Origin of the sequence: Alkalibacterium olivapovliticus (genome assembly GCF_003003275.1) — a bacterium.
GTDB lineage: Bacteria > Bacillota > Bacilli > Lactobacillales > Carnobacteriaceae_A > Alkalibacterium > Alkalibacterium olivapovliticum.
Window position 1 is genome coordinate 1 of the sequence record NZ_PVTO01000001.1, and the last position, 57671, is coordinate 57671.

The following is a 57671-nucleotide window of genomic DNA, read 5'->3' on the forward strand; positions in this document are numbered from 1 at the left end:
CGGTGGACCTATTCCATGGCCCTATTATTAGGGAATATCCCAGAATATCCAAGCAATACTAACTAAGATTAGTACCATAAACTTATAATACGAGGAGTATACTAATGACTACAATGACTATCGCTGAAGTTCAAGAACTGATCCCCAATCGTTACCCGATTTATTTTATTGATAAAGTTATTGAGATGATTCCAGGAGAGCACGTGACTGCAATCAAAAACGTTACAATCAATGAAGAGTTTTTCCAGGGTCATTTTCCGGGAGAACCCGTAATGCCTGGTGTTCTGATTGTTGAGAGTTTAGCACAAGCTGGATCTATCCCGTTACTCAAACTGGACCAGTTTAAAGGCCAGACGGCTTATTTAGGCGGTCTGAATAAAGTTAAATTTAGAAAAAAAGTGATTCCTGGTGATGTCCTTGAATTAAAAGTGGATATTGTCAAGTTAAAAGAATATGCTGGAATCGGTAAAGGCGTCGCATACGTTGACGGAAAAAAAGTGTGTGAAGTTGAAATGACATTTATTATTGGAAAATAGCAAATGATCTCAATTATGATCTAGTAAGGAAGGGTTATGCATGTTTCAAAAAATATTAGTGGCCAATAGAGGAGAAATAGCTGTAAGGATCATTCGTGCCTGTAAAGAACTGAATATCAAGACTGTTGCTGTTTATTCTACTGCTGATGAAGATGCCCTTCATATGCAATTGGCAGATGAGGCAGTATGCATAGGTCCTCCCAAAGCGTCAGACTCGTATTTGAATATACATAATATTCTAAGTGCGGCAGTCTTGACAGGTGCTGAAGCTATCCATCCCGGTTTTGGATTTCTCTCTGAGAACAGTCTATTTGCTGCCATGTGTGAAGAGGTCAACATCACGTTCATCGGTCCTGATAAAACAATTATCGATCAGATGGGAAATAAATCTAATGCGCGCGAGATGATGCAGAAAGCGAATGTTCCAGTCATTCCTGGAAGTAACGAATCCATCACAACAATAGACCAGCTGAAGAGAAATGTTGAAGACATTGGGTTACCTGTTATCATAAAAGCAGTAGCTGGTGGCGGCGGAAAAGGCATGCGTATGGTGTTTGACGAAGAGCATCTGGAAGCCAGTTTTCTTCAGGCTCAGTCAGAATCAAAGGCAGCCTTCAATGATAACCGAATGTATGTGGAAAAAATTATTACACCGGCTAAGCATATAGAGGTACAGATTTTAGCGGATAATTATGGTAATGTGGTGCATTTAGGTGAAAGAGATTGTTCTCTTCAACGAAATCACCAGAAAATTGTGGAAGAAGCACCTAGTTCTTCCCTGACGGATGGCGTAAGAGAAAAGATCTGTGACAGTGCTGTTCGCGCTGCTAAAAAAGTAGGCTATAAAAATGCAGGAACGATCGAGTTCTTGGTGGATAAGGACGAGAATTTTTTCTTCATGGAGATGAATACACGTATTCAAGTGGAACACCCCATCACTGAAATGATCACTCAACTGGATATTGTGAAAGAACAAATCAATATTGCGGCAGGGTACAAACTGTCAGTCACACAAGAAGATGTCATGTTCAAAGGGCATGCAATCGAGTGTCGGATCAATGCTGAAAACCCGGCATTCAATTTTGCGCCTTCTCCTGGAGAAATCAGTTACTTGAATATGCCATCCGGGGGATTAGGTTTGCGAGTTGACACGGCAATGTTTGCTGGCGGCGTTATCCCTCCTTATTATGATTCCATGATTGCTAAAGTGATTACACATGGAAATACGAGAGAAGATGCTATCAGTAAAATGAATCGTGCATTAAATGAAACGGTTATTGAAGGCATTCAGACGAATTTAGACTTCCAGCTGGATTTATTACAGCAGCCATCTTTTGTGTCTGGGGATTATACGACGGAGACATTGTCGAAAGTAATCATTCCAAATTGGTTGAATGATAAGGAGGCTATTGATGAGACTATTTAAGAAACGACCGTATATCTCGATTCAAAAGTCAACTTCTCAAAATGGCCCATCCGTTCCAGACGGGATGTTCGAAAAATGTCCCAACTGTAAAGAGTCCGTATATGTTAAGGCACTTGGTCAGGAACGGGTTTGTCCCAATTGCCACTACGCCTTTCGCATTCGAGCTCAGGAGCGATTAGCGCTTACTATAGATCCTATGAGCTTCAAAGAGTGGGATGAAATGACTCAGCCTAAAAACCCTCTGGACTTTCCCGATTACGAGGAAAAAATTAGAAACGTTCAGATCAGTACTGGTCTCAGAGAGGCTGTTCTGACAGGTCAGGCGACGTTTAAAGGTGTAGATGCCGCAATTGGTATCATGGATTCCCATTTCATTATGGGGAGCATGGGGCAGGCTGTTGGCGAAAAAATAACACGTCTATTTGAAAAAGCGACAGAACAGTCACTTCCAGTTGTTTTATTTACTGCTTCAGGTGGAGCCAGAATGCAGGAAGGTATTTTTTCACTGATGCAGATGGCTAAAACCAGTGCAGCAATAAAAAACCATTCAAAAAAAGGACTGTTTTACTTGACGGTACTGACTGATCCAACTACCGGAGGTGTCACGGCAAGTTTCGCTATGCTTGGCGATATTATTCTTGCAGAACCGGGAGCTTTAGTCGGATTTGCGGGGAAACGGGTGATTGAACAGACGATCAAAGCATCCCTGCCTGAAGATTTTCAAATGGCAGAGACAGTGCTGAGAAATGGGTTTATTGATCAGATCGTTGAACGTGAAAACCTGCGTGCTGTCATCAGCCAGTTGTTGGACATGCATGTAGATCCTGACAGGTCTAATAAGGAGGGTTACGATGAGTAATGTAATGGATACCGTATCCTTGGCTAGAAAAACTGACCGGTTAAATATCCAGGATATCACCTCCCTCATGATCGATGACTTTATAGAGCTGCACGGCGATCGTCAGTATAAAGATGATGAAGCCATCATGGGTGGGATTGGTCGACTAAATGGACGAGCGGTCACTGTAATAGGAAACAAAAAAGGCACGACCCTTGAAGAAAACATGGCTTCTAATTTCGGTTCAGCTCATCCGGAGGGGTACAGAAAGTCACTGAGGCTGATGAAGCAGGCTGAGAAGTTTAATCGGCCGATCCTTAACTTCATCAACACATCAGGTGCTTATTGCGGAGTAGAGGCGGAAGAAAGAGGACAAGGGGAAGCGATTGCCAGAAACCTTCTGGAGATGAGTGACCTTAAAGTGCCCGTTATAGCCATTATACTGGGCGAAGGCGGGAGTGGCGGAGCCTTGGCACTGGCACTTGCAGACGAAGTCTGGATGATGGAATACTCGATCTATTCTATTTTGTCACCTGAAGGGTTTGCCTCTATTCTCTGGAAAGATTCCAAGAAAGCCAGCGATGCAGCAGAACTGATGAAATTGACATCGACAGATCTGAACGATTTAGGTGTTATTGAACGTGTTATATCTGAAACAGACGGAGAAGACTGGTTGCCCAAAGAAGTGATCATCGAACGACTGAAGTCAGATATCAATACCAAGCTGCAGGAACTCACACTATTACCCAAAGAAGAATTGGTCAGGAACCGATACAACCGGTTTAGAAAATTTTAAGAAAAGCAATGGGAAGTCTTTCCTGTTGCTTTTTTGAGCTGTAAAAGACTGTTTAAGCGAAAAAAAGATGTGGTACAATATGTGCGAGGAGTGAATGCCATATGGGAGATCAGATCGAATTTCCGAAAAATTACGGAACATATATGCACCATGCCATGAGTGCTCTGCAGAGTGGACAGTATGAGGTGGCTATCGGTCACTTAAAGAAAGCTTACGCAATTAAAGAAGAGAACAGTTTAAATGTATTGCTGGTATCTGCTCTGTTTCACAACGGTCAAGTAAAAGAAGCGATGGACCTTGCTGAAAGCAAAAAACAGTTTTATCTTTCTAATGACAAAAGAATTCTGGTCTATGTCGAACTGCTGATTCATAACCAACAGTTCTTACTTGCTCAGAAACACATCGATGAAAATCAGAAAGACCCTGCCGGGGTCTATAAAGATAATTGGAAGACACTTCAGTCTACTCTGGATAGTAGAAAAGAAGAAGAAGAGAAAAAACGGGAAGCGATAGAAGAAGAACGGACAAAACAACTTTTTTCACTGGCATCTACGCTTCCGGAAGAGCAGTTCTCCATCATTCAGGAAGCACACGCTATGAGAACTGAAAACCTTCAAAAGGCAGCCCCTTCAGTTTTCCAGAACCCATACGTCCATCCGATTGCCCGGTCCGGTTTTCTGTCGCTGCTAATATCAAGACAGGTGGATCACCCCTTCACTTACAGCTGGTTCCAACAGACTAAAGACATTAACCCCATCAACATGCACTCATTTGAAGATGACCCGATCATACAGGAGATGCTAACTCAGACTGAAAAGATATACGAGCAGGATCCCTCTATGGAAGAACTGGTTAAAAGTGAACTGAACATGATTTTGCTGCTGTTGTATCCATTCGTTGATGACGTCATCAAGAAAGAGCAGATAACTGACTGGATCAGAGCCATTGCACAGATGATCGATCCGACTGCTCCTGCACCGGGAAAAGGCAGTGGAGACCAGATAGAATTTATTCAGTCCTGGATCACCAGAATACATCAGGAATTCCAGTAATTAAGCTTCTAGAGTTTACATTAAGTGCAAAATATTGTATGATAATCAAGTATGTTTAAATAAAAAACGGTGATATACCGATTATTTTCTGTACTCACTGGAAATAATTAACTATTACTAAAATACAAATCATTTCGGAGGGTAATTATACATGGAAACAACATTTGAAAAAACTGGAGCGACTACGGGTCGTCTGGAGTTTAGCATTGATCAGGAAACTGTTCAAAAAGGATTAGACAAGACATTTAAAAAAGTACAAAAAACATTAAACGTCCCTGGATTCCGTAAAGGAAGAGTTCCACGTCGTATTTTCAACCAGATGTATGGTGAAGCAGCACTTTATGAAGATACATTAAACGATTTGTTGCCTGCAGCTTATTCAAAAGCTGTTGAAGAAGCGGGTATTGAGCCTGTAGCACAACCAAATGTAGATATTAAATCTGTTGAGAAAAATCAGGACTGGGAACTGATTGCTGATGTGACGTTGAAACCAGACGTTGAACTTGGTCAGTACAAAGAACTTGAAGTAACTAAACAGGACCGCGAATTATCTGAAGAAGACGTTGACGCGGCTTTAAACAGACGCCGTGAAAGCTTAGCTGAATTGACTATAAAAGAAGAAGCAGCTGAAGAAGGCGATACAGTTGTTATGGACTATGAAGGATTTAAAGATGGTGAAGCATTCGAAGGTGGGAAAGGTGAAAACCACTCACTGGAACTAGGATCTAACTCATTTATCCCTGGATTTGAAGAACAATTAGTGGGCGTAAAAGCTGGTGACGAAAAAGACGTTACCCTAACGTTCCCTGAAGAATACCACTCAGAGGACTTAGCTGGAGCTGAAGCAGTATTCAAAGTTAAAGTTCACGAAGTTAAAGCAAAAGCTTTACCTGAATTGGACGATGAATTTGTAAAAGACCTGGACGAAGACGTTGAGTCTGTTGACGAATTAAAAGAAAAAATCCGTAAAGAACTAGAAGAAGGTAAAGTATCTTCTGCGGATGATGCAAGAGATGATGAAGCAATCAAAAAAGCAGTAGAAAATGCTAAGATTGAAGAAATCCCTCACGAAATGGCGCATGAAGAAGTACACCGTCAGATGGATATGTTCCTTAATAACTTGAAACAGCAAGGCATTTCACCGGAAATGTACTATCAGATGACAAATTCTTCTGAAGAAGATCTGCACAAGCAATTCGAAGGTGATGCTGAATTTAACGTTCGTACAAACCTTGTCTTAGAAGCAATTGTAGAAGCTGAAGGCCTTCAAGCGACTGAAGAAGACATGGAAAAAGAAATTACTGATCTTGCTGGTCAATACAACATGCCAGAAGATCAAGTACGTAACGTCTTATCTCCAGACTTACTGAACAGAGATATTTCGTTGAAAAAAGCAATTGATCTGATTACAACAACTGCTAAAGAAACGTTAGAGAAAACTGAAAGCTCTGAAAAAGAGTAAAACGGGTATATATAAAATAGGGGATGCCTAACCAGCATTCCCGTTTTTCATAAATACCATAAAAAATATACTAGTCTATGAAAGAGGTGACCATGCCTATGTTTAATGATGAAGAACAAAAGGGCAATATTTCGTGCTCATTCTGTGGAAAATCACAAGAACAAGTTAAAAAAATAGTGGCCGGTCCAGGAGTATATATTTGTAATGAATGTGTAGACTTATGTCAGGAAATTATGGAAGAGGAATTTAACAAGCAGTCATTTGATGGTGAAATGAGTGTCCCTAAACCCTTTGAAATTCGTGAAATCCTCAATGAGTATATCATTGGACAGGAATCTGCTAAAAAGGCGTTATCTGTAGCCGTTTATAACCATTATAAGCGTATCAACAGCATGGATGAAGAGTCCGATGACGATATTGAACTGCAGAAAAGTAATATTTGTCTGATCGGTCCTACGGGATCAGGTAAAACGTACCTTGCCCAGACACTGGCACGTATTCTGAATGTCCCATTTGCCATTGCGGATGCGACAAACTTGACTGAAGCCGGATATGTTGGAGAAGACGTTGAAAACATTCTTTTGAAATTATTGCAGTCTGCTGATTATGACGTGGAACTTGCTCAACGCGGAATTATTTATGTTGATGAAATCGATAAAATTGCCCGTAAATCAGAAAACGTCTCAATCACAAGAGATGTCAGTGGTGAAGGGGTACAGCAAGCGTTGTTGAAAATACTTGAAGGAACAACTGCCAGTGTACCGCCTCAAGGTGGAAGAAAGCATCCGCATCAGGAGCTGATTCAAATCGATACCACCAACATTCTCTTTATTGTTGGGGGAGCTTTTGACGGGATCGAAACAATTGTCAAAAATCGTCTGGGCGATAAAGTGATCGGTTTCGGCGCAACAAACAAACGTAAAGAAGCAGATGAGAAACACAGTATTATGCAGCAGATCATTCCTGAAGATTTACTCAAATATGGATTAATTCCAGAGTTTATCGGACGACTGCCTATTACAGCTGTTTTGGATAAGCTAAATGAAGAGGACCTTGTCGAAATTTTGACCAAGCCAAAAAATTCATTAGTTAAACAGTACAAAAAATTACTGCAGATCGATGAAGTTGAACTTGATTTCGAAGATGATGCATTGATTGGTATCGGCAAGCGTGCGATCGAGAGAGATACAGGAGCCCGTGGCTTACGCTCGATCATCGAAAGTATTATGATGGATATTATGTTCGAAGTGCCAAGTCGACCGGACATCAAAAAAGTCGTGATCACTCAGGAAACTGTAGAAACACAGTCAAATCCTGTCTTCTATGATGAAGATGGACAAAAAGTCAGCTGATTACTAAATAATAGAATGCAGCAAACCTCCGGGAATGATTTCGGGGGTTTGTTTTTATATAGTGTATGACAGTCGTCGTGTTCATTAGTCACTTTTCCGTAACATAGAATTATCCTTGTTACAAAATATTAATATAAGACTTTAAAATTAAACTGAGTATGATATACTTACTAGTGATAAATTTCGTAAACGGAGGAGAAGAAATGAACAGCGATAGAATAAATTATGCTGAGATTACTATAAGTGCCGTGTCTCCTTCACAGTATCCCGAGGATGGTCTGACTGAGATAGTTCTGGCCGGAAGATCCAACGTAGGAAAGTCTTCTTTTATTAACACAATGGTTAACCGAAAAAAGCTAGCGCGTACATCCGGACAGCCTGGGAAAACGCGTACCTTAAATTTCTTTAATATTGAAAAAGAATTGTTTTTTGTTGATGTACCAGGATACGGATATGCCAAAGTTTCCAATGCAGAGCAGGAAAAATGGGGCAGAATGATGACCGAGTATTTTGCGACCAGAGAAGAGCTGGCACTAGGCATCCTTTTAGTGGATTTCAGACATGAACCATCAGATTTAGATGTTCAAATGTATGACTTGTATAAATATTACAATATACCGGTACTAGTAATCGGCACGAAAGCAGATAAAATCAAGAAATCAAAATACAATAAGCACGAAGGTATTATCAAACGAACGCTCAGATTCGAACCTGAAGATAAATTTTTTACGTTCTCTTCATTTTCAAGAGAAGGTCGTGATGAGATTTGGGAAGAGATACTGAGCTATACAAGGAATGAGATGGAATGAAACTGTTAATGTATGGAGTGAACAGAGACACTGTCTCATCCCAGGATATACACAGATACAGTTTGACACAGTCAGCGCGCAGAGAACACTTACATGACATCGCTGCATTTAATGGTGTTAAAGAAGTTGTTTTGCTGGTTACAGACAGTAGAAATGAGTATTATTTGTTTGTGGATGAGAAAGATTTTAAACATGGGGACCTTTTACGCTATTTGTCTCATTACACGGATAAGATGCTTGAAGAAGTGATTCTCGAAACTTACAGCAAGTTTAATGAGGATGTTGTCAAACATCTCCTGCATGTGTCGAGCAGTATTGAACTCTCAACAAATCATACCTCTGAACCTGTAGATGTCATTGATAATGCGCTCATGAACGCTGTGGAAGAGCAAACCGCAGGTAATGTTTTGCATACGCTGTTCAAAAAAGCGGTCGATTTCTCTCTTGATCTGTGTGAGAGACAATCACTCGAACCGCTGCTTCAAGGAGATGTGTCCAGAGCGGTCCGATTGATCAGGACAACCCAGAACAGTCATGGGGCAAACCATTATTTGGTTATTGGGAGTGAAGGACTGACTAATCAGGTCATCAAGCATTTATCAGGAACAGATCAGGGCTCTTTGACTGTCTTGAATCGCAGTCATGAATCTGAACAGTCGGTCGATGAATTGAAGCAATGGTTACAGATTACGAATCAGTCAAACTTGCTTAAAAACATCCATTTGGTCGATTCATCACAGTTGCTCTACAGACTGGCCAAGTCAGATGTGATCATAATCGGTCCGTCAGAGAAAAACTTGTGGATTTCAGAAGAACTGATCAATGAAATGAAAATACTTAGACCTACTCTAAAGCGTCAACTATTTTTCGATTTCAGTTTTTCACAAGATGAAACAGTCTTCTCAAGATATAATGAGTTGATATACAAACATATTGAGGACGAACCAAAAAAAGTATTTCTTGATGAAAAAGTAGAAGCTGCTCATACTGCTTATGATGAACTGATATCAGTCATGACTAATCAGTATATGATTCACTATAATCAGCTTCAGGAATGTCACCCCATCATTCCGGCTATAAAAAAAGAGCTCAATTCAAGACGAAAGTGTCTGACAAAAAGAATAAGTCAACAAGTCTAGGAGAGTCGATTCATCGGCTCTTTTTTTGTTGGAAGACGGAATTATTAGAGTGTACAAATGAAATTAGATATCACCATCAAATTAGTGTAAAATAAAAGAGATAAGCGAGTCATGAACGAGGGAGAAAGAAGGGTTAAACGTGTCAATGTTTTTAGATCAAGTTAAAGTCAGCGTTAAAGCTGGAAAAGGTGGAGACGGAATGGTTGCATTCCGTCGTGAAAAGTATATACCAGATGGTGGACCAGCTGGAGGAGACGGTGGATTAGGTGGAGACGTGGTCTTTGTGGTCGATGAAGGACTACGAACACTGATGGATTTCAGATATAACCGTCATTTCAGAGCTGAACATGGTGAAAATGGAATGTCCAAAGGAATGCATGGTAGAGGGGCAAAAACGTTATTTGTTAAAGTTCCGCCTGGTACTATTGTTAAGGAAGCAGACAATGGCCGAATGATTGCTGATCTGGTCGAACATGGTCAGGAAGCAGTTGTTGCTCGTGGAGGGCGAGGAGGACGAGGAAACATAAGATTCGCCTCTCCAAGAAATCCTGCACCCGAAATCGCTGAAAATGGCGAGCCCGGCGACGAACTGGATGTAGAATTAGAATTGAAAGTACTGGCAGATGTAGGGTTGGTCGGATTTCCTTCTGTAGGTAAATCGACACTGCTAAGTGTTGTCTCTCAGGCACGACCAAAAATAGGAGCCTATCACTTTACGACACTCGTTCCGAACTTGGGAATGGTGCAGACTGAAGACGGACACAGTTTTGTTTTAGCTGATATGCCCGGACTGATTGAAGGAGCCTCTCAAGGCGTTGGCCTTGGAATAGAATTTCTGAGACACATTGAGCGCACACGCGTGTTGCTGCATGTTATCGATATGAGTGGTGTTGAAGGACGAGATCCTGTAGAAGACTATTATACGATCAATAAAGAACTGGAAGAATATGACCTTAAACTAAGAGAAAGACCTCAAATCGTTGTTGCGAACAAAATGGACATGCCAGAATCAGAAGAGAATCTTAAAAAGTTCAAAAAAGAAATGGCTGATGCAGGAGAAGAATTTGAATTGTTTGAAATATCAGCTCTTTCTCAAAAAGGATTAAACCAGCTGATGAACCGCACAGCTGCAATCCTGGAAACAGCACCCCAATTTCCTTTATACGAAGAAGAAACCGAAAAAGAAGAACGCGTATTGTATAAATTTACACCTGAAAATAAAGAGTATATGATTACCAGAGAACCAGATGGTACATGGGTCGTTTCTGGTGATAAAGTTGTGAAACTGTATCAAATGACTAACTTCCAGTTTGATGAATCCATTATGCGTTTCTCCAGACAGTTAAGAGGAATGGGTATTGATCAGGAACTCCGTGATAAAGGAGCTAAAGGCGGAGACACCGTAAGAATAGATGACTTCGAATTTGACTTTGTAGAATAATATAAATAAAGGATAATGATATGGATTTATTATTTTTGGGTACCGGATCCGGTGTGCCGGCAAAACACCGTAATTTATCGAGTATTGTATTAAAGCTGCTCGATGAACGAAACAGTCTCTGGCTATTTGACTGTGGTGAATCTACTCAGCATCAGATTTTGAATACCACAGTTAAGCCTAGAAAAATAGAAAAGATTTTTATAACTCATATGCATGGGGACCACATTTTTGGTCTGCCAGGTCTTCTCAGCAGCCGGGCTTTTCAAGGTGGAGAGACGCTGCTAACGATTTACGGTCCTCCAGGCATAAAACAGTATGTCACGATGTCCTTGAAACTGTCGCAATCCCATTTTAGATATCCGATACGATTTGTGGAATTCAGTGAAGAAGGGGTCATTTTTGAAGATGATCAATTCATCGTTAGTATAAAAAAGCTGAAGCATGGGATTCCTTCCTATGGATTCAGAGTTCAGGAGAAAGACCGCGAAGGCGAACTGATGGCTGATGCATTAAAAGACATCGGCGTGCCGTTCGGGCCACTTTTTGGTCAATTAAAACAGGGCAAAACGGTTAAACTGGAAGATGGTAGAGAAATAAACGGGCGGGACTATATTGGCCCTAGTCAAAAGGGCAGAGTCCTCACTATTTTGGGGGACACTTTAAAAAGTCAGGCAAGTGTAGAACTGGCAAACGATACAGATGTACTGGTACATGAAAGTACCTTTACGTCAGATGATCAGAAGCTGGCAACCAGTTACAATCATTCTACGAATGTGGATGCAGCTATGACAGCTAAAGAAGCAAATGCCAAGAAACTGCTGCTGACTCACGTCAGTGCCCGTTACCTTTATGCAGACAGCAAGGCAATGGAGAGAGAAGCACGTACTGTTTTTCCTGAAACATACATGATGAATGATTTTTCTGAAGTATCCATACCTGTAAGGAAAGAAGTGGGAACCGATGAGTAAAATAAAAGATAAACGTATTTGGATAACTGGAGCATCCTCCGGAATCGGTGAGGAACTAGCCTACCAGCTTGCTTCAAAGGGCGCTGTACTTATTTTAAGTGCGCGCAGTGTGGACAAGCTGCATGCTGTGAAAGAGGTCTGTAAAGAAAAGTATGGGGCTAATGTTATTGTTTACCCCCTGGATGTTTCCGATCTTGACGCAATAGAGAAGGCTGTCAATCACGTGACTGACAAATTAGGTCAGATCGATGTTTTAATTAACAATGCCGGGTTCGGCCACACGGAGACTTTTACGGAATATGATTTTTCAAAAGTTGAAAACATGTTCAAAGTAAATGTTCTGGGACTGATGTATATGTCTCAACTGATAGCTAAAAATATGATTCAATATAAGTCCGGACCCATTATAAATGTAGCCTCTATAGCAGGTAAAGTGGCGACTCCTAAATCAGCAGTCTATTCAGCTACTAAATTTGCTGTTATTGGCTTCAGTAATACATTGAGACTGGAATTGAAAGAGCATGACATCAATGTGACGACTGTCAATCCAGGTCCTGTTGACACTGCATTCTTTGATGAATTTGACCCGTCAGGTGCTTATTTAAAAAATGTAAGTTCTGTTGTTCTATCAGCTGAGTATGTCGCTAGTCAGACGGTTAAAGCAATAGGCACGTCGAAGCGGGAAGTCAATTTGCCTAAACTGCTGGACGTTGCTTCTAAAGTGTATACACTTTTTCCCACTATCAGTGATTATATAGTGAGAACAGCTTTTAACAAAAAATAAGCGATTCTAATGTAATACTCATAAAATTATGGTATTCTTAAGAAAATAGTTTGTATTCGAGAGGAGTTCGCTTATGAAACGTCAATGGAGCATGGTTGGAGCGATAGTTCTGTTTTTAATTGTGGCTTATCTGTCAGTACTAAATGTAGATTCGGTTCCGATGAACTTTGGATTTACTACAGTTGAATGGCCGCTTATTCTGATTATTTTTGTTTCTGTCTTAATAGGAGCACTCATTGCAACACTTTTATCTACTTTTAAGGTCTATAAAGACCATAACAAAGAGAAAAAAGAAAGCCGCAGACCTACTACTCGAAAAACAAGATCGGGTAATGGTCTTGAAGAAACTAAAGATACTAGAGATGTGAATAAACCAAACAACGAACTGGGGGACAACAATGAATAAACAGAAAATTGCAGTTCTAACAGACTCAGGTTCAGATGTGCCAGAAATGATCAAAAATAAATACGATGTAAAAATTATTCCGTTAAAAATTATTTTTGAAGACGGTGAATACATCGATAAAGTAAACATCACCGCTGAAGAAGTATATGACCGTATGGAAAACGAGATACCTAAAACATCACTACCAGACGGTGAGATGATTAAAGACATTCTGGATGATATTAAAGCTGAAGGATATGAAAAAGTGTTAGTGGTAACGATTTCCAGTGGACTAAGCGGAACGAATAACATGATTCGCATCGTAGCTGAGCAGTATGAAGGACTGGATATTTTCGTACTGGATACTAAAAATATCGGTATCGGCTCCGGGTTCTCCGTCGTAACTGCTGCCTTGTTGTCTGACAGTGATAAAGACTGGGAAGTTATTAAAGAAGAACTGAAAAATGGCGTCGAAAAAGCAAAAGTCTTTTTCCACGTGCCAACTCTTGAGTACCTTCAAAAGGGTGGACGTATTGGTCTGGTCCAATCTGTTTTAGGCAGTATGATGAACCTTAAACCGATTATTACGTGTAATGAAGATGGTATATATCATACTGTTGCAAAAGTAAGAGGTAAATCTAAATCTGTCAGCAAAACACTTCAGCTGGTTGAAGAATATGCGGGTAATTCCAAGAAGTATAATTTGGCAATTGCGTATGGCGGCAAAACTGCTTTGAAAGAATCAGAAGCAATTCGCGATGAGATGAAAGAGAAACTACCCCACTTTGAAGAATTTTTCTTTGATCAGATAAGTCCGGCATTAGGTGTGCATACAGGTCCCGGCCTCATTGGTATCGGTGTGCAGATATTAGATTAAATTTAAAAATCAGCAAGATACAATGGAGACTTCTCTTTATTGTATCTTTTTTTTTGTTATAATAAGAAAGCATGAATAAAACAGGGAGTGAATGGATTGCTGTCAGAAACAATTTGGCGTGACACAGTAAATGGAGACGAAGAAACGATCAATCAGTTAGCTGATGAATTAAATCATTCCAGATCGTTCATCCGTTTATGTATGAACAGAGGATTAATATCAAAAGAAGAAATCAGCCGGTTTAAGGAACCCTCTATCGACTGGTTCCACGACCCTTTTGAAATGGTCGATATGACAAAAACGGTTGAAAGAATTCAGGCTGCTATCATGAATAACCAGAAAATAACCGTATACGGAGACTATGATGCTGATGGCGTAACAAGTACCGTTATTATGTATGAAGCTATAGAACTGCTGGGAGGTCAAGTTAATTACTTTATTCCAAACCGCTTTATTGAAGGATATGGACCTAATGTAGAGGCATTTGAACAGCTGATTGAAAATGGAACCGAACTGATCATCACTGTTGATAATGGAATTGCGGGACATGAGGCAATCAGTAGAGCGAATGAACTGGGCGTGGATGTTATTGTGACAGATCATCACGAATGTCCAAAAGAATTACCTAAAGCTTACAGCATCATCCATCCAAAACATCCTGCAGGGACTTACCCTTTTAAAGAACTGGCAGGTGCAGGAGTCAGTCTGAAAGTAGCACAAGCACTGATGGGTGAGATTCCGGAAGAGTTTCTCGAGTTGGCGATGATTGGGACAATAGCTGATGTCGTTTCCCTTACAGATGAAAATAGAGCGATAGCTTACTTTGGTCTAAAACTGATCAAGCGGACACAACGACTAGGGTTACTGACATTACTTTCAAAAGCCGAGATTACACTAAGCGAAATCGATGAAGAAGTCATTGGTTTTAAACTAGCCCCACCAATTAATGCAGTCGGTCGACTGGGAGATGCCTCTGACGTTGTTGAACTCTTAAACACATTTGATGATGAAAGGGCAAAAATATTGAGTCAGATGGTCCTCGACAAGAACACTGAACGAAAACAAATTGTTGAGAAAATTACAAAAGAAGCTTTCCAACAGCTCAATGATCATAAAGACGATGCCGTCATTGTCTTGAAAGATGCTGACTGGCATCAGGGCGTTCTAGGGATAGTGGCCAGTAAAGTAGTAGAAAAGACGAACAAACCGACACTGATACTGTCATTAGATCAGGCTGAGAGTAAATTAAAAGGATCCGGACGGAGTATAGAAGGATTCAATCTGTTTGCGTGCATGGAGAAAGTCAGTCATCATTTAACCGGATTTGGTGGTCACGAAATGGCCTGCGGGTTAAGTCTTGATTTGGATAAATTGGGGATCTTTAATGAGGAACTGAACGCTATTGCTCAAACCATGACAGGTGATAGTACACTTAAGAGAGAGCTGATAATTGACTCAACAGCTGACTTTGACGAACTGTCTATTGAGATGATAGAAGAACTAAACCAGCTAAGACCATTCGGGCAGGACAACAAAAAACCGCTCTTTAAGCTTCCTGCAGTTGTCCCACAGGATCCCAAGGTAATTGGTGCCAACAAAGACCATTTTAAAACGACATTATCCAAGGATGATAAAATGATCGATTTAATAGCTTTTGGTGCTTCGCACTGGCAGGAAGTGTTTAAATCTCATCCAACTCTAGATGTAGCAGGGTATATAGCCATCAACGAATGGAACGGGAACCGTAAACTGCAAGTTCAGGCCATCGACTACCGAACAGATCAGTCGATTGTGATTGATAAGAGACAGATGAAATTGAATAAAGCTGTCTTTAAAGACCCTCAAGCACATTATATCTTCTTCCAGAAGTCTGTTTACTCAAAATGGAATGATGAAATCAATTCAGAAGCTACTCATAGATTAATGGCTAAAGGAGAAGAGCTGACACCGATTTCACCTGACAAAAAAGTGTATATAGTAGATATACCGGATGATATGGCTGACTTCAAATCTGTTTACAGCTATTATGAGACTCATTCTTTCTTCTTTTACTTTTACTCGCCTAATGATTATTATTTCAAAGGTATGCCGAAACACTCACAATTTTCTACCCTTTATAAGTGGCTGCATCATAAAAAAGAGATTAAACTTGAAACAGATACTAATGAGCTCATAAGGGAGCTCAAAGTAGATAAAGAAGTAGCTAAATTTATGTTGATGGTGTTTTTAGAGAATGAATTTGTTACAATGGAAGATGGGAAGTTGAGTGTTGTATCCAATCCCAGCAAAAAAAGACTGGAAGATACTAAAACGTATAAGAGACGATTAAACCAGATTAAAGTGGAAGAAAAATTGGTTTATAGTTCATTTAACGAATTACTGACTAACCTAAAAGAGTCATAATATGTATATGTGAAGAGCATAACGGAGGATTGAACATGGATTTCAAACAATTTATTGCTGATGTACCAGATTTTCCAGAAGAAGGCATTACATTTAGAGATATTTCCCCATTGATGGCTGATGGGAAAGCTTATAAAGAAGCAACGAGACAGATAGTAGAATACGCAAAGGACAAGGGAGTCGAAATGATTGTCGGCCCTGAAGCAAGAGGCTTTATTGTCGGCTGTCCGGTAGCAAATGAACTGGAAATTGGATTTGCACCTTGTCGTAAAAAAGGAAAATTGCCTAGAGAAACAATCGAAGTCAGTTATGGACTGGAATATGGAAATGATATTCTTCAACTGCACAAAGATGCAATTAAACCGGGTCAGAAAGTATTGATTACCGATGATCTTCTGGCAACAGGCGGAACTATCGCAGCGACTATCGAACTGGTTGAGAAACTGGGCGGAGAAGTTGTAGGAGCGGCATTCTTTATTGAACTGGCGGATCTTAAAGGAAGAGATCAGATCAAAGGATATGACATTTTCACTTTAATGACTTATTAATACAAAAAAGTTTCCACCCTGATTAAAGGATGGAAACTTTTTTTGTTTAAAATATGTGACTTCTATATAGAGAGATTACTCGGCCCAGTATCTTGACGTCATTCAAGATGATAGGGTCCATCGAATCATTTTCAGGCTGCAGTCTGATATAATTCTTTTCTTTGAAGAATCGTTTACAGGTTGCTTCATCTTCGTCAGTCATGGCAATAACAATATCACCATTGTTTGCCGTTTCCTGTTTTCTTACGATGACTTGATCGCCGTCCAGTATACCGACGTTCATCATACTCTCACCACGAATGGTCAACATGAATAAATTACCTTTGTCCAGTTCCAAATCATTTGGAATCGGGAAATAATCTGTCGCTTCTTCAATAGCTAAGATAGGTTCTCCGGCGGTTACGACGCCTAGTAATGGGATTTTATCCTCATCTTCATTGATGCCTAGTTTATCTAATCCTAATTTAGTAAATTCAATCGCTCTCGGTTTTGACGGATCTCTTAGAATAAATCCGTTTTTTTCAAGTCTGGCCAAATGCCCATGAACAGTTGAAGTTGAAGAAAGTGCTGTAGCAGTCCCTATTTCTCTAACTGTAGGAGGATATCCTTTTTTCTTGAACTGACTGTAAATATAATGTAGAATTTCAATTTGTTTTTCGCCTTTTCGGCCTCTAGTGGTCATTCATAAACCCTCACTTTCATCATTTTAATGGAACAACCGTTCTATTATTAAATTTAGTATAGCATAGCTAATACCCTTATTCAAACAAATGTTCGAATTAGAATGGTGTTTATTTTAACAATCTATGCCTACCACTTTTGACCCAGTAATGTTATGATTAAAGGGTAAAAGTAACAAAGAAGTGTCATCATAGGAGGATTTTATGTTAGAAAAAAAGAAACTCGACAGAATTAATGATCTAGTCAGAAAAGAAAGAAATGAAGGTTTGACTGAAGAAGAAAAAACTGAACAGAAAGCCTTGAGAGAAGAGTATATTCAGGCATTCAGGTCAGGTATGAAAAACCAGATTGAAGGCATGAAAATCGTTGATCCTGACGGTAATGATGTCACGCCCGATAAAGTAAAGGATATCCAGAAAGAAAAAGGTTTGCACGGCCGAGATTAGCAGTATCTGTATTCCCTTACAATAATATGAGAATACGTTGAAATAACATGTTAATAATAGTACAATAATAGGGTAGGTTTAAAATCTAAACAAACGAAAGGGTTGAAGTTAATTGTTCGATAAAATAGATCAAATGGCTGTTGATACAATTCGTACGTTAAGTATCGATGGCGTACAAAAAGCTAATTCAGGACACCCCGGTTTACCAATGGGAGCAGCACCAATGGCGTATACGCTATGGACACGTCACTTAAATATTAATCCGACTAATTCCAGATGGTTCAACAGAGACCGTTTTGTATTATCTGCAGGACACGGATCAATGCTGTTATACAGTATGCTCCACTTGTCTGGATTTGACGTAACGATCGATAACCTGAAGAACTTCCGTCAATTGGAAGGCAACACTCCAGGACATCCGGAAGTACACATTACTGATGGTGTCGAAGCGACAACTGGACCTTTAGGACAGGGAATTGCAAACGCTGTAGGAATGGCTATGGCTGAAGCACACTTAGCAGCTACCTATAACAAAGAGGACTACGGTATTGTAGACCATTACACTTATGTTCTATGTGGAGACGGCGATCTTCAGGAAGGTGTTTCTCAAGAATCTTCTTCTCTGGCTGGCCACTTAAAATTAGGTAAATTAATTATGTTGTATGATTCCAATGATATCCAATTAGATGGTCCAACATCCAATGCCTTTACTGAAGATGTCGGCAAACGTTATGAAGCTTATGGCTGGGAGCATATCCTGGTTGAAGATGGTAACGATTTAGAAGCAATCGACCAGGCTATTCAAAAAGCTAAAGAAAATACCGACCAACCGTCTCTGATCGAAATCAAGACAGTTATCGGGTTTGGTGCAACAAATGCAGGAACTCATAATGTGCATGGTGCACCACTTGGGCCTGAAGGTGTTGAAGCTGCCAAAAAAGCTTACGGATGGGAAGGCGAAGACTTCTACGTGCCTCAAGAGGTCAAAGATCGCTTTAAAGAGCTTATTATCGACAAAGGTGAAAAAGCTGAAGCTGAGTGGAACTCCTTAGTTTCTGATTACCGCAATACGCATTCAGACCTGTCAGCTCGTTTTGATTCTGCATTATCAGGTGAACTACCTGCAGACTGGGATAAAGACCTGCCAAGTTTTGCTGAAACTGATGGAGCAGATGCGACGCGTTCTACAAGTGGAAAAGTACTGAATGCCATCGCTAAAACTGTTCCGAATTTCTGGGGCGGTTCTGCAGATTTATCTGGATCTAATAAAACAATGATCGACGATGTTAAAGATTTCCAGGCTGGACAATATGAAGGACGTAACATCTGGTACGGTGTACGTGAATTTGCTATGACAGCTGCCTTAAACGGTATTCTTTTACATGGTGGTACAAAATCATACGTGGCTACGTTCTTTGTGTTTACAGATTACCTGAGACCGGCTGTTCGTTTAGCTGCCTTATCACGTATCCCTGCCATTTATGTTATGACACATGACTCTATTGCTGTAGGAGAAGATGGACCAACTCACGAACCTGTTGAGCAACTGTCTAGTTTCCGTGGTATGCACAATCTGACTGTTTTGCGTCCAGCTGACGGTAACGAAGTCGCTGCAGCGTGGGAAGTGGCTGTCACATCTACTGACAGACCGACAATGCTAGTCTTGACTCGTCAAAATCTACCTGTATTACCAGGCACTCAAGAGTCTGCACGACAAAATGTTAAAAAAGGTGCTTATGTGTTATCTGCATCTGACAATGAAACGCCAGATGGCATCCTGATTGCGACTGGATCAGAAGTAACATTAGCTGTAGAAGCTCAAAAAGCATTGAAAGCTCAGGGACATGATGTATCAGTAGTGTCTATGCCGAGTTTCGATCTGTTTGAACTACAATCAGATGAATACAAAGAATCTGTATTGCCATCTGCTGTAAAAAACAGAGTAGCTATTGAAATGGGCTCTTCATTCGGATGGCATAAATATGCTGGATCTGAAGGAAAAGTTCTGGCTATTGATAAGTTTGGCGCAAGTGGTAATGGCGAAGCAGTTGTTGAGGCTTATGGCTTCACACCTGAAAATGTTGTAAACACTTATCTATCACTAAACTGAACTAAGAAATAGATTTGAGCACCTCTATTAAATTAGAGGTGCTTTTTTTCTGTCAGGTCTAAAAAGTAAATAACTGTTTTGGTATATAAAGGTTTATTTTTTAGCGTTTATTGTGTAAAATAGTCCAGTGAGCAGTTTTTTAATTTCTGCTATTAGATAAGAGCACGATGTTGAGAGGAGTGAACAAAAAATGAATACAGGATTAGCTATTTTATTGATAATATTAGCATTAGTTGGCGGATTAGTCGGCGGATTCTTTATTGCCAGAAAATACATGATGGATTATTTTGAAAAAAATCCACCGATCGATGAAAACATGCTGCGTATGATGATGATTCAAATGGGACAGAAACCGTCTGAACGAAAAATCAATCAGATGATGAGTCAAATGAAATCTCAGCAGAAAAATGCTAAAAAGAAAAAGAAATAATATTACTGGTATGCGGACAGAACAATTTCTGTCCGTTGATCATTAGTCCAACATGACATATTGTCACATTGGATACAAGAATCGAACATTCGACTAGGAGATATGATTATGGGGATATTTAAACGATTAAGCTGGTTTTTTAAACAGGAAAAGAAATCATATTTATTGGGGATCGTCTCTTTAGTGATTGTGGCTATATTGCAGTTGATTCCGCCGCGCATCATAGGGATTGTGGTGGACGAAATTGAAACAGCCAGTATAACCCAGTTGTCGCTTACGACCTGGCTTGCTATTTTGGCATCAACGGCAGTGCTCCAATATGTTTTAAGATACATCTGGCGCGTACGCATTTGGGGAAATGCTGCAAAGCTGGAACAGATTGTACGAAAACAGCTTTTTGATCATTTTACGAATATGGATAATCAGTTTTTCCAGAAATACAGAACAGGGGATCTGATGGCCCACGCGACTAATGATTTAAGAGGACTGCGTATGGTTGCAGGTGGAGGGATTCTGACGCTCGCTGATGCGATCAGTGTAGGACTTACCACTCTTTTAGCCATGCTCTTTATTGTCGACTGGCGCCTGACATTGATAGCGATTATACCTCTGCCACTACTGGCTGTTACGTCACGTGTTCTTGGTAAAAAACTCCATTTGAGATTCAGGGATGCTCAAGCTGCCTTTTCCCATCTGAATGATAAAGTTCAGGAAAGTATACAAGGAATAAAAGTCATCAAGACCTTTGGGCAGGAGAAAGAAGACATTGAAGAATTCTCAAAACAGACGGATAATGTTGTAGCGAAAAATAAAGCAGTATATAAAATCGATTCGCTATTCGATCCGGCAATCACCTTTATTATGGGTATTTCCTATTTCTTGACTATTTTTATAGGCGGACTGCTTATTTCAGGGAATGAAATAACAATAGGGGATTTTGTTACATTTATTAATTATATTGGGATGCTCGTTTGGCCAATGTTTGCTATTGGACGTTTATTTAATATTATTGAAAGAGGATCTGCCAGTTATGACCGGATAGAAACGCTTCTTAGAGAGGAAACAGCAATAGAGGAGCGTCATGGGGCAATCGATCACCCGATTACTGGTGATCTGAGTTTCAAACTGGAATCTTTCTCCTATCCTGAAGATGAAGTTGAGACACTGAGAGACATAGACTTCAGATTGAATGCCGGCGGCACATTGGGTATTGTCGGCAAAACGGGTGCGGGGAAAACAACCATTCTCAAACTATTGTTAAGAGAGTACGACGCGTACAAAGGGAAGATCGAATATGGTGGGTATGATATAAGAGATTACACACTGGATGCTTTACTGAAACAAGTAGGGTATGTTCCTCAAGATAACTACTTGTTTTCAGACACGATCAGAGAGAACATCCGATTTGCTGATCCTGGTTTATCTCAGGAAGCGGTTGAGGCTGCAGCTAAATTAGCCGATATTCATCAGGATATTCTGGAACTGCCCAATGGATATGATACTGAGGTTGGTGAACGTGGCGTCTCCCTTTCTGGAGGACAGAAGCAGCGTATTTCGATTGCTCGCGCTATTTTAATCAATCCTGAATTGATGATATTGGATGATTCACTATCTGCTGTAGATGCTCAGACTGAAGAAACGATCTTATCTGGATTGAAAGACATCAGACAGGGTCAGACAACGATCATTGCTGCACACAGAATTAGTTCAGTGATGCATGCTGAAGAAATCATTGTTATTGATGAAGGGTCTATTATTGAAAGAGGGACGCATAAATCTCTCCTTCAGCAAAATGGTTGGTATAAAGATATGTATGAGCAACAGCAGCTTGAAAGAGCATTAAAAGGGGGAGAAGCCTAATGGAACAGCAGGAACTGAATAAAAGACGATCCATTCCATTTAGAGAACAGATGCAGATCATTAGACGCATTTTATCCTACGCTTCACCCTATAAAAACCAATTTTTACTGGCCATTCTTTTCAGTGTAGCTTTGGCTGTTACAAATGCTGCGCTACCAAGAATTATTCAAATTTTTATTGATGATCATTTGACCACTGGAACAGTTGCCACTCAGACAATATTGCTTTTTGCAGGACTTCATTTTGGAGTGACGATCATTCGAATGACAGTTTGGTATTTTGAGCTGTATATTTTCAATATGGCCTCAGAAAAAACGGTGCAGAACATCAGACACCAGCTCTTTTCTAAGCTGCATGATCTGGGCATGCGTTTTTTTGATCAGACATCAACCGGGTGGATCATTACCCGTGCAACTAACGACACAGAAGCTATGAAAGATTTCTGGCATGTGTTTCTGACAATTATTCAAGGGGTATTTGGGGTATTCATTTCGCTAGGCGCCATGTTCCTACTGGATGTGACCGTTACCTTATGGATATTGATTTTCGCACCCGTCCTCTTAGTAATTATTCGCTTTTATCAAGTGTACAGCTCAAGAACATATGGTGAAATGAAGTCCAAGTTAAGCTTGCTGAATACAAAGTTGGCAGAGACCATTAATGGGATGTCTGTCATCAAGCAGTTCAGGCAGGAAAAACGACTTCAAAAGGAATTCGAAGAAACGAATAAAGCTTATTATGATTCGCGGTACTCAATGGTCAAAATCAATGCATTGCTGTTAAGTCCAGTCATTAATATGCTTTACACATTATCAGTCGTCCTGATCCTTGCCATTTTCGGGATCAATGCACTGACTAGTCCGATAGAAGTCGGAATCATTTACGCCTTTACTTCCTATGCAAATGATTTTTTTAGACCGTTAACTCGTCTAATGGATAGTTTAAGTCTCTTTCAGGATGGTGTAATTTCAAGCAGCCGAATCCTTACTGTTATGGATAATGAAGAGTACGTACCAGAGCAGGCAGAAAACGCTGATGCTCATATCACGACAGGAAAAATCGAGTTCAAGGATGTCTCATTTTCATATGATGATGAGCATAATGTACTGAATAATATATCCTTTACTGTGAATCCTGGCGAGACGATTGCGCTAGTCGGACACACTGGAAGCGGGAAGTCTTCAATCATCAATGTGCTGATGCGCTTTTATGATTTTCAGCAGGGTGAAGTCCTGATTGACGGGAAATCAATAAGAGAATTTCCGATGAGAGAACTTCGTCAACGGACTGGACTGGTTCTTCAGGATTCATTTCTGTTTTATGGCACAATCAAAGATAATATCAGATTGATGAACAAAGCCATAACGGATAGAGAGATTATTGAAGCAGCACGATTTGTTCAAGCTGACCGATTTATTGAGGAACTGCCTGGACAGTATGATGCGAAAGTAGTTGAAAGAGGGGCTAGTTTTTCAAGCGGTCAGAAGCAGCTGATCTCGTTTGCGAGCACCATTGTTCGGGATCCGAAAATTCTTATTCTGGATGAGGCGACTGCTAATATCGATACGGAAACTGAATCGCTTATTCAAGAAGGGCTAGAGCGGATGAGAAGAGGAAGAACGACGGTAGCGATAGCACACAGGCTGTCTACCATCAGAGATGCGGATCAGATTCTGGTACTGGATAAAGGACACATCATTGAACGCGGAACGCATGATGAACTGATCGATCGTGGAGGTTCCTACAAAGGTATGTATGAATTGCAGAATATAGGGCTACAGACATAAAAAAAGGCTTATCCTGATCCGGCATAGTATGAGCCGGATCAGCAATAAGCCTTTTTTTATTTGGATATTTCTGAGTCTAATGTGACAAAGGCTTTCTGAATTTTGTCAGAGTAATAGGCGTTAACATCCTTAATGCCTTCGACATTGCGTTCAACCATGAAAGGTTCTCCGAATCTGACACTTGCCTTTTGTCTGGTCAATAATGCTTTAAAGGTGAAAGGTCCTTGATACACAACAGGAACAATGGGTTTTTTACTCATCTTGGCAATAGTAACTGCACCGCCTTTGATTTCTTGAGAGTGGCGTGTCCCGGTAGGGAAAATAACGAGACCAAGATTTGTTTCTTTAAGGATTTTCACTGGTGTTTTGATTGCACTCGGTCCAGGATTATGACGGTCAACAGGGAATGCATTCATTTTAGTGATCAGCCATTTGAAAAGGGGGTTCTTGAATAACTCCTGCTTAGCCATAAAGCTGAACTGCTTGGGTGAGGCAGCTAAAACTAAAAACACAGGATCGATCCATGACCGGTGAGGCGCTATCAAAATATAATTATCATTTTTTGGCAAGTTTTCTTTCCCTTGAACATCTGGTTTGCCGTTTAAAATGTAGACAAGCACTCTGACTACTATTCGAATAAATGTAAAAAACACGCTGTTCCACTTCCTTTTTAGATTCTCATTATAGTATGCGGTAGAAATAGAAAATGTGCAAGATTAATTTCAATAGTCAATTGCAATTTGTTTAGTTCTGTAGTATAATAATTAGCGGTGCATAAAGCACTAATTTCACACCTGAGCAGATGTATTGAATGGTGCTCTAATGCCATAGAGTGTTCAAAACAGATGAAGCTCGGGGAGGAAAATATAAAACCAAACGGAGGAATAACACATGGCAGTTGTATCAATGAAACAATTATTAGAATCAGGTGTTCATTTCGGCCACCAGACTAGACGCTGGAACCCGAAAATGAAACCATATATCTTTACAGAAAGAAACGGCATCTACATCATCGACTTGCAGAAAACTGTTAAGTTGATCGATCAAGCTTACAACTATGTACGCGACATCGCTGAAGATGGCGGAACAGTTCTTTTTGTCGGAACTAAAAAACAGGCACAGGATGCGATCAAAGAAGAAGCTATCAGAGCTGGCGCTTACTACATCAACCATCGTTGGTTAGGTGGAACATTGACTAACTGGGATACTATCCAAAAACGTATCAAACGTTTGAAACAGTTGGAAAAAATGGAAGAAGACGGAACGTTTGAAGTCTTACCTAAAAAAGAAGTTGGGATCTTGCTGAAAGAACGCGATCGTCTTGACAAATTCTTAGGCGGAATCAAAGATATGCCTAAACGTCCAGATGTATTGTTCGTTGTAGACCCAAGAAAAGAACACATTGCAATCAAAGAAGCTCAAAAATTAAATATTCCTATCGTAGCTATGGTAGACACTAACTGTGATCCAGATGAGATCGATGTAATCATCCCTTCAAATGACGATGCTATCCGTGCCGTTAAATTGTTGACGAAAACAATGGCTGATGCTGTTATCGAAGGAAACCAGGGAGAAGATGAAGTTTTTGAAGAAGAAGCTAAATCTGATTCTTTAGATGAAATCGTTGAAGTAGTCGAAGGCGACAACGACTAATAGTCGTTTAAACCGGACTCGTTAACTACTAAGGAGGAATAATATTGGCAACTATTAAAGCAGCTCAAGTAAAAGAGTTACGTGATAAAACAGGCGTTGGAATGATGGACGCGAAAAAAGCGTTGGTTGAAACTGACGGAGACATGAACGCAGCTATTGACTATCTTAGAGAAAAAGGTGTTTCTAAAGCAGCTAAAAAAGCAGACCGTATTGCGGCTGAAGGATTAGCAAACGTTTATATCGAAGGTAACGTTGCAGCAATCGCTGAAATCAATTCTGAAACTGACTTCGTTTCTAAAAACGACAAGTTCCAGAACCTGGTTAAAGGGATTACTAAAACTGTCGCTACTCATAACCCTGCATCTGTTGAAGACGCATTAGGGTTAGACATGAATGGCGAATCTATCCAGGACACTATTACTGAAGCAACTCAAACTATCGGAGAAAAAATCACGTTCCGTCGTTTTGCAGTTGTTGAAAAAACAGATAATGATGTTTTCGGAGATTATGAGCACATGGGCGGACGCATTACTGTTCTTTCTACTGTTGAAGGAACATCTGATGAAGAAGTTGCGCGTAATGTATCTATGCATATTGCAGCTATCAATCCTAAATTCATTACACGTGAAGAGATTTCTCAAGATGAAAGAGATCACGAACTAAGCGTGTTAACTGAACAAGCTAAAAACGAAGGAAAACCAGAAAATATTGTTGAAAAAATGGTTCAGGGACGTTTGAACAAATGGTTAGCAGAAGTTAGTTTAGTTGACCAGCCATACGTTAAAGATCCAGATAAAACAGTTGGTGAGTACTTGAAAGAAAATGGTGCGTCAATCAAGTCCTTCATCCGTTATGAAGTCGGAGAAGGTATTGAAAAACGTACTGAAGATTTCGCTGCTGAAGTTCAAAGTCAGTTAGCTAAAAAATAAGTAAAATCCAAAAGAGTAGTGGTCTTCAATCGACCCTGCTCTTTTTTTTGCATCAAGTTCTATAATTTCAGCAGTATGTTTTGTATACTGATGTGGAAACAAAGGGAGGCGATCAAGTGACTTACCAAACAATCGATTTAGAAAAGCTCTTCGATATTATTATTGTAGGTGCAGGAGCTGCAGGATTGGCAGCTGCTATTCAGGCAAAAGACGAAGGAGCAAGTCCAGTTATTTTTGAGAAGATGCCGGCTGTTAGAGGAAATACGATCAAATCATCAGCGGGGATGAATGCCTCAGAAACATCATTCCAGTTAGACCAGGGGATAACTGACAGCAATGAGCTGTTTTATGCTGAAACCCTAATAGGGGGGAATAAAACCAATGATCAGGAATTGCTGCAGTATTTTGTCAAACAGTCGGCTGGTGCAATAGATTGGCTGGACTCACTCGGTATATCTCTTTCAAATATTACAACCACTGGTGGAATGAGTGTCAGAAGAACCCACCGGCCTGCAGATGGTTCTGCAATCGGAGGATACTTAGTTAAAAGATTAATGAAAAACATAGAGGAACGACATATCCCCATCGTTTTAAACGCGGACGTCCAGCGTCTTGTACTGGATAAAGGCGTTGTAACGGGGGTGGAGGTCGTCATAGAAGGAATGACTTCCCAGATCGTGAAGTCCAGAACTGTAATCGTCACGACGGGTGGTTTTGGTTTTAATCGTGAAATGTTAAACAAAATAGCACCTCAGACAGCTCACTTCATTACGACAAATCATGAAGGCAGTATGGGAGACGGGATACAGATGATCCAGGCTGTTGGTGGAGATGTTCGAGATCTGGACCAGATTCAGATCCATCCAACGGTTCACCAGGAGAGCGGATTTCTTATGACTGAAGCGATAAGAGGCGAAGGTGCCGTGCTGGTCTCTTCAAAAGGGGAGCGCTTCATCAATGAGCTGGACAGAAGAGATGTGGTCTCTAAAGCTGTCATGGATCTAACAGATCACTGTGCCTACCTAATTTTCGACGAGCATTTGAAGCAGCGTGTTCCTGCAGTCGGTTTTTACCAGTCAAAACAGATGGTGCTGACAGCTGACACACTGGCCGATCTAGCTGGTCTGCTCGGTATGCAAGAGGACACGCTTAAAGACACTATTTACAAATGGAACGAATCTGTCAGAGAACAGAAAGACAGGCAGTTTGCCAGACAGACTGGCATGGATCACCCTTTGAATCTATCACCCTATCATGCCATCAAGATTGCTCCTGGCATTCACCATACAATGGGAGGCGTTATCATCAATAAAGATACCCAGGTCTTAAAACCAAATGGACAGAATATTCCAGGATTATATGCAGCGGGTGAAACAGTGGGAGGCCTTCATGGACAGAATCGGATAGGAGGAAATGCGATAGCGGAAACGATCGTATTTGGAAGACAGGCTGGCAAACAGGCTGCTCAATTCAGCAGTAAGGGTTTACCCGAGTGATGACGACTGAATACCGATTCGGATAAACAGCTGGAGGGTCAAATCCTCTGCATTTTTTAATGACCTCAAACCGGTTATGTGGTAGAATAATACTGTATGAATTATGGAGGGAATTATTATATGGATGAACCGAAATACAAACGTATTGTACTTAAACTAAGTGGAGAAGCACTAGCAGGGGAAAATGGCTTTGGAATTGCGCCCCCGACTATTCAGGAAATTTGTCAGGAAATCAAAGATGTTCATGAATTGGGAATTGAAATTGCTATAGTAGTGGGCGGCGGAAATATCTGGCGTGGTCATGTCGGTGCCGAAATGGGAATGGAACGCTCTCAGGCAGATTATATGGGCATGATTGCAACTATAATGAATGGACTAGCACTGCAGGATTCTCTTGAAAATATTGGGGTTCCCACGCGAGTGCAGACATCTATTGAAATGCGTCAAGTGGCTGAGCCATATATTCGCAGAAAAGCGATGAGACACTTAGAAAAAGGACGCGTGGTTATTTTTGCAGGTGGTACGGGTAATCCTTACTTCTCTACAGACACAACAGCCGCACTGAGAGCAGCAGAAATGCACGCTGATGTGATTATGATGGCTAAAAATAATGTAGATGGTGTCTACTCAGCAGATCCGAACATCGATGAGAATGCTGTTAAGTATGAAGAGTTAACTTATCTGGACATTATCAATAAATCCCTTCAAGTGATGGATACGACAGCATCATCACTCAGTATGGACAATGACATTCCATTAGTCGTATTTAATTTAAACAAAAAAGGCAACATAAAACGCGTCGCTTTAGGTGAAACCATTGGGACGACTGTCAGGAGGAAACAATAGTGACTAAGGCCATATTAAAAGACACTTTAGAAAGAATGAAGAAAGCAGAACAGTCATATGTAAGAGAATTAGGGGGCATTCGTGCAGGTCGCGCTAATCCAAGCCTGCTGAATCGAGTGAATATTGATTATTACGGCGCACCTACACCACTTAACCAGGTCGCTCAAATATCTGTTCCTGAACCGCGTGTACTGCTGATTACACCTTATGATAAATCTGCATTGGGCGATATCGAAAAGGCGCTTAATCAGTCTGATATCGGGATTCCACCTTCAAATGACGGGAATGTGATTCGACTAGTCGTTCCTGCACTAACGGAAGATAGACGAAAAGATATTGCCAAGCAGGTCGGAAAAGAATCTGAAAACGCGAAAGTATCTGTCCGAAACATTCGTCGTGACGCAATCGATTCACTTAAAAAAGCTGAAAAAGACGGCGACTTGACTAAAGATGATCTTCATAACTACGAAGACGAAGTTCAAAAATTAACAAATGCAAGTGTTAAAGCGATAGACAAACTGTCTGAAGAAAAAGAAAAAGAAATACTCGAAGGATAAAAATAAGGAGAGAAGCTTGAGGATCTCAAAGGTTGATGGTGAAACAAACCTTTAAGTCCGAAGCTGACTCTCCTTTTCTTCATTTTATTTAAAGTTTGCTGATGATATACTTATTTACCAGCTTGGTAACCACAGAAGTGACTACAATACTGATGATATATTTTCTCAATCGTCTCATTAGGAGAACCTCCTTAACATTAAATTAACACTTATGTGATAGCTTACATATAGTATAGCAAATGTCACTACATACTGAAAATAGAACGATCTGAAATAAATCAGAGACGCTTTTTGATTTTTATGGTAATTTGGATTGATTTTTACTACAATAGAAGAGATGTATACTGATTTCTAGGAGGGTATGGTGTGTCTTACACCGGTCGTTATGATTGAAAACGAAAAAATTAATATACCCGCTCATGTCGCTATGATCATGGATGGCAATGGACGCTGGGCTGAACAAAAAGGAAAAGCCAGGAAGTTTGGACACGAAGAAGGCATGGAAGCCGTTCGAAGAGTAACGATGAGAGCCAGTGAACGAGGCGTGAAAGTCTTGACCTTATATGCTTTTTCTACGGAAAACTGGAAAAGACCTCCTCAGGAAGTACACTTTTTAATGCAGTTGCCTATCCGGTTTTTTGACCGGTTCGTACCTGAGCTTCAGGAAAAGAATGTAAAAGTAAATATGATTGGATTCGAGGAAAAAGTTCCGTCATCAACGAAAAAAGCCATACAAAATGCTATGGATGAAACGAAAGATAATACAGGAATGATTCTGAATTTCGCTTTTAATTATGGAAGCCGTGCTGAAATTGTAAAAGCAACACAGACAATCTGCCAAAAAGCAATTGATGGACAGATCAATGTGAAAGATATTGACGAGAAGGCTATCGAAACCCACTTATTCACTGAATCAATCACACCGTATCAGGATGTGGATCTGCTGATACGTAGTAGTGGTGAACAGCGTTTAAGTAATTTCCTCCTATGGCAGAATGCCTACAGCGAGTTTTATTTTTCAGACCTGTTATGGCCTGATTTTAATGGAGACGTCCTGGATGAAGCACTTTTAAGTTATAAAAATAGGCAGCGTCGTTATGGAGCAGTCTAAATAATTAAGAAAGCCGAGGAAATAGAATGTTAACAAGAATTGCAACTTCAGTTATAGCTTTAGTTCTGTTTATTCCGATCATACTATTTGGCGAATGGCCTTTATTATTATTAATGGGCGTTCTTGCCGTTATAGGACAGATTGAATTCATTCAGATGAATAAGCTGAGCCCCGTTTCCTTTCCGGCGATTATATCTGCTGCAAGCGTGTTTGCGCTTGTTCTCAGTACTAGAATAAGTACAGTGATCGAAGGCAATGTCATGCTGAAAATAGCAAGTCTTTTAGCAGTTAGCTTGCTGGTATACGCTGTAACGAAACCAGATTTCAAAATTAGTCAGATTGGCTCCATTGTCTTAATGACGCTGTACATAGGCGTCGCCTTCTATTCGTTTGTGGCTCTTAGAACTTTTAGTGCCACATTTCTTATTCTGGTACTGCTGGTGATCTGGTCAACGGATTCAGGCGCGTACCTTATTGGCAGAAAGATTGGAAAAACAAAATTGGCTCCTGATATATCACCAAACAAGACTATTGAAGGGTCAGCTGGAGGTACTTTGACTGCAGCAGTGATTAGCGCTGTGTATCTCATCTTTTTCCCGTTATTCGAGTCTTACATTCTGTCTCTGTTATTTATGATCATGATTTCAGTGATCGGACAGTTAGGCGATCTGGTTGAATCTAAAGTCAAGAGAGAGTACAATGTTAAAGATTCAGGCACTCTTCTTCCAGGTCATGGGGGAGTATTAGATCGCTTTGACAGTACCCTGTTAGTATTGAATGTATTATTTATTATTGGATTATTTTGATCATTAAAGGAGCACACCTATGATTCAGACTATACTTGCTTTTGCACTGGTATTTGGGATAATTGTTATTATTCATGAATTTGGCCATTTTTATTTTGCTAAACGAGCTGGCATATTAGTCAGGGAATTTGCAATCGGATTTGGACCGAAAATTTTTCATCACCGTAAAGGGGAAACAACTTATACCATCCGGCTCCTTCCGGTTGGGGGATATGTCCGTATGGCAGGGTATGAAGAAGAAGCCGATATCCGTCCGGGCATGTCAGTACAGCTGACATTAGATGAGTACGAAAAGGTTGAAAAAATAGACTTACAAGGACATGAAGAGTCACTGGAAACCGTCCCGATGGAAGTAACGTCTTTCAATTTTGATGACGACTTGTTTATTGCCGGAAGAATCGGGTTTGATAACACTGAGAAAGTTTACAATGTCAACCGGGATGCGTTATTAGTCGAGAAAGACGGCACACTGTTGCAGATTGCGCCGAAAGACAGACAATTCCAAAGCGCTTCACTTGGTAATCGAATGCTGACTAATTTTGCTGGACCGATGAACAATTTCATACTGGCTATTGTTGCGTTTACATTGCTGGCTTTCATCCAGGGCGGTGTTCCGAGTTCCGAGCCATTGATCGGAGCTGTTGAGGAAGGATCGCCAGCCGCAGAAGCGAATCTAGTGGAAGGCGACAGAGTGATTTCAATCAATGATGAACCAGTAGAGTCATGGACTGAAATGGTGACCATCATACAGGAAAATCCTGAAGAGTCTCTCACATTCCAGATTGAAAAAGAATCAAATGAAACAGTTGAAGAAGAAATCGTGCCCAATGCATTTGATGCCGAAACCGAAACGATTGGAAGAATTGGCATTCAGTCCTACTTGGATGAGAGTCTGTCGTCCAAGCTGACTTACGGATTTACTGAAACACTATTCATTATTACTCAAATCTTTACACTGCTCGGCTCGTTCTTTACTGGTGGGTTCAATGTGAATCAGCTTGGCGGACCAGTGGCTATATATGCGACCACCGAGGCCGTGGTACAAGCGGGCGTTATCGGTCTGATCAGCTGGATCGGATTTTTAAGTGTCAATCTTGGTATCATGAATTTACTGCCTATTCCTGCACTTGACGGTGGCAAATTACTGTTGAATATTATAGAAGGTATACGAAAAAAACCAATCAGCCAGGAAAAAGAAGGGTACATTACATTAGTAGGGGTTTTATTCCTGCTGATTCTGATGCTTCTTGTTACATGGAACGACATTCAAACATTCTTTTTAAATTAACCATCAAAGGAGACCGCAGTCGCAATGAAACAGTCAAAATTATTCGCACCTACATTACGTGATGTACCTGCTGATGCTGAAGTCATCAGCCATCAGCTGCTTTTACGGGCAGGATACATTAGACAGATATCTTCAGGGGTATACAGCTACCTGCCACTTGCAAACAGAGTAATGGAAAAAGTAAAAACAATCATCCGTGAAGAACTGGATGCCATCGATGGGTCAGAAATGCTTTTGCCGGCGCTACTGCCAGCTGATTTATGGAAAGAATCCGGGCGTTATGAAACATACGGAGAAGATTTGATCAAACTGAAAGACAGGCATGATCGTGATTTCATTTTAGGACCGACTCATGAAGAGACTTTTGCTAAACTGATCAGTGAAGAAATCAAGTCTTACAAAAAATTGCCTTTACTGCTTTATCAGTTTCAGACTAAATACAGAGATGAAAAACGCCCGCGTTTCGGACTGATGCGCGGAAGAGAATTTATCATGAAGGATGCTTATACGTTTCATGACAGCTATGAAAGTTTAGACGAGTCTTATAATCAGATTGCGCAGGCCTATACGAATGCCTTCGAACGATGCGGATTGAATTTCAGATCGATCATCGGAGACGCAGGCGCAATGGGCGGGAAAGATTCTGTAGAATTCATGGCACTGGCTGACTCTGGAGAAGATACTGTTGTTTATTCAGACAGCAGCGACTATGCAGCTAATCTGGAGATGGCAACGAGCGCTTATAAAAAATCGCCTAAAACAGATGTCCAGCTGGATATGAAAGAAGTAGAGACTCCGGATACTAAAACAATACAGGCCGTCTCCGAGTTTTTAGAGATGCCTAAAGCACAGATACTGAAAAGTGTCTTATACATTGCTGATAAGGAAACACCAATCCTGGCTATCGTTCGCGGTAACCAGGAAGTTAACGATGTAAAACTGAGAATGGCTCTCGGCGCGGAAGATGTTGTCCCCGCTGAAGAAGATCAGATTAATTCGCTGTTTGAATCGATTCCCGGATATGTAGGACCTGTTAATTTAACAGATAAAGTAAAAATTATAGCAGATCTTCATGTTCAGGACGTTGTCAATGGTGTGACCGGTGCTAATCTGGAAGGGAAGCATTTGATCAATGTTAATCCAGACAGAGACTTTACAGTCGACTCATATGCAGATATCCGTAATGTTAAAGAAGGAGATCCTTCACCAGACGGTATGGGCAGTCTGACATTTACAAAAGGGATCGAAATCGGCCACATCTTTAAATTGGGGACGCGTTATAGTGATGCCATGAATGCCACTGTCCTGGATAATAACGGCAGACAAGCTTCTGTTATTATGGGAAGTTATGGGATAGGCGTCAGCCGTCTACTGTCAGCAATCGCTGAACAGTATGCGGATGAAAAAGGCCTCGTATGGCCTAGATCTGTTGCACCTTTCGATCTTCACATCATTCCTGTTCAAATGAAAAACGACGAACAGAAAGAACTGGGCTTCCGTTTGTATGAAGATTTCAAACAAAAAGGATACGCGGTTCTGATCGATGACAGAAAAGAACGTCCAGGTGTTAAATTTACAGATGCCGAGCTGATCGGTATTCCCGTTCAGTTGACAGTCGGGAAAAAAGCGGCGGATGGCATTGTTGAAGTAACGATCAGAAAAACCGGTGAAATGGTCGAAGCGAAACTGGACGAAGTGATCCAGACAATCGACATATTAATGGCAAATCAAAAATAATTGAATGAAGCAAATGAGAACTGAGGCATTTACTGTCTCAGTTTTCTGTTCTATAATCGACTAAAGAGTGAATGCAGAAAGAAGGATTTTCGTGAGTTTAAACAAAGCTGAACTGTTTCAGACACTGATCAAGCAAACATCTATTGAAATGACTGATGAAGATAAAGAGTGGATACATAAAGGTGAAGTTGAATCGGTCACTGTTTTCAAAATAGAAAGAAAGTGGGAAATCATTCTTCAATTTCCAAATATTTTACCGTACAGACTTTATCTCGCTCTTACACATGGTATCAGACAATCGTTTCAGTCTATTTGTGCTGTCGATATTTTCATCAAAACGACTGAACCGACTGTGACAGATGACAAAGTTAAGGAGTACTGGAGTTCTGCCTGTAAAGCGAGTGGTGTAGATTCGCCTATATGTAATCAGGTATTGGCAGATGGTTTCCCTGTTTTTAGAGAAAATAAATGGGTATTCATGATTGATCAGGAACTTGTATTAGAAAAATATGATAAAGAGTTTCTCCCTCAGATTAGTCAGGCTTATCAGTCATTCGGTTTTCCAAAAGAATTTATGATTAAACCCATAGTGGATGCTGAGGCCAGTAAAGAAAAAGTTAAGGAATTCCAGCTGAAAAAAGAAGAAAATGATGAACTGATGGCCAAGGAGTATACAAAACTGGTCGACACAGCTGAAAAGAAAAAATCACAAGCAAAACAGGGGGGACATAACGGCCCGATTAAATTAGGTAGAGCTATACCGGCTAATGAAGAGATTACTCAAATGATCGATGTTGTCGAAGAAGAAAGACGTATCACTTTAGAAGGGTATGTATTTGACTGCGAAGTAAGAGAACTGAGATCCGGACGTAAACTGCTGCTACTGAAGATCACGGATTATTCTTCCTCATTTACGTGTAAACGGTTCTCTAATAACGAGCAGGATGAGAGTCTGTTCGAAGCAATTAAGACCGGAATGTGGGTTAAAGTGCGAGGAAGCATTCAGGAAGACACCTTTATGAGAGACCTTGTTATGAACGTACAGGATATTGCGCAGACATTTCATGAAGTCAGAGAAGATAATGCTCCCGACGGCAAAAAGAGAATTGAACTCCATGCACACACGAATATGAGTCAGATGGATGCCATATCGAGTGCATCGAAGCTGGTTGAACAGGCCGCAAAATGGGGACATAAAGCAATCGCCATTACCGATCACGGGGTAGGACAGTCATTTCCTGAAGCTCACTCTTCCGGAGTGGAGCACGGGGTCAAAATAATTTACGGTCTCGAAGCTAATCTGGTAGATGATGGTGTGCCGATTGCTTATAATGAAGCTCATCTAAATCTGAATGAATCCACTTATGTTGTGTTTGACGTGGAGACGACTGGATTATCTGCTATCTATGACAATATCATCGAGTTAGCTGGCGTTAAAATGCATAAAGGAAATGTGATCGAAGAATTTCAGGAATTTATTGATCCGGGACACAAACTGTCTGATACAACGGTCCAGCTAACCGGTATCACAGATGACATGGTCAGAGGATCGAAAACGGAAAAAGAAGTCCTTGAGTTATTCAAAGCCTTCTGTGGTGATACTATACTGGTCGCACATAATGCGTCATTTGATATGGGATTTTTAAACACGGCTTATAAAAAGCATGATATGCCGGCCTCCTCTCTTCCTGTAATCGATACGCTAGAATTCTCCCGCTTTGTAAATCCGACATTCAAAGGCCATCGTCTCAATACGCTGGCTAAACGCTTCAAAGTTAATCTGGAGCAGCATCACAGAGCTATTTATGATGCACAGACAACCGGAAACCTGCTCTGGATATTTGTAAAAAAAGCCCAGGATGAACATAATGTATACTATCATGATGAACTGAACAACTTCATGGGAGAAGGTGACTCCTATAAACGCTCCAGACCCAGTCATGTGACTCTCTGGGCTAGCTCACAGTCAGGTCTCAAGAACCTTTTCAAGATCATCTCTGGATCACTGATCGATTACTTTTACCGCGTTCCGAGACTGCCCCGTTCAGTACTGGAAAAACACCGGGAAGGCATCATAGTCGGATCGGGGTGCTCCAAAGGTGAAGTATTTGAAGCTATGATGCAGAAAGGGTACGAAGAAGCGAAGAAAAAAGCGGATTATTATGACTATCTGGAAATCATGCCTAAAGAAGTATATAGCGATCTGATCGATAGAGAACTGATACGCAATGAGTCTGATCTCGAAGATATCATCAAAAATATTATTTCTCTTGGTGAAGAACTGGACATACCAGTTATAGCAACAGGGAACGTTCACTACCTTCAGCCTGAGGATTCTGTTTATCGTGATATACTCCTTGAAACTCAAAATTCTCATTTCTCATCAGGTGCAAAAAATCCGACTGTTCACTTTAGAACGACAGATGAAATGCTCAGTTCTTTTTCATTCCTCGGCGAAGAAAAAGCTAGAGAAATCGTGGTGGATAATCCGCACAAGTTGAATGAACGTGTTGAGGAAGGCATTACGCCGGTCAAGAAAGAGCTATACACCCCGAAAATGGAAGGGGCAGAAGAAGAAGTCAGGAAGATGAGTTACGATAAAGCACATAGCCTGTATGGTAATCCACTGCCTGAGATTATAGAAGCCAGACTTGAAAAAGAGCTGGACAGTATCATCGGGAACGGATTCTCGGTTATATACCTTATATCTCAGAAACTGGTGCACAAGAGTATTGAAGACGGCTATCTGGTTGGCTCCAGGGGGTCGGTCGGGTCAAGTTTTGTAGCGACCATGACTGGGATAACAGAAGTAAACCCTATGCCGCCGCACTACCGTTGTGACGGCTGTCAGTACTCTGAATTTTTCACTGGGGGAGAAGTCGGATCCGGCTTTGACCTGCCTGAAAAAGAATGTCCTAACTGCAGCTCAATGCTTTATAGAGATGGCCAGGATATCCCATTTGAAACATTCCTTGGATTTAAAGGTGATAAAGTCCCGGATATCGATTTAAACTTCTCCGGAGAATATCAGGCCACAGCTCACCATTATACAAAAGAATTATTTGGTGAAGATTATGTTTTCAGAGCAGGCACGATAGGCACAATTGCTGACCGTACTGCGTTCGGATACGTCAAAGGATATGAACGTGACCACCAGCTGCATTACCGTTCAGCTGAGATCGACCGCTTATCTAAAGGGTTAACAGGGGTTAAACGGTCAACTGGACAGCACCCGGGGGGAATCATAGTCATTCCCGATTATATGGATGTCTACGATTTCAGTCCGATACAGTTTCCTGCAGATGATAAGGAATCAAAATGGAAAACGACACACTTTGACTTTCACTCGATCCACGACAATGTACTGAAACTGGATATACTGGGACATGATGATCCGACAATGATCAGAATGCTTCAAGATTTATCCGGTATCAATCCGCTCGATATACCAGCTAATGATCCGGATGTCATGAAACTCTTCAGCGGAACAGAAGTCCTTGGCGTTACAGAACAGCAGATTTTTTCTAAAACGGGGACCCTGGGGGTACCGGAATTCGGTACGCGTTTTGTCCGTCAGATGCTTGAGCAGACAAATCCAACGACATTTGCTGAACTCCTGCAGATTTCCGGCCTCTCTCACGGTACTGATGTATGGCTTGGAAATGCAGAGGAACTAATCAGACTCCATAACATCCCACTTGCAGAAGTGATCGGCTGTCGTGATGATATCATGGTTTACCTCCAGCACCAGGGACTTGAAGATGATATAGCCTTCAAAATCATGGAGCACGTGCGAAAAGGCCGGGGCATCCCGGATGACTGGCAGGCAGCCATGAGGGCAGAAGATGTTCCAGAGTGGTATATTGAATCCTGTCTTAAAATCAAATATATGTTTCCAAAGGCACATGCCGCAGCCTACGTATTAATGGCTTTGAGAGTTGCCTATTTCAAAGTGCACCACCCGCTCTTTTACTATGCCGCGTACTTCTCAATCAGAGCAAGTGATTTCGACCTTGAGGCGATGTGTCAAGGAAAAGATGTCATTAAAACGAGAATGAAAGAAATAACGGATAAAGGGATGGATGCATCGACTAAAGAGAAGAACATGCTGACTGTACTGGAGCTAGCCAATGAAATGGTTGAAAGAGGCTTTGAATTCAAGATGGTCGACCTGGACAAATCCCATGCGACTGATTTTACGATTGAAGACAATGCTTTGATCGCTCCATTCAGAGCTGTTCCATCTCTTGGGGGAAGTGTGGCGAGTGCGATTGTCGAGGCACGAAAAGATGAACCGTTTTTATCTAAAGAAGACTTGTCAAGAAGAGGAAAAGTCTCTAAAACAGTCATGGAGTATTTAGAGACCAATCAGGCATTGAAAGAGTTACCTGACGAAAACCAGCTTTCTTTATTTGACATTTGATCCCGGATGCTTTTAATGAGTTGAGTGTCAGGTGAAACTGAGTACCTTTTAAATTTAGCCCAGTATGAAATCAGAAGGGACACGAAGATACAGGGTATAATAGAATAATGAGCGGTGAAAATAAGTGCCGCTCTTAAATGACTGACCCCTATCGCGTTTTAAGGTAGGGGTCGTTATTTGTTCTCAGCTGATTTTTCAGACTTTTTCGATAAAGACTAATGAATAGTCGAGGGGAGTATACCTGTTCGAACAGCTCAAATCGTCGAGTGTAAATAAATGGATTTTGCCCAGGTTTGCGGTAAGCTGATTAAAAGAGATAGGATAATGAGAAATGGGAGGAAAAAGGCATGTTGAAGAAAAAATACTGGATGATAGCCACTAGCTTTTTGCTGCTGGCTGGTTGTCAGGCAGAAGATGATAACGTCAACGATGACCCACCTCAAGAAGATAACCAAGAAGAAATTCCGGAAGAGAATACTGAAGATACAAACGACATGACTGATATTACTGAGGCAGATGACGAAACCAATGATGAAACGGATATATCAGATGAGGAGAACGTTTCGCAAGAACTGATGGACTGGATGCCACTACTCGAAAACGTGGAGTATGTTTATACGAGTGATTATGGAGAAGAAGCGTTAGATGGTTACACCACCAGTCGGTACCCCCAGTTTAATAGCGAGAGTACACAGCAGTTTTCTATTCGAGGGTATGAGAACACAACAGTCAATATTTATGAGCATCAGGAAGATGCCGTAGTAAACGTATTCAGTCGCGAGGAAACGTTCTTTAGAGATAACTTCCTGGAAACAGATTATCCTTCACCTGTAGAAGAACAGCCTGTTTTACAGTTGCCTATCGAGGAAGGCAATAGCTGGAGTGGTTCTGATAATGCAGAATTTGAAATAACAGATACTCAGGTCATGATAGAAACGCCAGTGGGGTCGTTTGAATCAATCGAAGTTACGATGACCCAAGGCGACCTGACAGAAATAAATTATTACGCAGAAGGGATCGGTCTTGTACAGCAGACAATAGCTTATAATGAAGAGGGTGCTGATCCTTCAGAAGTCACCTTAATCGAAATAAATGAAGATGTTCCGGAAATGAGAGAAATTACATTATATCCGCTGGATGCAGAGGGAATGAGTTTAATACAGCAGCAAGTGACCCTAAATTTATATACAAATGAAAATCAGATAGATCCTTTAACTGATTTACTAAGAGAGAGTGGTTTGTTTACTGAGAATGCACAAATCAATTCAATGTACCTCGATACGCAGGGGGTCATCCAACTGGATATAAATCAGGCATTTATAGATGAGTCCAGTGCAGGATCCGGGATCGAATCGCTGATTATTCAAGGTATCGTCAATACAGTCTCTCAATTGTACGGAAGCATACCATCAGTCGCGCTATCCATCGATGGAGGCCCTTATACAAGCGGTCATATAACATTCGAGGAGAATGAGGTTTTAGAGCCCGATTTTGAAAATGTCATCATAGAGGAAAGCCCATAATCAGGCTGAATTATATAGTATGTAAATGGCGAATAAATGCCATGCGTGAATGACTTTAAAAACTGAGGGGAAATAAATAACTCCCATGAATAAACAGGCTTGTGTGTAACGCCATCCTCACCCTATAAATGACGCGTCTTAAAGTTGTCTTGATATTGTATCTATGGTACACTAGTAGACGAATCGAGCGAGATAGACCGTGTAAAGAGTGAGCGAATCCGCTCACTCTTTTTCACAGCCTTGACGAATGCTGCGAAAAGTCGTACTCATTTGAGAGGAGAGTGACCTGTTTGAGCATAATAGACAAAGTAAGAGGACTATCAGAACCTATAGCAGATGATTTAGGTTATGAATTAGTAGATGTAGAGTATGTCAAAGAAGGAAAGAACTGGTTTTTAAGGTTGTATATCGATAAAGATACTGGCATAGATCTGGATGATTGCGCAGCCTTTAGTGAGAAAGTAGGCGAAACACTGGATGCGATCGAACCTGATCCTATTCCATATGCTTATTATCTGGAGGTATCTTCTCCAGGTGCTGAGCGACCGATCAAATCAGACGAAGATTTTTATAAAGCTGTAGATAAGTATATATATGTAGCTTTAAATGGCGAGTTCGAAGGATTTGATGCTTACGAAGGACATCTGAAAGCATTCGATGGGGACAAGCTGGTATTAGAAGTGAAAATCAAGACACGTACGAAAGTAATCGAAATACCTAAAGCGAATGTGACTAAGGCAAGACATGCAATAGAGTTCTAATTTAGGTTTACTGAAAAATTGAATAAAGGGGTTAAAACATGAGTAAAGAATTGGCCGCTGCTCTTGAAACACTGGAAAAAGAAAAAGGCATTTCCAAGGAAATAGTGATCGATGCGTTAGAAGCTGCACTAGTATCTGCTTATAAACGTAATTATGGTACATCACAGAATGTCGAAGTTCTTTTCGATGAAGACAAAGGAACCATTACGGTTAATCAGGTTAAAGAAGTAGTCGAAGATGTGTATGATTCTCAACTGGAAGTCAGTCTGGATGAAGCGAGAGAAAAAAATAGAGCTTACGAACTCGGCGACAAAATTAAATATGAAGTCACACCGAAAAACTTCGGGCGTATTGCTGCTCAAACGGCCAAACAGGTCATCATGCAGCGCATGCGAGAGGCAGAACGTTCAATCATATACAATGAGTATATCGCCTATGAAGATGACTTGATGACAGGAACTGTAGAACGTCAGGACAGTAAATTCATTTATATCAATCTAGGTAAAGTTGAAGCTGTATTGTCTAAGCGTGATCAGATCGAGAATGAAACGTATGCTACTCATGACCGTATCAAAGTGTATGTGAGTAATGTAGAAAACTCTACAAAAGGGCCTCAGGTGTTTGTAAGTCGAACACACCCAAACCTGATCAAGCGATTATTTGAACAGGAAGTTCCTGAAATTTACGATGGTATCGTTGAAATCATTTCAATAGCTAGAGAAGCGGGAGACCGATCTAAAATTGCTGTGGCTTCCAGAGATGAAAATGTCGACCCTGTTGGAACATGTGTTGGGCCAAGAGGAGCCAGAGTACAGGCGATCGTTAATGAGTTAAATGGTGAAAATATGGATATCGTCGAATGGGACAATGATCCAGCTGTTTACATCAAAAATGCATTAAACCCGGCACAGGTTTTGGAAGTTCAGTTTGATAAAGATCAGCATTCATGTGTGATTGTTGTTCCCGATTATCAGTTATCGTTAGCTATAGGGAAACGAGGACAAAATGTCCGTCTGGCCGCTAAACTGACTGGATTTAAAATCGATATCAAGTCTGAATCTGATATGGAATCAATGGAACAGGAAGCAGAAGAATTAAAAGATGATTCATTCTTTGACGCATTGGGCACTGATAATGAGTCAGCTGCAGAAGAAGTCGACATCTTAACAGATGAAGACCTGCTTTTTGCTGATAAAGAAGACGAGTCAGTTGAAGAATTAAATGCGGAAAAAGTAACTGATGCAGAAGACTCTACTGTCCTGGCAGAAGAGGTCAGTGAAATGGATGATCAGCCTGGTGAACCTGTTTTTGAAACAGACTTCCAGGGTGGAGAACTTGATCCGGATGATGCAGAAGATTTGATCGAATTTGCTGAAGCCAGAGATGGTCAAGAAGATGAAGAGGTAACAGATGCTTCAATGAGTGAAGTTGAAGATGCCACTTTTAACGATGAAGATAGTGATGAAGAGTAAAGTAAACTTAAGGTGGGGAATTATGCAGAATCGAAAAGTACCAATGAGAAAATGCATAGCTTCTAATGAAATGAAGCCTAAAAAAGAGATGGTACGTATTGTACGCAGCAAAGAAGGTATAGTATCCATCGATCCTACTGGTAAGAAAAACGGTAGAGGGGCATATATATCCTTAGACAGTGATTTAGTTAAGAAAGCTAAAGAAAAACAACTGATCAGTCAGGCACTGAATGCATCAGTTGATGATTCATTCTATGACGAACTGATTGATTACATTGAGTACAAACAGGCACGAATGGAAATTGAAAATGAGCAGTAATCAGCGAGCTTTGAATCTGATTGGTCTCTCTCAAAGAGCCAATCAGCTGATATCCGGAGAAACATTGGTTCTTCAGGCTGTCAGATCAAATAAAGCAAAGTTAGTCATTGTTGCCTCAGATGCAAGTGAGAACACCAGAAAGCAATTTTTGAATAAGTGTGAGCATTACAATGTACCCATTGTAACGACTTTTTCCAGAGAAGAAGTCTCTCATGCTTTAGGGAAGGAACGAACAGTATGCGCCCTTTTAGATAAAGGCTTTGTGCATTCCCTTCAAAAGTTGCTGTAAAATGAATGGGAAGGTGATTAAATGGGCAAAAAGAGAGTCTATGAATTCGCGAAGGAAAATGATGTAGCCAGCAAAAAGGTATTAGATACTGCTAAAGGGCTAGGTATTGATTACAACAGCCATATGTCATCAATGGATGATGGAGATGTAGAGAAGCTTAAAAAAGCGATCAAAGAGCCTGTCAAATCTCAACCGAAAACTGAAGCACCACAATCTAAACCTAAAGCTTCTGCTGATCACAAGAGTGGCAGTCAGAATGCCAAACCAGCTGCACAAGCGAATCAGAAATCAGGAAACAGCCAGGACCGCAGACCTGTAAACAATCAGAAGCAGGCGAACAGACCAAAACCTGCTCAAACACAGACTGCAAGTCAAGGAAATAAACCAGCTCAATCTAATAACCAATCGAACCAAAAATCTACCAATAGCAAAGGACAATCCAATATAAATAAGACTAATTCGAAACCAGCATCGCAACCGAACAGAAATGCACCTAAACAGGCAGCTGCAAGTCAGACAAACGCTACACCTAAACGTACAACTGACGAGAAACAGAAACAGCAGTTTGAAAATAAGAAAAAACGTAATTCAAGACAGCACAGAGGGATCCACGGTGGACCATCTGGACGTAAACGCAGAGGGAAGAAAAATCAGGCAGCACCTGTTTCATCTACACCGCGTAAGCACAGAGAATTACCGGAAGTATTAGAATACACTGACGGTATGACTATTGTTGAATTATCTAAAAAAATCTACCGTGAACCAGCAGAAATTGTCAAAAAATTATTTATGATGGGTGTTATGGCAACACAAAACCAATCATTGGATAAAGAAACGATTGAACTGTTAGCGGCTGAATATGGTATGGATACAGAAGAAAAAGTTCAGGTCGACCTGACTGACTTCGACACGTTCTTTGAACAAGAACCTAACGAAGACAATCTGGTGACTCGTCCACCAACAGTCACAATCATGGGACACGTCGATCATGGTAAAACAACCTTGCTTGATTCTCTGCGTGAAACCAATGTAACTGAAGGTGAAGCAGGCGGAATCACTCAGCATATCGGAGCTTATCAGGTGGAAGAGCAAGGCAAACTGATTACGTTCCTGGATACTCCTGGACACGCTGCGTTTACAACGATGCGTGCACGTGGAGCAGATATCACGGATATCGCGATCATTGTGGTTGCTGCAGATGATGGCGTTATGCCACAAACGATTGAAGCGATCAACCATGCCAAAGCTGCTGGTGTACCGATCATCGTAGCGGTAAATAAAATCGACAAACCTGGAGCAAATCCGGACCGTGTCATGCAGGAATTGACTGAGTACGAATTGGTTCCTGAAGCATGGGGTGGCGATACAATCTTTGTACAAATCTCAGCGCTATTCAACAAAAACCTTGATGAACTTCTGGAAATGATTCTGTTAGTTGCAGAGGTTGAGGAACTGAAAGCAGATCCTAAACGTCTTGCAATTGGTACAGTTATCGAAGCTCGTCTGGATAAATCTAAAGGGCCAATCGCGACTTTACTTGTCCAGCAGGGAACGCTTCACCAAGGTGAACCTATCGTAATAGGGAATGCTTTTGGACGCGTGAGAACCATGACGAACGATAAAGGCCGTCGAGTGAAGAGTGCCGGACCTTCAGCACCAGTTGAAGTGACAGGCTTGAATGAGACACCTCAAGCGGGAGACCGTTTCGTCGTCTTTGAAGATGAAAAAACAGCAAGACAAGTAGGAGAATCACGTGCAGCAGCAGCTACTGATGCTCAACGTGCGAAGACGAATAAAGTGACTTTAGAAAATCTGTTCGACAGTTTAGAAGAGGGCGAGCTTAAATCAGTTAATGTCATCGTCAAAGCAGATGTACAAGGATCTGTAGAAGCGTTGGCTGCCAGCTTGGAGAAAATCGAAGTAGAAGGCGCTAAAGTCAATATTATTCACACTGGCGTTGGAGCAATCAACGAAAGTGATATCACATTGGCTTCAGCCAGTTCAGCAATCGTTATCGGATTTAATGTTCGTCCGACTATTCAGGCCAAAGAGAGTGCAGATAGAGAAGAAGTCGATATCCGTACCCACCGAGTTATTTATAACGCAATCGATGAAATCGAAGCGGCAATGACAGGTATGCTGGATCCTGAATATGAAGAAAAAGTAACGGGTCAGGTACAAGTCAGAGAAACATACGCTGTGTCCAAAGTTGGAACCATTGCCGGTTGTTTCGTAACAGACGGTGTAATCAGACGCAGCAGTTCAATCAGACTTGTCAGAAATGGCATAGTGGTATTTGAAGGCGAACTGTCAAGCCTTAAACGCTTCAAGGACGACGCTAAAGAAGTTAAAAAAGGGTATGAATGTGGATTGACGATCGAAGGCTACAATGACATCGAAATCGATGATGTTATAGAAGCTTATGAAATGGTCGAAATTAAAAAATAATCACTAGTTTTAGTTCATTGAACAGATGAATGAAAAAGGATAGGTGAAAAGAATGCCGAAATATAGAGTAGGTAGAGTGTCACAGGAAATTCAAAGAGAAGTAACAGATATTTTACGAAAAAGAGTGAGAGATCCAAGAGTTGAGGGTGTAACGGTCACGGGTGTAGATGTAACAGGTGACCTTCAGCAGGCAACTATTTTCTACAGCACGCTCTCAGATGGAGAAAGTGACGTTAAAAACACTCAAGAGGGATTAGATAAAGCGACAGGGCTGGTTCGTAAAGAACTGGGTAGTAGACTGACGCTTCATAAAACGCCTGAACTTAAGTTTTCAAGAGATGAATCGATTGCTTACGGAAGTAAAATCGATTCACTCCTCAATCAAATAAATAAAGATCATGAGGAATAAAGTTCTCTAAAAAAATAGTTGAGTTATCAGGCAAAAAAGAGGAGAATCTTTGTTAACAGACATCGATTCTCTTTTCTTTTGGCTATTATACGGACTCGAAAGAGGAGGATATCATGGAAGGTTTGCTGCCTATATGGAAAGAAATAGGAATGACAAGTCATGACGTTGTTTATAAACTGAGAAAAATTTTACAGACAAAAAAAATCGGTCATTCCGGCACTCTGGATCCGGACGTGGATGGTGTCCTGCCGATAGCAATCGGAAAAGCGACCAAAACAATTGAATACATGATGGATTCTGAAAAAGTGTACACGGGCGAAATCACTTTGGGTTTTTCGACAACGACAGAGGATCGTTCTGGAGAAATCGTTGACCGCAAAGCTGTGCTGGAGCCGATCACTGAAGAGCAGATCGATGGTATTTTAAATTCGTTTCTGGGAGATATAAAGCAGACACCGCCCATGTATTCAGCGGTAAAAGTCAATGGAAGACGACTGTACGAATATGCACGAGAAGGGAAAGAAGTCGAACGGCCTTCACGAATAGCGCGTATCGATTCCTTTGAACGCACATCATCACCCGAGGTCAATGATGAAGAGCACACTGTGCGTTTTACATTTGAAGTGCACTGTGGAAAAGGAACCTATGTCAGAACATTGGCTGTTGATGTCGGAAAAGCATTAGGCTATCCTGCTCATATGTCTCAGCTGACAAGAGAATCAAGCGGGGGCTTTACCAGAAAGCAGGCGTTCACATTAGAAGAAGTGAAAGAATTGATGGCTTCTGGAAAAATCGGTGAGGAACTATTTCCACTCGAGTCTGCCCTTGAACACTTTCCAAAGCATGAGTTAACAGAAGATGAATACAGAATCGTAAAAGATGGCGCTCGCCTGGACAGGGAGCAGTATTTCAGCGAGTCCGATGAAAAGATGGTCTTTATGTACAAAGGCAAAGCCGTAGCTATTTATGGCATTCACCCCACTAAAGATCAGGTTATCAAACCCATTAAAGTTCTGCGGAACGAATTGTAGGTGCAGCAATATGGAAATTATTAAAGTTCATCATCCCTATGACGCTAAAGACATTTACCAGGGTGATATTGTTCTGGTTTTAGGTTTTTTCGACGGTGTCCACAGAGGGCATCAGGCTGTTATTGATAAAGGGATACAATTAGCTGAAGAGAATAATATGAAATGTGCCGTCATGACGTTCAACAGGCACCCGGCTTTTGTCTATAGAAATTTTGATCCTGATAATCTCAATTACCTTACGCCTTTAGACCGTAAAGAGGAAATCATGAGTCATTTAGGCGTTGATATTTTATACGAGGTTGCATTCACGTCAAAATTTGGTTCACTTTCTCCGCAGACTTTTGTGGATGAGTATATTGTGGGCTGGAATGCCAAAATAGTTGTTGCCGGTTTTGATTATACTTATGGCAAAGCGCACATTGCGAATATGGATACTCTTCATTCTTATGCTAAAGGGCGTTTTGACATAGTCAAAGTCAATAAAAAAATGGATGAAAAAGATAAAATCAGTTCCACGCGAATCAGACGCTATATCAGCGAGGCAAAAATAGGTCAGGCCAACGAGCTTCTGGGGTATATCTATGAAACCAGCGGATTTGTGATTCATGGCGATGCGCGAGGGAGAGACTTAGGTTACCCGACCGCGAACATTTACCCTCATCCTTACGTTATGGTGCCTAAACGCGGTGTATATGCCGTTAAAATGCATGTCAACAACGAGTGGCATGATGGTATGGCCTCCATTGGGTATAACCCGACATTCGGACACAGACCCAATTATTCTATTGAAGTGCATCTCTTTGATTTCAGTGAAGATATATATGGGGAAGATGTTCAAGTGAAATGGGTTGACTACTTGAGAGATGAAATAAAATTTAATTCTGTTGATGAACTGATCGAGCGATTGGACCAGGATCAGATAGAAGCCAAAGAAAGTTTGGCAAAGGTCAAAATAAATCAGATTTAATTGTTGACAGAGCTGTCTCTATTTGATAAATTATAAATGTGTTAGCACTCGAGTGTTTCGAGTGCTAATTTAATGAATGAAATGAGATTGTGGAAAGAAATTAGAATGTTTAGCAATTGTCGGAAGTCTCTGTAGGTGCGAAGGAGTGATGCACATGTTAACAAAGAGACAAATTATTATACTCGATGCGTTGATTCGGCTGTATACATCTACTGGTCAGCCTATTGGGTCTAAGACGATCATGAATGAAATAGAAGTGGATGCCAGTTCGGCTACAATCAGAAACGAAATGAGTTTTCTGGAAAAGCTGGGCTTTATTCAAAAAACGCATTCTTCTTCTGGACGGGTGCCGTCACTTAAAGGCTACCGTTTTTACATCGATCATTTGGTCAAGCCCCAGGAAGTGGCTCAGGATAAGATGCAGGTCATTAACGAGGTTTTAGGGAATCATGTCAAGCAGATGGATGATATCATGCATCAGTCAGCACAACTGCTGTCTGATCTGACCAGTTATACTGCAATCGTGCTCGGACCAAAAGCTGAATCTAGTCGACTGACGGGATTTAGACTGCTGGCTCTAAACGATAACCATGTGATGGCGATTATTCAGACAGACAGAGGAACGATTGAAAATAAGGTGTTTCGATTGCCTAGATCGATCAAAGAATCTGATTTGACGAAAGTGGCCAATATATTTAATCATCATCTTGTAGGGTTGCCTTTAAATGAGGTTGCCAGAAAACTCCAGAGAGATATACCGCTTCTGATCAGAAAATATGTATCGAATGCTATGGATATGTTCCTGACGCTGGAGTCCGCTTTAAATTCGTCTTCAGAGGATCGATACCACATTTCCGGTAAGATGAATCTGCTGGATTTTACAGAAGACATGGATAAGCAGAAGCTGAAGTCACTGTATACCTTGCTTGACAATAAAGGGAACCTGGATCTCTTGATTGATACTATGCAACAGGATTTTGAAGTGAAAATCGGTGAAGAAATGAATCATGAACTCTTTACTAATTTCAGTTTAGTTACGGCAACGTATCAGGTAAGCGGTCATGGAACAGGTATATTGGCTGTTTTGGGTCCAACGAGTATGTCATACGATGAGACGTTTGGTGTATTGGATGTCTTTAGAAAACAGCTGACACACACATTGTTGAACTATTATTTAGATTAATAAAGAAATGAGGAATGAAAAGTGGATCATAAAGATGAAGAAGAATTAAAAGATGATTCTCAGAACCAGTACGAATCTGACAATGAATCAACTGACGATTCAATCCCCACAGAAGATACTGATTCCTCAAGTTCAGACAGTTCAGAACTGTCTGAACTTGAAGTGAAGCAAAAGGAACTGGATGAGATGACGGACCGTTACTACCGTCTCCAGGCAGAATTAGCTAATATGCGTAAACGTAATCAGCGTGACCGCGAAGATCTGCTTCGCTATAAGTCACAGTCGCTGGCTAAAGAATTGCTTCCGGCATATGACAACATCGAACGTGCCTTGAATATCGAAGTTGATACAGAAGCTGGAAACAATCTCAAAAAAGGAATCGAAATGGTCTTCAACAGTTTGCTGGAGGCTTTTAAAAAGGAAGGCATTGAAATCGTTGATCCATTAGGAGAGCCATTTGATCCTAATTTCCACGAAGCTTACACGCAGGTTCCTGCGAACGAAGGTCAAGAAAGCAATGAAGTGTCTCAAGTTTTTGAAAAAGGATTTAAACTGCACGACCGCGTTTTACGTGCAGCAAAAGTTTCAGTAACACTATAAAAAAAATTCAGAAAGATAAAGGTGATTTATAATGGGTAAAACAATTGGAATCGACTTAGGTACAACTAACTCAGCAGTCGCAGTATTAGAAGGCGGAGAAGCAAAAATCATACCTAACAAAGAAGGAAACCGTACGACTCCTTCAGTAGTTTCATTTAAAAATGGAGAAATCCAAGTGGGTGAAGTGGCAAAACGTCAAGCCATTACTAACCCGAACACTGTGATTTCAGTCAAACGACACATGGGTGAAGACTTCAAAGTAGAAGCTGAAGGAAAATCTTATTCTCCTCAGCAAGTATCTGCTTTCATTCTTCAACACTTAAAAGAATACGCAGAAGATTATTTAGGTGAAAAAGTAACAAATGCTGTTGTCACAGTACCAGCTTACTTTAACGACGCACAGCGTCAGGCTACTAAAGATGCAGGTAAAATCGCTGGACTTGAAGTTGACCGTATCGTTAACGAACCAACTGCAGCTTCACTGGCATATGGTTTGGATAAAGTAGATAAAGATGAAAAAATCCTGGTCTTTGACTTAGGTGGCGGAACATTCGACGTATCGATTCTTGAATTGGGAGACGGCGTATTCGAAGTAATGGCAACATCTGGAGACAACCACTTAGGTGGAGATGACTTTGATGAAAAAATAATTGATTATCTGGTTGCTGAATTCAAAAAAGAAAATGGCGTGGATTTAGCTAAAGATAAAATGGCCTTACAGCGTTTGAAAGATGCTGCTGAAAAAGCTAAAAAAGATTTATCTGGTGTTTCTTCTACTCAAATCAGCCTGCCGTTTATCAGTGCTGGCGAGTCAGGTCCATTGCACTTGGAAATCACTTTGACGCGCGCTAAATTTGATGAAATTACTGATGATCTAGTAACACGTACTAAAAATCCAGTCCGTCAGGCTCTTAAAGATGCCGGCGTATCAAAATCTGATATCGATGAAGTTATCCTTGTAGGTGGATCAACACGTATTCCTGCTGTAGTTGAAGCTGTTAAAGCTGAAACAGGTAAAGAACCAAACCGTTCAGTTAACCCTGACGAAGTAGTTGCTATGGGAGCGGCAGTTCAAGGTGGCGTAATCTCAGGTGAAGTTAAAGATATCGTATTACTTGATGTTACACCATTATCTCTAGGTATTGAAACAATGGGAACAGTATTTACTAAACTGATCGATAGAAATACAACGATTCCGACAAGTAAATCACAAGTCTTCTCAACTGCTGCCGATAACCAGCCAGCAGTAGATGTTCACGTACTTCAAGGTGAACGCCCAATAGCTAAAGACAACAAAACGCTTGGACGTTTCCAGTTAACGGATATTCCACCAGCACCACGTGGCGTTCCGCAAATCGAAGTAACATTTGATATTGATAAAAATGGTATCGTAAATGTTTCTGCAAAAGATTTAGGAACAAGTAAAGAACAGAAAATCACAATCAAATCATCATCTGGTTTATCTGAAGAAGAGATCGAACGTATGGTTAAAGAAGCAGAAGAGAATGCTGAAGCAGACAAAAAACGTAAAGAAGAAGTTGAATTACGCAATGAAGCTGATCAGTTAGTCTTCCAAATCGACAAGACACTTAAAGATTTAGAAGGTAAAGTTGAAGACGAAGAAATCAAAAAAGCTGAAGCAGCTCGTGACGAACTGAAAGCAGCTCTAGAAAACGATGATACTGAAGAAATCAAAACTAAACGTGACGCATTAAGCGAAATCGTTCAGGAAATGTCAGTTAAATTGTACGAGCAGGCAGCTGCACAACAAGCAGAAGCTGAAGGCGCACAAGGTGGAGCAGAAGCTGATTCTGCTGACGATGTTGTCGATGCAGATTTTGAAGAAGTAGACGACGAAGAATAATTGAAGTAAGATCATGAAGGAGAAAGCACTTAAGCATCTAAACTCAAAAGTGCTTTCTTTCTTTTTGAACAGATGTGATTACGGCCCCTGTAGCTACAGAATTTCTTCACCATGTAAGAAATGTCTATCCTACAGAGAAGAGTTAAAGTAGCAATGGAGGAATAATATGGCTCAAAAACAAGATTTTTATGATTTACTGGGCGTATCGAAAGATGCATCCAAAGACGAAATAAAAAAAGCATACCGTAAGCTTTCTAAAAAACATCACCCGGATATCAGTGATGATCCCAATGCTGATGCTCGATTTAAAGAAATTTCTGAAGCCTATGAAGTCCTGAGCGATGAACAGAAACGGGCAGCCTATGACCAGTATGGCCATGCTTCAACTGATCCAAACTTTGGGGCTGGCGGCGGATTTGGTGGCGGCCAAGGTGGGTTTGGCGGCGGTGGATTCGAAGATATCTTTGACCAGTTCTTTGGTGGCGGCGGTTCAAGAAGACGTAACCCAAACGCCCCTCGTCAAGGAGAAGATCTGCAGTATGTAATGGATCTATCTTTTGAAGAAGCTATTTTCGGTAAAGAAAGCACGATTCGCTACAACAGAGAAGAAGAATGTAGTAACTGTAATGGATCAGGAGCAAAACCGGGAACCAGCCCTAAAACCTGTTCTCAGTGTCACGGTGCTGGTGCAGTAAACGTTGAGCGTAACACGCCATTTGGTCGAGTAATGACTCAGCAGTCATGCCCAACATGTGGCGGATCCGGACAGGAAATCAAAGAAAAATGTTCAGTCTGTCACGGTGCCGGTCACTCCAAGAAACAGCATTCCGTTAAAGTAACAGTTCCTGCTGGTGTTGAAGACGGGAATCAAATGCGTGTACAGAACCAGGGGGATGCCGGAGCTAACAGCGGACCTTATGGAGACTTGTACGTCGTATTCAAAGTGAGACCGTCTGAGCTGTTTGACCGTAGAGGATCAGAAATCTACTTTGAACTGCCGATTAATGTGGTACAAGCGACTCTAGGTGATGAGCTGGAAGTGCCAACTGTTCACGGCAAAGTGAAATTTAAGGTACCCGCCGGGACTCAACCGGGTACAACGTTCCGTTTACGTGGAAAAGGTGCCCCTAGACTTAGAGGCACAGGTAACGGCGATCAGCACATTAAAGTAAGAGTAGTCGTTCCAGACAAACTGACTCAAGAACAGGCGAAACACTTGAGAGACTTTGCAAAAGCCAGTGAGTACGATGACATTGTCGAGCAGGGTGACAGTTCGTTTTTTTCAAAAGTAAAAGACGCATTTAAAGACAAAAGTAAATAAGCTTTGAGGGATTCAACGATCAGTTGTTTCCCTTTTTTTATGCTGTCCAGAAAATGCGGGCATTTTCTACCGAACTGTAAAAGGATGAGTTTGCAGATGATGAAGTGAGTTGTTCATTCTGAGGTGCAGTTTTGTAGGACTCCTAGTCACAGTTTGCGTTGAGAGCTACAAATAGGTAGGCGATTTGTATAACTGATGAACGTTGATCAGGATGAGACCTACAATTAGCGGCTTAATAGTCGCACTCATTTTCCTTTTGAGGAGTGAGTACGACAAAAAGGGTAGCCGATTTGTATAACTGATGAACGTTGATCAGGATGAGACCTACAATTAGCGGCTTAATAGTCGCACTCATTTTCCTTTTGAGGAGTGAGTACGACAAAAAGGGTAGCCGATTTGTATAACTGAAGAGCGTTGATCAGGGTGAGAGCTACAAATAGCAGCTTAATAGTCGTACTCATTTTCCTTTTTGGTAGTGAGTACGACAAAAAGGGTGCCGATTTGTATAACTGAAGAGCGTTGATCAGGGTGAGAGCTACAAATAGCAGCTTAATAGTCGTACTCATTTTCCTTTTTGGTAGTGAGTACGACATAAAGGGTGCCGATTCGTATAACTGATGAGTGTTGATCAGGATGAGAGCTACAATTAGCGGCTTAATAGTCGCACTCATTTTACTTTTGAGGAGTGAGTACGACAAAAAGGGTGCCGATTTGTATAACTGATGAACGTTTATCAGGATTAGAGCTACAATTAGCAGCTTAATAGTCGTACTCATTTTCCTATTTGGTAGTGAGTACGACATAAAGGGTGCCGATTTGTATGACTGATACTCACAACCACATTTGAGAGATACAAATGAAGCATCATAGGGAGTACTCGACGTCTCGATCTTATACGAGCACTACAAATTAATAAGATAGTTGTGCTGATCGAGCGTTTTTTATAAAATGAGGACTACACATATCGCGCAATAAGAGCTGCTCTCTCTTGTTGAACATAATCAGCACTACAAATAGACAGTATATGAGGATGATTGATCCCGTACGGCTCAAATGTGTCAGAAAAGGATTTTCATATGGCTTTCATAATGTCAGTATGTGATTGTACTCTAATCTAATCGTTGGTATAATAGTAAGGAATGTTTTATAGGAATGAGGAAATTATAGTAATGGATAAAAAACACGCAAGAGATCGTCAGAAGCAGATTCGAAACTTTTCGATTATTGCTCACATCGACCACGGGAAATCGACCTTGGCCGACAGAATTTTACAACTAACGCATACAGTAGCTGATCGTGAAATGCAGGAACAGCTTCTCGACTCTATGGACTTAGAGAGAGAACGTGGCATTACGATCAAATTAAACACAGTTGAGGTATTGTACAAGGCTAGAGATGGTGAAGAATACATTTTACACTTGATTGACACACCAGGACACGTCGATTTCACCTATGAAGTGTCTAGAAGTCTGGCAGCCTGTGAAGGCGCAGTCCTCGTAGTTGACGCAGCTCAAGGGGTGGAAGCACAAACCTTGGCTAACGTTTATTTAGCTTTAGATAATGAATTGGAAATTCTTCCAATTATAAATAAAATCGATTTACCTGCAGCTGATCCAGAGCGTGTCCGTAAAGAAATCGAAGACATTGTTGGTCTGGATGCAAGTGAAGCTGTCTTGTCCAGCGCTAAAACGGGAGTCGGTATTAAGGACATCCTGGAGCAAATTGTTCAGAAGGTCCCAGCACCCCAAGGCGACATCGATAATCCGTTGAAGGCCTTAATATTTGACTCTGCGTATGATTCCTACCGGGGAGTCGTGTTAAACATTAGAGTAATGGATGGAACCTTAAGAAAAGGCGATACTATCCAACTGATGAGTAATGGCAAAACGTTTGAAGTAACAGATGTGGGTGTCTTTTCTCCTAAGCCTCTTTCAAGAGAAGCTTTAATGGTTGGAGATGTTGGATACGTTACAGCTAATATTAAAACAGTGAAGGATACTCAAGTAGGGGATACATTGACTTTAGCCAATAATCCTACTGATAAAGCCTTGCCTGGTTACCGTAAAATGAATCCGATGGTTTTCTGTGGAATGTATCCGACTGACTCAGCTCGTTATGTCGATTTACGTGAAGCACTCGAACGCCTTCAGTTAAACGATGCAGCATTGCAGTATGAAGCAGAAACGTCTCAGGCTTTAGGCTTTGGATTCCGTTGCGGATTCTTAGGCATGCTTCATATGGATGTTATACAGGAAAGACTGGAACGTGAATTTAACCTTGATTTGATTACGACTGCACCGTCAGTTATTTATCAGATCAATAAAACAGATGGGGAAATGATCAGGGTATCAAACCCCGCAGACATGCCTGATCCCTCTGAAATTGAATCAGTTGAAGAACCGTATGTCAAAGCAACGATTACTGTACCTAATGAATACGTTGGTGCTGTGATGGACATTACTCAGAAGAAACGTGGCGAGTTTGTCACGATGGAATATTTGGATGACATTCGTGTGAATGTTGTTTACTTTATTCCACTATCTGAAATTGTTTATGACTTCTTTGACCGTTTGAAATCAAGTACAAAAGGCTATGCTTCTCTTGATTACCAGGAATCCGGCTACCGAGTCAGCGATTTGGTTAAGATGGATATACTGATTCACGGTGACAAAGTTGATGCTTTGAGCTTTATCGTGCACAAAGAGTTCTCATATGGACGCGGACGTTCAGTTGTTGAACAGCTGAAAAAGACGATTCCAAGACAGCAGTTTGAAATTCCAATTCAAGCAGCAATCGGACAGAATATCGTTTCCCGTTCAACTGTTAAAGCCTATAGAAAAGATGTAACAGCTAAATTGTACGGTGGAGACGTCACACGTCGTCAAAAACTCTTGAAGAAACAAAAAGCAGGGAAGAAACGTATGAAGAATGTCGGAAATGTCGAAATTCCTCAGGAAGCCTTCATGGCCGTTCTTAACCTTGATGACGAGTAAACTTAATGTTAACAAAAAACTCCCTGTTTCCCTTAGTAAATTATAAAAGGTGAACAGGAAGTTTTTATTTTTACATAAAAGCAGATATATCCACTTGAATCAGTCTCAATAAAAGTAAATTATGCTATACTAATAAGGACAAAATATGAAAGTAGGGAATAAGATTTAATGGACAATGACAGCATCAGGAGTATCGTTTTATTAGTTGTTTTAGTAATGTTTTCAGCATATTTTTCTTCGTCTGAAACGGCTTTTACATCAGCGAATCGTATACGGTTGAAGAATGAAGCAGAAAACGGTGACGAGCGTTCAAGAAAGACATTGAAACTGGCAGAGAATTTCGATGGGGTTTTATCTACCATACTGATTGGGAATAACATCGTCAATATTGCAATGTCTGCTATCGCAACATTGCTGTTTGTCGGCTGGTTTCCTGTTTATGGTGCAACTATCGCAACAGTCGTTATGACCATCATTATTTTACTGTTTGGAGAAATAACGCCTAAAACGATTGCTAAAGAGAAAAGTCAGGAAATCGCCAGAAGTGCGACTCCTTTTATCCAGTTTTTGATGAGTGTATTCAAACCTGTTTTATGGCTTCTTCAGAAGTGGAAGGTCATGCTGGACAAAGTGTTTAAGTTCGAAGGAAGCGAAGTCATCAGTGAAGATGAGTTACTCTCAATTGTAGACGAAGCCGAAAGCGGCGGAAGTATTGAAGACCATGAGCACCAGCTGGTAAGATCTGCGATCGAATTTGATGACTTGGAAGTGTCTTCCATTTTAATGCCTCGTGTTGATGTTGTCGGGTGTGAGCATGATACGCCTGATGACGAAATCGAAAACTTATTTATGACTCATAACTTCTCTAGACTCATTATTTATGATGACACCATTGATAATGTGATCGGTGTATTACATGAAAAAGATTTCAACCGTTACCTGAAAGCAAAACAGAAGCCAGGGAAAAATTTATCGTTACTGACGGTTGTCAAAGAAGTATTATTTGTACCGCCGGTTATGAACTTGTCTAAACTTTTGAGAACGATGCAGCTGAAAAAAACTCACATGGCCATTGTTACAGATGAGCATGGGGGAACAATCGGTATTGCGACAATGGAAGACGTTCTGGAAGAATTAGTTGGCGAAATTTGGGACGAGTATGATGTGATTGAAGAAGAAGTAGAAGAAATCAGTATAGGAACTAAGTATAAAGTGAAAGGAACAGCTAATCTGGATAAGGTTTTTGAAATGTTTGGATTAAATGAACCGAATCAGTATGTCTCAAATACTGTCAGTGGGTTCGTTATAGAAGAACTGGGTCATTTCCCTGAAGATGGAGACCAGTTTGAATTTCACAATATGAAAATAACCGTGACAATGGTGCGCAACAGACGGGTACTCGAGATTCAAATTGATTATATTCCACAAGACGTTACAGAACCAGAAGATTAATAGGAGTGTTTAAAAGCGTGTTACCATTTTTTAAAGATGCAACCTTATCTACTGAAGAAGTGG

At 40.8% G+C, this 57671-nt stretch carries 49 protein-coding genes (1 of these 49 running past the window's edge); 47 read left to right on the top strand and 2 right to left on the bottom strand.

The genetic code is table 11. The features are described from left to right. Nucleotides 1-104 precede the first annotated feature (104 nt). The 16 genes from fabZ to CLV38_RS00080 all read left to right on the top strand — a co-directional run bounded on the left by fabZ (nt 105) and on the right by CLV38_RS00080 (nt 16816). Entirely contained in the window at nt 105-536 is a 432-nt protein-coding gene (fabZ, locus tag CLV38_RS00005) for a 3-hydroxyacyl-ACP dehydratase FabZ (RefSeq protein WP_106189866.1), read from the top strand. A 40-nt stretch (nt 537-576) separates the two neighbouring features. Next, complete coding sequence (gene accC, locus CLV38_RS00010) at nt 577-1962, top strand: acetyl-CoA carboxylase biotin carboxylase subunit (protein ID WP_106189868.1); 1386 nt, start codon at nt 577-579, stop codon at nt 1960-1962. Continuing rightward, a complete protein-coding gene (gene accD, locus CLV38_RS00015) occupies nt 1949-2821 on the top strand; it encodes an acetyl-CoA carboxylase, carboxyltransferase subunit beta (protein ID WP_106189871.1) in 873 nt (290 codons plus the stop codon). Before accC ends, accD begins: the two co-directional genes overlap by 14 nt. Next, complete coding sequence (locus CLV38_RS00020) at nt 2814-3596, top strand: acetyl-CoA carboxylase carboxyltransferase subunit alpha (protein ID WP_106189874.1); 783 nt, start codon at nt 2814-2816, stop codon at nt 3594-3596. Before accD ends, CLV38_RS00020 begins: the two co-directional genes overlap by 8 nt. A 101-nt stretch (nt 3597-3697) precedes the next feature. Then, nucleotides 3698-4648, top strand: coding sequence for a hypothetical protein (locus CLV38_RS00025; protein ID WP_106189876.1), 951 nt, complete (start codon nt 3698-3700; stop codon nt 4646-4648). A 151-nt stretch (nt 4649-4799) separates the two neighbouring features. Then, nucleotides 4800-6110, top strand: a complete 1311-nt coding sequence (gene tig / locus CLV38_RS00030) for a trigger factor (protein ID WP_106189879.1) — start codon at nt 4800-4802, stop codon at nt 6108-6110. A 98-nt stretch (nt 6111-6208) separates the two neighbouring features. Next, nucleotides 6209-7462 (top strand): ATP-dependent Clp protease ATP-binding subunit ClpX, encoded by a 1254-nt coding sequence (gene clpX / locus CLV38_RS00035; RefSeq protein WP_106190336.1) that lies wholly within the window; start codon nt 6209-6211, stop codon nt 7460-7462. A gap of 203 nt (nt 7463-7665) precedes the next feature. After that, a complete protein-coding gene (gene yihA / locus CLV38_RS00040) occupies nt 7666-8271 on the top strand; it encodes a ribosome biogenesis GTP-binding protein YihA/YsxC (RefSeq protein ID WP_106189882.1) in 606 nt (201 codons plus the stop codon). Next, the gene (locus tag CLV38_RS00045) at nt 8268-9410 is read left to right on the top strand and encodes a glutamyl-tRNA reductase (protein WP_106189885.1); all 1143 of its coding nucleotides are present in this window, start codon (nt 8268-8270) and stop codon (nt 9408-9410) included. Before yihA ends, CLV38_RS00045 begins: the two co-directional genes overlap by 4 nt. 145 nt (nt 9411-9555) lie before the next feature. Then, nucleotides 9556-10851 (top strand): GTPase ObgE, encoded by a 1296-nt coding sequence (gene obgE, locus CLV38_RS00050; protein WP_106190338.1) that lies wholly within the window; start codon nt 9556-9558, stop codon nt 10849-10851. Nucleotides 10852-10871: 20 nt separating this feature from the next. Continuing rightward, nucleotides 10872-11819 (top strand): ribonuclease Z, encoded by a 948-nt coding sequence (gene rnz / locus CLV38_RS00055; RefSeq protein ID WP_106189888.1) that lies wholly within the window; start codon nt 10872-10874, stop codon nt 11817-11819. Next, nucleotides 11812-12603, top strand: coding sequence for an SDR family NAD(P)-dependent oxidoreductase (locus CLV38_RS00060; protein ID WP_106189890.1), 792 nt, complete (start codon nt 11812-11814; stop codon nt 12601-12603). Before rnz ends, CLV38_RS00060 begins: the two co-directional genes overlap by 8 nt. 73 nt (nt 12604-12676) lie before the next feature. Then, nucleotides 12677-13009: a LapA family protein gene (locus CLV38_RS00065; protein WP_106189892.1), complete on the top strand. Its 333-nt coding sequence runs from the start codon at nt 12677-12679 to the stop codon at nt 13007-13009. Then, complete coding sequence (locus tag CLV38_RS00070) at nt 13002-13865, top strand: DegV family protein (RefSeq protein WP_106189895.1); 864 nt, start codon at nt 13002-13004, stop codon at nt 13863-13865. Before CLV38_RS00065 ends, CLV38_RS00070 begins: the two co-directional genes overlap by 8 nt. Before the next feature lie 96 nt (nt 13866-13961). After that, nucleotides 13962-16268 carry a single-stranded-DNA-specific exonuclease RecJ gene (recJ, locus tag CLV38_RS00075; RefSeq protein ID WP_106189898.1) on the top strand — a complete coding sequence of 769 codons (2307 nt, stop codon included), beginning with the start codon at nt 13962-13964 and terminating at the stop codon, nt 16266-16268. A 35-nt stretch (nt 16269-16303) separates the two neighbouring features. Further along, entirely contained in the window at nt 16304-16816 is a 513-nt protein-coding gene (locus CLV38_RS00080; protein ID WP_106189900.1) for an adenine phosphoribosyltransferase, read from the top strand. Between the two features lie 46 nt (nt 16817-16862). Here CLV38_RS00080 and lexA read toward each other — a convergent pair whose 3' ends face one another. Beyond that, the gene (lexA, locus tag CLV38_RS00085) at nt 16863-17498 is read right to left on the bottom strand and encodes a transcriptional repressor LexA (protein ID WP_106189903.1); all 636 of its coding nucleotides are present in this window, start codon (nt 17496-17498) and stop codon (nt 16863-16865) included. Nucleotides 17499-17700: 202 nt separating this feature from the next. On the opposite strand from lexA, the gene CLV38_RS00090 reads away from it, so the two are divergent. From CLV38_RS00090 to CLV38_RS00110, 5 genes are all read left to right on the top strand, one after another. Then, complete coding sequence (locus tag CLV38_RS00090; RefSeq protein ID WP_106189906.1) at nt 17701-17943, top strand: DUF896 family protein; 243 nt, start codon at nt 17701-17703, stop codon at nt 17941-17943. Between the two features lie 112 nt (nt 17944-18055). Continuing rightward, nucleotides 18056-20053: a transketolase gene (gene tkt / locus CLV38_RS00095; protein WP_106189908.1), complete on the top strand. Its 1998-nt coding sequence runs from the start codon at nt 18056-18058 to the stop codon at nt 20051-20053. Nucleotides 20054-20243: 190 nt separating this feature from the next. Next, complete coding sequence (locus CLV38_RS00100; RefSeq protein ID WP_106189911.1) at nt 20244-20483, top strand: YneF family protein; 240 nt, start codon at nt 20244-20246, stop codon at nt 20481-20483. A 108-nt stretch (nt 20484-20591) separates the two neighbouring features. Next, nucleotides 20592-22343 (top strand): ABC transporter ATP-binding protein, encoded by a 1752-nt coding sequence (locus CLV38_RS00105; protein ID WP_106189913.1) that lies wholly within the window; start codon nt 20592-20594, stop codon nt 22341-22343. Beyond that, nucleotides 22343-24130, top strand: coding sequence for an ABC transporter ATP-binding protein (locus tag CLV38_RS00110; protein ID WP_106189916.1), 1788 nt, complete (start codon nt 22343-22345; stop codon nt 24128-24130). Before CLV38_RS00105 ends, CLV38_RS00110 begins: the two co-directional genes overlap by 1 nt. Before the next feature lie 56 nt (nt 24131-24186). Here CLV38_RS00110 and CLV38_RS00115 read toward each other — a convergent pair whose 3' ends face one another. Further along, on the bottom strand, nt 24187-24783 hold the full coding sequence (locus CLV38_RS00115) for a lysophospholipid acyltransferase family protein (protein ID WP_106189918.1): 597 nt from the start codon (nt 24781-24783) through the stop codon (nt 24187-24189). Between the two features lie 238 nt (nt 24784-25021). On the opposite strand from CLV38_RS00115, the gene rpsB reads away from it, so the two are divergent. From rpsB to CLV38_RS00250, 26 genes are all read left to right on the top strand, one after another. After that, nucleotides 25022-25783 (top strand): 30S ribosomal protein S2, encoded by a 762-nt coding sequence (gene rpsB / locus CLV38_RS00120; protein WP_106189921.1) that lies wholly within the window; start codon nt 25022-25024, stop codon nt 25781-25783. A gap of 44 nt (nt 25784-25827) precedes the next feature. After that, nucleotides 25828-26712, top strand: a complete 885-nt coding sequence (gene tsf / locus CLV38_RS00125) for a translation elongation factor Ts (RefSeq protein WP_106189924.1) — start codon at nt 25828-25830, stop codon at nt 26710-26712. A 116-nt stretch (nt 26713-26828) separates the two neighbouring features. Beyond that, a complete protein-coding gene (locus CLV38_RS00130) occupies nt 26829-28208 on the top strand; it encodes a flavocytochrome c (protein WP_170068767.1) in 1380 nt (459 codons plus the stop codon). A 120-nt stretch (nt 28209-28328) separates the two neighbouring features. Continuing rightward, entirely contained in the window at nt 28329-29054 is a 726-nt protein-coding gene (gene pyrH, locus CLV38_RS00135) for a UMP kinase (RefSeq protein WP_106189929.1), read from the top strand. A gap of 35 nt (nt 29055-29089) precedes the next feature. Beyond that, nucleotides 29090-29611, top strand: coding sequence for a ribosome recycling factor (gene frr, locus CLV38_RS00140; RefSeq protein WP_211295382.1), 522 nt, complete (start codon nt 29090-29092; stop codon nt 29609-29611). Between the two features lie 361 nt (nt 29612-29972). After that, nucleotides 29973-30722: an undecaprenyl pyrophosphate synthase gene (locus tag CLV38_RS00145; protein WP_106189935.1), complete on the top strand. Its 750-nt coding sequence runs from the start codon at nt 29973-29975 to the stop codon at nt 30720-30722. Nucleotides 30723-30748: 26 nt separating this feature from the next. Continuing rightward, entirely contained in the window at nt 30749-31528 is a 780-nt protein-coding gene (locus CLV38_RS00150; protein ID WP_106189938.1) for a phosphatidate cytidylyltransferase, read from the top strand. A 19-nt stretch (nt 31529-31547) separates the two neighbouring features. Continuing rightward, nucleotides 31548-32816: an RIP metalloprotease RseP gene (gene rseP, locus CLV38_RS00155; protein ID WP_106189940.1), complete on the top strand. Its 1269-nt coding sequence runs from the start codon at nt 31548-31550 to the stop codon at nt 32814-32816. Nucleotides 32817-32840: 24 nt separating this feature from the next. After that, complete coding sequence (locus CLV38_RS00160; protein ID WP_106189943.1) at nt 32841-34553, top strand: proline--tRNA ligase; 1713 nt, start codon at nt 32841-32843, stop codon at nt 34551-34553. A gap of 91 nt (nt 34554-34644) precedes the next feature. After that, complete coding sequence (locus CLV38_RS00165) at nt 34645-38976, top strand: PolC-type DNA polymerase III (protein ID WP_106189946.1); 4332 nt, start codon at nt 34645-34647, stop codon at nt 38974-38976. Between the two features lie 347 nt (nt 38977-39323). Beyond that, the gene (locus tag CLV38_RS00170) at nt 39324-40499 is read left to right on the top strand and encodes a GerMN domain-containing protein (protein ID WP_106189949.1); all 1176 of its coding nucleotides are present in this window, start codon (nt 39324-39326) and stop codon (nt 40497-40499) included. A gap of 290 nt (nt 40500-40789) precedes the next feature. Further along, nucleotides 40790-41260 carry a ribosome maturation factor RimP gene (gene rimP / locus CLV38_RS00175; protein WP_106189951.1) on the top strand — a complete coding sequence of 157 codons (471 nt, stop codon included), beginning with the start codon at nt 40790-40792 and terminating at the stop codon, nt 41258-41260. Between the two features lie 38 nt (nt 41261-41298). Continuing rightward, entirely contained in the window at nt 41299-42732 is a 1434-nt protein-coding gene (gene nusA, locus CLV38_RS00180; RefSeq protein ID WP_106189954.1) for a transcription termination factor NusA, read from the top strand. 22 nt (nt 42733-42754) lie between these two features. Then, nucleotides 42755-43051, top strand: a complete 297-nt coding sequence (gene rnpM / locus CLV38_RS00185) for an RNase P modulator RnpM (protein WP_106189956.1) — start codon at nt 42755-42757, stop codon at nt 43049-43051. After that, on the top strand, nt 43041-43340 hold the full coding sequence (locus CLV38_RS00190) for a L7Ae/L30e/S12e/Gadd45 family ribosomal protein (protein ID WP_106189959.1): 300 nt from the start codon (nt 43041-43043) through the stop codon (nt 43338-43340). Before rnpM ends, CLV38_RS00190 begins: the two co-directional genes overlap by 11 nt. A gap of 21 nt (nt 43341-43361) precedes the next feature. Next, nucleotides 43362-45788 carry a translation initiation factor IF-2 gene (infB, locus tag CLV38_RS00195; protein WP_106189962.1) on the top strand — a complete coding sequence of 809 codons (2427 nt, stop codon included), beginning with the start codon at nt 43362-43364 and terminating at the stop codon, nt 45786-45788. A 52-nt stretch (nt 45789-45840) separates the two neighbouring features. After that, nucleotides 45841-46197: a 30S ribosome-binding factor RbfA gene (rbfA, locus tag CLV38_RS00200; protein WP_106189964.1), complete on the top strand. Its 357-nt coding sequence runs from the start codon at nt 45841-45843 to the stop codon at nt 46195-46197. Nucleotides 46198-46310: 113 nt separating this feature from the next. Beyond that, nucleotides 46311-47228, top strand: coding sequence for a tRNA pseudouridine(55) synthase TruB (gene truB / locus CLV38_RS00205; RefSeq protein WP_106189967.1), 918 nt, complete (start codon nt 46311-46313; stop codon nt 47226-47228). A gap of 10 nt (nt 47229-47238) precedes the next feature. Next, nucleotides 47239-48195, top strand: a complete 957-nt coding sequence (gene ribF / locus CLV38_RS00210) for a riboflavin biosynthesis protein RibF (RefSeq protein ID WP_106189970.1) — start codon at nt 47239-47241, stop codon at nt 48193-48195. Between the two features lie 154 nt (nt 48196-48349). Then, on the top strand, nt 48350-49378 hold the full coding sequence (hrcA, locus tag CLV38_RS00215) for a heat-inducible transcriptional repressor HrcA (RefSeq protein WP_106189972.1): 1029 nt from the start codon (nt 48350-48352) through the stop codon (nt 49376-49378). A gap of 21 nt (nt 49379-49399) precedes the next feature. Then, nucleotides 49400-49978 (top strand): nucleotide exchange factor GrpE, encoded by a 579-nt coding sequence (gene grpE / locus CLV38_RS00220; protein ID WP_106189974.1) that lies wholly within the window; start codon nt 49400-49402, stop codon nt 49976-49978. A gap of 31 nt (nt 49979-50009) precedes the next feature. Further along, nucleotides 50010-51842, top strand: coding sequence for a molecular chaperone DnaK (dnaK, locus tag CLV38_RS00225; RefSeq protein ID WP_106189977.1), 1833 nt, complete (start codon nt 50010-50012; stop codon nt 51840-51842). Between the two features lie 166 nt (nt 51843-52008). Next, nucleotides 52009-53163: a molecular chaperone DnaJ gene (gene dnaJ, locus CLV38_RS00230; RefSeq protein ID WP_106189980.1), complete on the top strand. Its 1155-nt coding sequence runs from the start codon at nt 52009-52011 to the stop codon at nt 53161-53163. A 1169-nt stretch (nt 53164-54332) separates the two neighbouring features. After that, nucleotides 54333-56156, top strand: coding sequence for a translation elongation factor 4 (gene lepA, locus CLV38_RS00240; protein ID WP_106189985.1), 1824 nt, complete (start codon nt 54333-54335; stop codon nt 56154-56156). Nucleotides 56157-56324: 168 nt separating this feature from the next. After that, nucleotides 56325-57608, top strand: a complete 1284-nt coding sequence (locus tag CLV38_RS00245) for an HlyC/CorC family transporter (RefSeq protein ID WP_106189987.1) — start codon at nt 56325-56327, stop codon at nt 57606-57608. Nucleotides 57609-57625: 17 nt separating this feature from the next. Continuing rightward, a protein-coding gene (locus CLV38_RS00250; RefSeq protein WP_106189989.1) for a DNA-3-methyladenine glycosylase crosses the window boundary here: on the top strand, nt 57626-57671 show its beginning. Its footprint extends 581 nt past the window's final position; the window shows 46 of its 627 coding nt (coding positions 1-46); the start codon lies at nt 57626-57628; its stop codon lies off the right edge, out of view.

Bases quoted from the DNA above. Each gene is read 5' to 3' on its own strand.
- CLV38_RS00080 (WP_106189900.1), top strand. From the start codon at position 16,304: ATGGATTTCAAACAATTTATTGCTGATGTACCAGATTTTCCAGAAGAA.
- accC (WP_106189868.1), top strand. From the start codon at position 577: ATGTTTCAAAAAATATTAGTGGCCAATAGAGGAGAAATAGCTGTAAGG.
- CLV38_RS00100 (WP_106189911.1), top strand. From the start codon at position 20,244: ATGAATACAGGATTAGCTATTTTATTGATAATATTAGCATTAGTTGGC.
- CLV38_RS00065 (WP_106189892.1), top strand. From the start codon at position 12,677: ATGAAACGTCAATGGAGCATGGTTGGAGCGATAGTTCTGTTTTTAATT.
- CLV38_RS00060 (WP_106189890.1), top strand. From the start codon at position 11,812: ATGAGTAAAATAAAAGATAAACGTATTTGGATAACTGGAGCATCCTCC.
- CLV38_RS00150 (WP_106189938.1), top strand. From the start codon at position 30,749: ATGTTAACAAGAATTGCAACTTCAGTTATAGCTTTAGTTCTGTTTATT.
- CLV38_RS00025 (WP_106189876.1), top strand. From the start codon at position 3,698: ATGGGAGATCAGATCGAATTTCCGAAAAATTACGGAACATATATGCAC.
- lexA (WP_106189903.1), bottom strand. From the start codon at position 17,498: ATGACCACTAGAGGCCGAAAAGGCGAAAAACAAATTGAAATTCTACAT.
- yihA (WP_106189882.1), top strand. From the start codon at position 7,666: ATGAACAGCGATAGAATAAATTATGCTGAGATTACTATAAGTGCCGTG.
- CLV38_RS00245 (WP_106189987.1), top strand. From the start codon at position 56,325: ATGGACAATGACAGCATCAGGAGTATCGTTTTATTAGTTGTTTTAGTA.
- tig (WP_106189879.1), top strand. From the start codon at position 4,800: ATGGAAACAACATTTGAAAAAACTGGAGCGACTACGGGTCGTCTGGAG.
- accD (WP_106189871.1), top strand. From the start codon at position 1,949: ATGAGACTATTTAAGAAACGACCGTATATCTCGATTCAAAAGTCAACT.
- nusA (WP_106189954.1), top strand. From the start codon at position 41,299: ATGAGTAAAGAATTGGCCGCTGCTCTTGAAACACTGGAAAAAGAAAAA.
- hrcA (WP_106189972.1), top strand. From the start codon at position 48,350: ATGTTAACAAAGAGACAAATTATTATACTCGATGCGTTGATTCGGCTG.
- pyrH (WP_106189929.1), top strand. From the start codon at position 28,329: ATGGATGAACCGAAATACAAACGTATTGTACTTAAACTAAGTGGAGAA.
- clpX (WP_106190336.1), top strand. From the start codon at position 6,209: ATGTTTAATGATGAAGAACAAAAGGGCAATATTTCGTGCTCATTCTGT.
- truB (WP_106189967.1), top strand. From the start codon at position 46,311: ATGGAAGGTTTGCTGCCTATATGGAAAGAAATAGGAATGACAAGTCAT.
- CLV38_RS00190 (WP_106189959.1), top strand. From the start codon at position 43,041: ATGAGCAGTAATCAGCGAGCTTTGAATCTGATTGGTCTCTCTCAAAGA.
- infB (WP_106189962.1), top strand. From the start codon at position 43,362: ATGGGCAAAAAGAGAGTCTATGAATTCGCGAAGGAAAATGATGTAGCC.
- obgE (WP_106190338.1), top strand. From the start codon at position 9,556: ATGTTTTTAGATCAAGTTAAAGTCAGCGTTAAAGCTGGAAAAGGTGGA.
- rpsB (WP_106189921.1), top strand. From the start codon at position 25,022: ATGGCAGTTGTATCAATGAAACAATTATTAGAATCAGGTGTTCATTTC.
- CLV38_RS00170 (WP_106189949.1), top strand. From the start codon at position 39,324: ATGTTGAAGAAAAAATACTGGATGATAGCCACTAGCTTTTTGCTGCTG.
- dnaK (WP_106189977.1), top strand. From the start codon at position 50,010: ATGGGTAAAACAATTGGAATCGACTTAGGTACAACTAACTCAGCAGTC.
- CLV38_RS00105 (WP_106189913.1), top strand. From the start codon at position 20,592: ATGGGGATATTTAAACGATTAAGCTGGTTTTTTAAACAGGAAAAGAAA.
- CLV38_RS00020 (WP_106189874.1), top strand. From the start codon at position 2,814: ATGAGTAATGTAATGGATACCGTATCCTTGGCTAGAAAAACTGACCGG.
- frr (WP_211295382.1), top strand. From the start codon at position 29,090: ATGAAGAAAGCAGAACAGTCATATGTAAGAGAATTAGGGGGCATTCGT.
- CLV38_RS00110 (WP_106189916.1), top strand. From the start codon at position 22,343: ATGGAACAGCAGGAACTGAATAAAAGACGATCCATTCCATTTAGAGAA.
- rnz (WP_106189888.1), top strand. From the start codon at position 10,872: ATGGATTTATTATTTTTGGGTACCGGATCCGGTGTGCCGGCAAAACAC.
- CLV38_RS00070 (WP_106189895.1), top strand. From the start codon at position 13,002: ATGAATAAACAGAAAATTGCAGTTCTAACAGACTCAGGTTCAGATGTG.
- fabZ (WP_106189866.1), top strand. From the start codon at position 105: ATGACTACAATGACTATCGCTGAAGTTCAAGAACTGATCCCCAATCGT.
- ribF (WP_106189970.1), top strand. From the start codon at position 47,239: ATGGAAATTATTAAAGTTCATCATCCCTATGACGCTAAAGACATTTAC.
- dnaJ (WP_106189980.1), top strand. From the start codon at position 52,009: ATGGCTCAAAAACAAGATTTTTATGATTTACTGGGCGTATCGAAAGAT.
- CLV38_RS00160 (WP_106189943.1), top strand. From the start codon at position 32,841: ATGAAACAGTCAAAATTATTCGCACCTACATTACGTGATGTACCTGCT.
- lepA (WP_106189985.1), top strand. From the start codon at position 54,333: ATGGATAAAAAACACGCAAGAGATCGTCAGAAGCAGATTCGAAACTTT.
- CLV38_RS00145 (WP_106189935.1), top strand. From the start codon at position 29,973: ATGGTGTGTCTTACACCGGTCGTTATGATTGAAAACGAAAAAATTAAT.
- rseP (WP_106189940.1), top strand. From the start codon at position 31,548: ATGATTCAGACTATACTTGCTTTTGCACTGGTATTTGGGATAATTGTT.
- CLV38_RS00045 (WP_106189885.1), top strand. From the start codon at position 8,268: ATGAAACTGTTAATGTATGGAGTGAACAGAGACACTGTCTCATCCCAG.
- CLV38_RS00090 (WP_106189906.1), top strand. From the start codon at position 17,701: ATGTTAGAAAAAAAGAAACTCGACAGAATTAATGATCTAGTCAGAAAA.
- rnpM (WP_106189956.1), top strand. From the start codon at position 42,755: ATGCAGAATCGAAAAGTACCAATGAGAAAATGCATAGCTTCTAATGAA.
- rbfA (WP_106189964.1), top strand. From the start codon at position 45,841: ATGCCGAAATATAGAGTAGGTAGAGTGTCACAGGAAATTCAAAGAGAA.